49 protein-coding genes and 1 tRNA gene (2 of these 50 cut by a window edge) are annotated in these 56,944 nt (G+C 66.6%); 24 read left to right on the forward strand and 26 right to left on the reverse strand.

Features of this window, described 5'->3' with window-relative positions:
• From NX778_RS10045 to NX778_RS10090, 10 genes are all read left to right on the forward strand, one after another.
• Positions 1-501 carry the 3' portion of an ABC transporter ATP-binding protein gene (locus tag NX778_RS10045; RefSeq protein WP_258811586.1) on the forward strand. It extends 723 nt beyond the left edge of the window, so the window shows 501 of its 1,224 coding nt (coding positions 724-1,224); the start codon falls outside the window, past its left edge; it ends in the stop codon at positions 499-501.
• A complete protein-coding gene (locus NX778_RS10050; protein WP_258811587.1) occupies positions 498-1,727 on the forward strand; it encodes an FkbM family methyltransferase in 1,230 nt (409 codons plus the stop codon). Before NX778_RS10045 ends, NX778_RS10050 begins: the two co-directional genes overlap by 4 nt.
• Positions 1,728-1,729: 2 nt before the next feature.
• Positions 1,730-4,600: a glycosyltransferase gene (locus NX778_RS10055; RefSeq protein ID WP_258811588.1), complete on the forward strand. Its 2,871-nt coding sequence runs from the start codon at positions 1,730-1,732 to the stop codon at positions 4,598-4,600.
• A 3-nt stretch (positions 4,601-4,603) separates the two neighbouring features.
• Positions 4,604-6,496, forward strand: a complete 1,893-nt coding sequence (locus NX778_RS10060; RefSeq protein ID WP_258811589.1) for a hypothetical protein — start codon at positions 4,604-4,606, stop codon at positions 6,494-6,496.
• 11 nt (positions 6,497-6,507) lie between these two features.
• Positions 6,508-7,932 carry a UbiA family prenyltransferase gene (locus NX778_RS10065; RefSeq protein ID WP_258811590.1) on the forward strand — a complete coding sequence of 475 codons (1,425 nt, stop codon included), beginning with the start codon at positions 6,508-6,510 and terminating at the stop codon, positions 7,930-7,932.
• A complete protein-coding gene (locus NX778_RS10070) occupies positions 7,902-9,392 on the forward strand; it encodes a hypothetical protein (protein ID WP_258811591.1) in 1,491 nt (496 codons plus the stop codon). Before NX778_RS10065 ends, NX778_RS10070 begins: the two co-directional genes overlap by 31 nt.
• A 60-nt stretch (positions 9,393-9,452) precedes the next feature.
• On the forward strand, positions 9,453-10,433 hold the full coding sequence (locus NX778_RS10075; RefSeq protein WP_258811592.1) for a glycosyltransferase family 2 protein: 981 nt from the start codon (positions 9,453-9,455) through the stop codon (positions 10,431-10,433).
• Complete coding sequence (locus NX778_RS10080; protein ID WP_258811593.1) at positions 10,426-10,803, forward strand: GtrA family protein; 378 nt, start codon at positions 10,426-10,428, stop codon at positions 10,801-10,803. Before NX778_RS10075 ends, NX778_RS10080 begins: the two co-directional genes overlap by 8 nt.
• Positions 10,800-12,887 carry a DUF7024 domain-containing protein gene (locus tag NX778_RS10085; RefSeq protein ID WP_258811594.1) on the forward strand — a complete coding sequence of 696 codons (2,088 nt, stop codon included), beginning with the start codon at positions 10,800-10,802 and terminating at the stop codon, positions 12,885-12,887. The genes NX778_RS10080 and NX778_RS10085 overlap by 4 nt, the downstream gene beginning before the upstream one ends.
• Before the next feature lie 97 nt (positions 12,888-12,984).
• Complete coding sequence (locus NX778_RS10090; RefSeq protein WP_258811595.1) at positions 12,985-14,667, forward strand: histidine kinase famiy protein; 1,683 nt, start codon at positions 12,985-12,987, stop codon at positions 14,665-14,667.
• Positions 14,668-14,841: 174 nt separating this feature from the next.
• Here the strand turns inward: NX778_RS10090 and NX778_RS10095 are convergent, their stop codons facing one another.
• From NX778_RS10095 to NX778_RS10130, 8 genes are all read right to left on the reverse strand, one after another.
• A complete protein-coding gene (locus tag NX778_RS10095) occupies positions 14,842-16,257 on the reverse strand; it encodes a DEAD/DEAH box helicase (protein ID WP_258811596.1) in 1,416 nt (471 codons plus the stop codon).
• A 567-nt stretch (positions 16,258-16,824) separates the two neighbouring features.
• Entirely contained in the window at positions 16,825-17,538 is a 714-nt protein-coding gene (locus NX778_RS10100; RefSeq protein ID WP_258811597.1) for a hypothetical protein, read from the reverse strand.
• A gap of 172 nt (positions 17,539-17,710) precedes the next feature.
• Positions 17,711-18,328, reverse strand: coding sequence for an LON peptidase substrate-binding domain-containing protein (locus NX778_RS10105; protein ID WP_258811598.1), 618 nt, complete (start codon positions 18,326-18,328; stop codon positions 17,711-17,713).
• 198 nt (positions 18,329-18,526) lie between these two features.
• The gene (locus NX778_RS10110) at positions 18,527-19,300 is read right to left on the reverse strand and encodes an ABC transporter ATP-binding protein (RefSeq protein ID WP_258811599.1); all 774 of its coding nucleotides are present in this window, start codon (positions 19,298-19,300) and stop codon (positions 18,527-18,529) included.
• The gene (locus NX778_RS10115) at positions 19,290-20,039 is read right to left on the reverse strand and encodes an ABC transporter permease (RefSeq protein ID WP_258811600.1); all 750 of its coding nucleotides are present in this window, start codon (positions 20,037-20,039) and stop codon (positions 19,290-19,292) included. The genes NX778_RS10110 and NX778_RS10115 overlap by 11 nt, the downstream gene beginning before the upstream one ends.
• Positions 20,036-20,497: a cupredoxin domain-containing protein gene (locus tag NX778_RS10120; protein ID WP_258811601.1), complete on the reverse strand. Its 462-nt coding sequence runs from the start codon at positions 20,495-20,497 to the stop codon at positions 20,036-20,038. The genes NX778_RS10115 and NX778_RS10120 overlap by 4 nt, the downstream gene beginning before the upstream one ends.
• Complete coding sequence (locus NX778_RS10125) at positions 20,494-21,075, reverse strand: SCO family protein (RefSeq protein WP_258811602.1); 582 nt, start codon at positions 21,073-21,075, stop codon at positions 20,494-20,496. Before NX778_RS10125 ends, NX778_RS10120 begins: the two co-directional genes overlap by 4 nt.
• Positions 21,076-21,077: 2 nt before the next feature.
• Positions 21,078-22,079: an ABC transporter substrate-binding protein gene (locus tag NX778_RS10130; protein ID WP_258811603.1), complete on the reverse strand. Its 1,002-nt coding sequence runs from the start codon at positions 22,077-22,079 to the stop codon at positions 21,078-21,080.
• Positions 22,080-22,244: 165 nt separating this feature from the next.
• Between NX778_RS10130 and NX778_RS10135 the strand changes: the two genes are divergently transcribed.
• Positions 22,245-24,521 carry a CHASE domain-containing protein gene (locus NX778_RS10135; RefSeq protein ID WP_258811604.1) on the forward strand — a complete coding sequence of 759 codons (2,277 nt, stop codon included), beginning with the start codon at positions 22,245-22,247 and terminating at the stop codon, positions 24,519-24,521.
• A 67-nt stretch (positions 24,522-24,588) separates the two neighbouring features.
• On the opposite strand, the gene NX778_RS10140 is transcribed toward NX778_RS10135, so the two are convergent.
• From NX778_RS10140 to NX778_RS10155, 4 genes are all read right to left on the reverse strand, one after another.
• On the reverse strand, positions 24,589-25,038 hold the full coding sequence (locus NX778_RS10140; RefSeq protein ID WP_258811605.1) for a glycine zipper 2TM domain-containing protein: 450 nt from the start codon (positions 25,036-25,038) through the stop codon (positions 24,589-24,591).
• A 118-nt stretch (positions 25,039-25,156) separates the two neighbouring features.
• Positions 25,157-27,073, reverse strand: coding sequence for a bifunctional diguanylate cyclase/phosphodiesterase (locus NX778_RS10145; RefSeq protein WP_258811606.1), 1,917 nt, complete (start codon positions 27,071-27,073; stop codon positions 25,157-25,159).
• Between the two features lie 114 nt (positions 27,074-27,187).
• The gene (locus tag NX778_RS10150) at positions 27,188-28,129 is read right to left on the reverse strand and encodes an SRPBCC family protein (protein WP_258811607.1); all 942 of its coding nucleotides are present in this window, start codon (positions 28,127-28,129) and stop codon (positions 27,188-27,190) included.
• The gene (locus NX778_RS10155) at positions 28,119-28,469 is read right to left on the reverse strand and encodes an ArsR/SmtB family transcription factor (protein ID WP_258811608.1); all 351 of its coding nucleotides are present in this window, start codon (positions 28,467-28,469) and stop codon (positions 28,119-28,121) included. Before NX778_RS10155 ends, NX778_RS10150 begins: the two co-directional genes overlap by 11 nt.
• A gap of 102 nt (positions 28,470-28,571) precedes the next feature.
• Between NX778_RS10155 and NX778_RS10160 the strand changes: the two genes are divergently transcribed.
• Both NX778_RS10160 and NX778_RS10165 read left to right on the forward strand, forming a co-directional pair.
• Positions 28,572-30,380: a DUF885 domain-containing protein gene (locus NX778_RS10160; RefSeq protein ID WP_258811609.1), complete on the forward strand. Its 1,809-nt coding sequence runs from the start codon at positions 28,572-28,574 to the stop codon at positions 30,378-30,380.
• The gene (locus NX778_RS10165; RefSeq protein ID WP_258811610.1) at positions 30,377-30,748 is read left to right on the forward strand and encodes a DUF1801 domain-containing protein; all 372 of its coding nucleotides are present in this window, start codon (positions 30,377-30,379) and stop codon (positions 30,746-30,748) included. The genes NX778_RS10160 and NX778_RS10165 overlap by 4 nt, the downstream gene beginning before the upstream one ends.
• 9 nt (positions 30,749-30,757) lie before the next feature.
• Here NX778_RS10165 and NX778_RS10170 read toward each other — a convergent pair whose 3' ends face one another.
• Both NX778_RS10170 and NX778_RS10175 read right to left on the reverse strand, forming a co-directional pair.
• Entirely contained in the window at positions 30,758-31,498 is a 741-nt protein-coding gene (locus tag NX778_RS10170) for an anti-sigma factor family protein (protein WP_258811611.1), read from the reverse strand.
• Positions 31,495-31,992: an RNA polymerase sigma factor gene (locus tag NX778_RS10175; protein ID WP_258811612.1), complete on the reverse strand. Its 498-nt coding sequence runs from the start codon at positions 31,990-31,992 to the stop codon at positions 31,495-31,497. Before NX778_RS10175 ends, NX778_RS10170 begins: the two co-directional genes overlap by 4 nt.
• A gap of 93 nt (positions 31,993-32,085) precedes the next feature.
• On the opposite strand from NX778_RS10175, the gene NX778_RS10180 reads away from it, so the two are divergent.
• From NX778_RS10180 to NX778_RS10210, 7 genes are all read left to right on the forward strand, one after another.
• Positions 32,086-33,372, forward strand: a complete 1,287-nt coding sequence (locus NX778_RS10180) for a S8 family serine peptidase (protein ID WP_258811613.1) — start codon at positions 32,086-32,088, stop codon at positions 33,370-33,372.
• Between the two features lie 102 nt (positions 33,373-33,474).
• Positions 33,475-34,656, forward strand: a complete 1,182-nt coding sequence (locus NX778_RS10185; protein WP_258811614.1) for a hypothetical protein — start codon at positions 33,475-33,477, stop codon at positions 34,654-34,656.
• Positions 34,657-34,792: 136 nt separating this feature from the next.
• Complete coding sequence (locus NX778_RS10190; RefSeq protein ID WP_258811615.1) at positions 34,793-35,995, forward strand: DUF4382 domain-containing protein; 1,203 nt, start codon at positions 34,793-34,795, stop codon at positions 35,993-35,995.
• Positions 35,996-36,066: 71 nt separating this feature from the next.
• Complete coding sequence (locus tag NX778_RS10195) at positions 36,067-37,479, forward strand: S8 family serine peptidase (RefSeq protein WP_258811616.1); 1,413 nt, start codon at positions 36,067-36,069, stop codon at positions 37,477-37,479.
• Positions 37,480-37,631: 152 nt separating this feature from the next.
• Positions 37,632-39,296, forward strand: a complete 1,665-nt coding sequence (locus NX778_RS10200) for an N-6 DNA methylase (RefSeq protein WP_258811617.1) — start codon at positions 37,632-37,634, stop codon at positions 39,294-39,296.
• The gene (locus tag NX778_RS10205; protein ID WP_258811618.1) at positions 39,286-39,525 is read left to right on the forward strand and encodes a hypothetical protein; all 240 of its coding nucleotides are present in this window, start codon (positions 39,286-39,288) and stop codon (positions 39,523-39,525) included. The genes NX778_RS10200 and NX778_RS10205 overlap by 11 nt, the downstream gene beginning before the upstream one ends.
• A gap of 84 nt (positions 39,526-39,609) precedes the next feature.
• Positions 39,610-40,305 (forward strand): hypothetical protein, encoded by a 696-nt coding sequence (locus NX778_RS10210; RefSeq protein WP_258811619.1) that lies wholly within the window; start codon positions 39,610-39,612, stop codon positions 40,303-40,305.
• Between the two features lies 1 nt (position 40,306).
• Here NX778_RS10210 and NX778_RS10215 read toward each other — a convergent pair.
• The 7 genes from NX778_RS10215 to ybiB all read right to left on the reverse strand — a co-directional run bounded on the left by NX778_RS10215 (position 40,307) and on the right by ybiB (position 48,291).
• Positions 40,307-40,385 (reverse strand) — tRNA-Ile (locus NX778_RS10215).
• A 121-nt stretch (positions 40,386-40,506) separates the two neighbouring features.
• Entirely contained in the window at positions 40,507-42,741 is a 2,235-nt protein-coding gene (gene rpoD / locus NX778_RS10220) for an RNA polymerase sigma factor RpoD (protein WP_258811620.1), read from the reverse strand.
• 243 nt (positions 42,742-42,984) lie between these two features.
• A complete protein-coding gene (dnaG, locus tag NX778_RS10225) occupies positions 42,985-44,766 on the reverse strand; it encodes a DNA primase (protein ID WP_258811621.1) in 1,782 nt (593 codons plus the stop codon).
• 324 nt (positions 44,767-45,090) lie between these two features.
• Complete coding sequence (locus NX778_RS10230) at positions 45,091-45,540, reverse strand: GatB/YqeY domain-containing protein (RefSeq protein WP_258811622.1); 450 nt, start codon at positions 45,538-45,540, stop codon at positions 45,091-45,093.
• Positions 45,541-45,669: 129 nt separating this feature from the next.
• Entirely contained in the window at positions 45,670-45,882 is a 213-nt protein-coding gene (gene rpsU / locus NX778_RS10235; RefSeq protein ID WP_005665410.1) for a 30S ribosomal protein S21, read from the reverse strand.
• A 126-nt stretch (positions 45,883-46,008) separates the two neighbouring features.
• Complete coding sequence (locus NX778_RS10240) at positions 46,009-47,220, reverse strand: BaiN/RdsA family NAD(P)/FAD-dependent oxidoreductase (protein ID WP_258811623.1); 1,212 nt, start codon at positions 47,218-47,220, stop codon at positions 46,009-46,011.
• 108 nt (positions 47,221-47,328) lie between these two features.
• The gene (gene ybiB, locus NX778_RS10245) at positions 47,329-48,291 is read right to left on the reverse strand and encodes a DNA-binding protein YbiB (protein ID WP_258811624.1); all 963 of its coding nucleotides are present in this window, start codon (positions 48,289-48,291) and stop codon (positions 47,329-47,331) included.
• Positions 48,292-48,393: 102 nt separating this feature from the next.
• On the opposite strand from ybiB, the gene NX778_RS10250 reads away from it, so the two are divergent.
• Positions 48,394-49,455 carry a 3-deoxy-7-phosphoheptulonate synthase gene (locus tag NX778_RS10250; RefSeq protein ID WP_258811625.1) on the forward strand — a complete coding sequence of 354 codons (1,062 nt, stop codon included), beginning with the start codon at positions 48,394-48,396 and terminating at the stop codon, positions 49,453-49,455.
• A gap of 6 nt (positions 49,456-49,461) precedes the next feature.
• On the opposite strand, the gene NX778_RS10255 is transcribed toward NX778_RS10250, so the two are convergent.
• Entirely contained in the window at positions 49,462-50,817 is a 1,356-nt protein-coding gene (locus NX778_RS10255; protein ID WP_258811626.1) for a tetratricopeptide repeat protein, read from the reverse strand.
• Positions 50,818-50,922: 105 nt separating this feature from the next.
• Here NX778_RS10255 and tsaD point away from each other — a divergent pair, with 105 nt between their 5' ends.
• Both tsaD and NX778_RS10265 read left to right on the forward strand, forming a co-directional pair.
• Positions 50,923-51,951, forward strand: coding sequence for a tRNA (adenosine(37)-N6)-threonylcarbamoyltransferase complex transferase subunit TsaD (tsaD, locus tag NX778_RS10260; RefSeq protein WP_258811627.1), 1,029 nt, complete (start codon positions 50,923-50,925; stop codon positions 51,949-51,951).
• Between the two features lie 89 nt (positions 51,952-52,040).
• The gene (locus tag NX778_RS10265; RefSeq protein ID WP_258811628.1) at positions 52,041-52,886 is read left to right on the forward strand and encodes an endonuclease/exonuclease/phosphatase family protein; all 846 of its coding nucleotides are present in this window, start codon (positions 52,041-52,043) and stop codon (positions 52,884-52,886) included.
• 102 nt (positions 52,887-52,988) lie between these two features.
• Here the strand turns inward: NX778_RS10265 and NX778_RS10270 are convergent, their stop codons facing one another.
• The 3 genes from NX778_RS10270 to ybaK all read right to left on the reverse strand — a co-directional run bounded on the left by NX778_RS10270 (position 52,989) and on the right by ybaK (position 55,058).
• Entirely contained in the window at positions 52,989-53,636 is a 648-nt protein-coding gene (locus NX778_RS10270; protein ID WP_258811629.1) for a DsbA family oxidoreductase, read from the reverse strand.
• A 73-nt stretch (positions 53,637-53,709) separates the two neighbouring features.
• Entirely contained in the window at positions 53,710-54,351 is a 642-nt protein-coding gene (gene plsY / locus NX778_RS10275; protein WP_258811630.1) for a glycerol-3-phosphate 1-O-acyltransferase PlsY, read from the reverse strand.
• A gap of 215 nt (positions 54,352-54,566) precedes the next feature.
• A complete protein-coding gene (gene ybaK / locus NX778_RS10280) occupies positions 54,567-55,058 on the reverse strand; it encodes a Cys-tRNA(Pro) deacylase (protein ID WP_258811631.1) in 492 nt (163 codons plus the stop codon).
• 38 nt (positions 55,059-55,096) lie between these two features.
• Between ybaK and NX778_RS10285 the strand changes: the two genes are divergently transcribed.
• Positions 55,097-56,071 carry an endonuclease/exonuclease/phosphatase family protein gene (locus NX778_RS10285; RefSeq protein ID WP_258811632.1) on the forward strand — a complete coding sequence of 325 codons (975 nt, stop codon included), beginning with the start codon at positions 55,097-55,099 and terminating at the stop codon, positions 56,069-56,071.
• Here the strand turns inward: NX778_RS10285 and NX778_RS10290 are convergent.
• Positions 56,052-56,944 carry the final stretch of a putative bifunctional diguanylate cyclase/phosphodiesterase gene (locus NX778_RS10290; protein ID WP_258811633.1) on the reverse strand. Its footprint extends 1,195 nt past the window's final position, so 893 of the gene's 2,088 nt are visible here — the last part of the coding sequence; its start codon lies off the right edge, out of view — the gene reads right to left on this strand; its stop codon occupies positions 56,052-56,054. The two genes, NX778_RS10285 and NX778_RS10290, sit on opposite strands and share 20 nt — an antisense overlap.

Consider the following 56,944-nt stretch of genomic DNA (forward strand, 5'->3'; position numbering starts at 1 on the left):
GAGCGCGAAAACGCCACCGTGCAGCTGAAGGAAACCGAACAGGGCAAGGTGCAGACCACCTCCGGCACCGGCGAAGCGACCGTGGCCGACATCGCGCTGCTGGACGAGGATGGCCAGCGCGTCGAAGTGGTCGACGTCGGCGCCCCGGTGACGCTGGAAGTGAAGGTGCGCGCGCGCGCCGCGATCCCGCGCATGGTGCTGGGCTATATGATCAAGGACCGCCTCGGCCAGCCGATGTACGGCACCAACACCCACCTGAAGGAGCTGCCGCTGGCCGACATCGCCGCCGGCGAAGAGGTGGTCTACCGCTTCGCGTTCCCGATGAACCTCGGTCCCGGCACCTACTCGGTGGCCACCGCCATCGTCAGCACCGAGACCCACCTCGTGAACAATTACGAATGGCGCGACCTGGCGCTGGTGTTCACCGTGATGAACATGCGCCGTCCGCACTTCGAGGGCTCGGCCTGGCTCGACCCCGCCATTGAAATAGAGCGCACATGAGTTTCATCACCTACTCACAAAACTGCGAGGACGTGCTGCTGTGGCGCGCGCTCGGCCACGTCAAGGACGGCTTCTACATCGACGTCGGCGCCAACGACCCGGTCGAGCACTCGGTCACCAAGGCGCTGTACGATCGCGGCTGGCGCGGCATCTCGATCGAGCCGCTGCCGGCCTACCATCAGGCTTTCGTCGAGCAGCGTCCGGACGACATCAACCTCGCAATCGCGGCCGGCGCCGCCGACGGCGAGCTGACCCTGTACGACGTGCCGGCGGTGCGCGGCTGGGCCTCGCCCGAGCGCGGCGTGGCCGACCTGCACCAGTCCGAAGGCTACCAGGTCGCCGAGCTCACGGTGCCGGTGCGCAGCCTGGCATCGGTATGCGAAGAGCACGTGCGTGGCGAGATCCATTTCCTGAAGATCGACGTCGAAGGCTTCGAAGGCGAAGTCCTGCGCGGCATGGACTTCAAGCGCTGGCGGCCGTGGATCCTCGTGATCGAGGCAACCCTGCCGAACAGCCGCGTCACCAACCACGAGAGCTGGGAACACCTGGTGACCGGCCAGGGCTACCGCTTCGTGTGGTTCGATGGCCTGAACCGCTGGTACGTGGCGGACGAACACGCCGAGTTGCGCGAGGCCTTCGGCATCCAGCCGAACGTGTTCGACGATTTCATCGACTACCACCTGGCCGAGGCCTGGGCCGAGCACAAGGCGGTGGTGAAGGCGCTGCGCGAATCCGAAGCCCACGCCGCCATCGTGCGGGTCGAACACCACGATGCCCTGACGCGCGCCCAGTTCCTCGATGAGCAGCTGGAAGACGTGCGCGCCGAACTGGCGGCGCTGCATGACGCCAACCAGCAAACCAGCGTGTGGGCGCACGGTCTGGAAGCGCAGCTGAATGCGATGCAGGCCAGCACCTCGTGGCGCATCACGCGGCCGCTGCGCGGCATGGGACGCATTTGGAAATCGGTGCGCCGGCCTGGCCTCGTGGGCCGCCTGCTGAAACGTGTGACCGCCAACCAGCGCCTGCGCAGCGCCCTCATCCCGATCCTGCTGCGCTACCCGGCACTGGGCAAGCGCGTCTCGGCCTCGCTGCAGGCGCTCAAGCAGGCGCCCGATGCGGCGCCGGGCGGAGTGATGGTGCCGGAAGAACTGCGCGGCCTGCCCGCCTCGGTGCGTGCCGTGCTGGCCGACCTGAAACGCGCCCAAGCGGCCGAAACGGAAAAGTAAGCATGCGACTCGTCATCGATTTCCTCGACCATGAAACCGGCATCGAGCACGCCGCGCTGCGGCTGGCGCGCGAGCTGGCCGGCCAGGCCGGCGCGCACGAGGTGTGGATCGCCGGGCCGCTGGGCGCGCCCGCCATCGTCGAGAACCTGCGCCTGGCCTTCGGACGCGACCGCGTGCGCGCCTTCGACCTGCCGCGCACCGGCGAGTTGCGCATCCCCTTGCGCCATCACGCGCTGGCCGGCTTGCGGCCGGACGTGGTGCTGGCGTTCGCGAAGCTGCCCGGAGCCCATGCGCCCTACCCGCTGCTGGTGGCCGATGCGGCCACCGCAAGTGCCGGGGTGCTGTGGAACGAATTGGCCGCGACCGCGGCCGAAAAGCGCCTCCGGCCCGCGCACGAGCGCAAGCCGAAACTGGCTTACGTGTCGCCGCTGCCGCCCGAGAAATCCGGCATCGCCGACTACAGCGCCGAGCTGGTCCCCGAGCTGGCGCACTACTACGACATCGATCTGGTGATCGGCCAGGACACGGTCGAGGATGCGCGCCTGGACGGCTTTCCGCTGCGCGATGCCGACTGGCTGCGCACGCACGCGGGCAGCTACGACCGCGTGCTCTACCACTTCGGCAATTCGCACGCGCACAAGCATATGTTCGAGCTGCTGCGCGAGGTGCCGGGCGCGGTGGTGCTGCACGACTTCTTCCTGTCCGGCGTGCTGGACAACCTCGAACGCGAGGGCTACCTGCCGCAGGCCTTCCTCGGCGCGCTGTACGAATCGCACGGTTTCACCGGCCTCTCGGACCACCGCAAGCAAGGCCGCCATCCGTCGATCTGGAAGTACCCGCTCAACAAGGGTGTGCTCGATGCCGCCAGCGGCGTGATCGTGCACTCGGAATTCTCGAAGGAGCTGGCGCGCCAGTGGTACGGCGAGCACGCGGCCGACGACTGGCGCACCATTCCGCTCCTGCGCGGCAAGCCGGAAGGCGCAGCCGGGCCGGATGCGCGCCAGGCCGCCCGCGCGCGGCTCGGCTTCGGCGACGGCGACTTCGTGGTCTGCACCTTCGGCATGCTGGGCCGGACCAAGCTCAATGAAGAACTGCTCGACGCCTTCCTCGCATCGAGTCTCGCGCAGGACCCGCGCTGCCGGCTGGTGTTCGTCGGCGAGAACGAACCGGGCCTGTACGGCGCCGGCGTGGCGAAAAAGATCGCCGACAGCGCCGCAGCGGGCCGCATCCGCATCACGGGCTTCGTCGACGCCGCCACCTATGCCGATCACCTGGCCGCCTGCGACACGGCGGTGCAGCTGCGCGCCTCGACGCGTGGCGAGACCTCGGCCTCAGTGCTGGACTGCCTGCTGTATGGCGTGCCGACCATCGTCAACGCGCACGGCTCGACCGCCTCGCTGCCGGACCAACTGCTGCTCAAGCTGCCCGACCAGTTCGCGGTGGCGGAGCTGGCGCGCGCGCTCGAACAGCTGCGTGGCGACGCCGAATTGCGCACCCGCCTGTCGCGCAGCGCCAGCGCGCACATGGAAGCCGAGCACACGCCGCGCCACGTGGGCGCGCTGTACCGCGACGCCATCGAGCACTTCGCACTCGACAGCGACGACGCCCATTACCGCGCCGTGATCAAGGCCGCGGCGCCGCAATGCCGCCCGTCCGGCCTGCCGGCGCTTGCCGCGCGCATCGCCTTCAACAAGCCGCCGGCGCCACCGCGCCAGCTGCTGGTGGACGTCTCGGCGATGGTGCAGTCGGACCTCAAGACCGGCATCCAGCGCGTGGTGCGCAGCATCCTGCTGGCGCTGATCGCGGACCCGCCGCCCGGTTACCGGGTCGAGCCGGTGTTCTCGACCGGTTCCAACCGCAGCTACCAGTACGCCCGCAACTGGGCGCTGGGCATGATCGGCGAGACCGGCATCGCGCTGGAGGATGCGCCGGCCGACCTGCGCCCCGGCGACATCTTCTTCGGCCTGGACCTGTTCACCAACGGCACCAGCCAGAACGAGGAACTGCTGCAGGCGATGCGCGCGCGCGGCGTTCACATCTACTTCTGCGTGTTCGACCTGCTGCCGATGCTGCGCCCGGACGTGTTCCCGTTCGGGACCGAGCAGTACTTCGGCGACTTCCTGCGCACCGTGCACAAGGTGTCCGACGGCGTGGTGTGCATCTCGCGCGCGGTGGCGGATGAACTGGCGGGCTGGGTCGAGAAAGAGAAGCTGGAACGCCCGGCCCCGCTGGATCTCGGCTGGTTCCACCTCGGCGCCGACATCGACGCCAGCGCGCCCTCCTCCGGCCTGCCGCCGGAAGCCGGCAAGATCTTCGCCGCGCTGCGCGAACGCCCGAGCTTCCTGATGGTGGGCACGGTAGAACCGCGCAAGGGCCACACGCAGGCGATGGCCGCGTTCGAGCTGCTGTGGGAGCGCGGCGTCGACGTCAACCTCGTCATCGTCGGCAAGCAGGGCTGGATGGTCGACCAGCTGGCCGCGCACATGCAGAATCATCCGGAGAAAGGCAAGCGCCTGTTCTGGCTGGCCGGGATCTCGGACGAGATGCTGCTCAAGCTGTACGCCAAGTCCAGCTGCCTGCTGGCGCCGTCGGAAGGCGAAGGCTTCGGCCTGCCGCTGATCGAGGCGGCGCAGCACGACATTCCTATCCTGGCGCGCAATCTGCCGGTATTCCAGGAGGTAGCGGGCGAACACGCCTACTACTTCGAGGGCCTGGCCCCGGCCGATCTGGCAGACGCGGTGAGCGCATGGCTGGCGCTGCACAAGGAAGGCAAGGCGCCGCCATCTTCCGGCCTGCCGTGGATGACCTGGGACCACAGCGCGCGGCAGGTGATGTCCGCGCTGATCGGCCAGCAATGGTACAGGAGCGTCTGAACGATGAAACATGAAGCACAAGTGACGCTGCAATCGCCCCCGGCGCAATCGAGCCGCCGCAATGCGTGGCACTTTGCCGCCGTGCTGGCGGCCGTGCTGATCGCATTCTGCGCGCTCAGGCCGCCCAAGCACTACGGCGACATCCTCGAATACATGCTGACCACCGTCGCACTGGCCAACCATGCCACGCCCGACATCCGACCCGGCGACGTGGCCGACACCGCCGCGCTGGTGCCGGGCTTCGCGTCGGCGCTGCGCGTGACCGCCGAAGGCATGCGCGACGGCGCGCTCTATCCCCTCTCGGGCCTGGTGCGCACGGACCACGGCATCTTCGCGATCCATTTCTTCGCCTACCCGGCGCTGGCGGCGCTGCCGTTCAAGGCGCTCCAGGCGGTCGGCGCCGATCCGTTCAGGTGCTTCCAGCTGGTGAACAGCGCGGCGCTGTTCATCCTCGGCATGTCGCTGTGGCGCCTGTTCGGGAGCGGACGCCGCGCCGGACTGTTCATGCTGTGCTACCTGCTGTGCGGCGGCCTGCTGTACTGGCAGTGGAGCAGCCCCGAAACCATGAGCGCAGCCGGACTGCTGGCCGGCCTGATCTTGTATACCACTGGCGCCCCGATCGTGGGCGGCCTGCTGGCCGGCCTTGGGGCCATGCAGAATCCGCCGATCATCGCGTTCTGCCTGTTCGCGCCGCTGCTGCGCCTCAGTCTCGACTGGCGCAGGGACGGCCTGCGCAGCCTGTTCGGCTGGCGCGAGATCGGCGGCGTCGTGCTGTGCGGCGCACTGGCCGTTACGCCCGCCGTGTTCGACCTGGTCGTGTTCGGCACGCCCAGCATCATCGGAAAGCTGGCCACCGATCCGCGCCTGGTCACCGGCCGCCGCCTTGTGTCCTTTTTCTTCGACCTGAACCAGGGCGTCATGGTGGGCATGCCGGCCGTCGCGGCGGCGCTCCTCCTGTGGGGCAAGCGCAGCCCGGCCGCATGGCGCGTCACGCTGGCCGCCGTTGCGTTCGCGGTCGCGATGGCCCTGCCCGCCTTGGTGGCGACCAACTGGAACTCCGGCGCCGACGGCATCATGCGCTACGCCCTGTGGACATCGATGCCGCTGCTGTTCGCGTTCGCGTGGCGGGCACGCCTCGCGCCGCGCTGGCCGGTCGCCCTGCTGGCGGCCGTGATGCTGGCGCAGCTCGCGGCAACGCTGCATATCCGCCGCTACAACTACCTCGAATTCAGTCCGCTGGCGAAGGCCGCGATGACGATTGCGCCGGGCTGGATCAATCCGGAGCCGGAGATTTTCTTCGAGCGCGTCATGCACAAGGATGGCGTCAACGACCGCGACCGGATCTATGCGTGGCCAAGCGCCGCCAGGCCGTCCAAGCTGCTGTACCAGGCCGACAGCCGTACCGCGCTGGCAAGCTTGTGCGGCCCAGATGCGGCGCCGGCGGCCGGCTATCACGAAGTGGATGCCGGATTCGGCTGGCGATACATCAACGGCGACATTGCCTGCGCACCGAATTCGACTGCGCCCGGCAAGCCCGGCCTCGTCCTGGACGCTGGCTGGAGCAAGCTCGAACACGGCGGCGGAAACTGGAACGGCGCCTGGTCCGACGGTCCGCGCGCGCGGCTGTCGGTGCGCATCGAGCCGCGCTACCGGCCCACGCACATCGTCCTGAACGGCCAATACGCCGCAGGCAGTCGCACCCGCGTGACGATCGACGGCGCGGATCTCGGCTGGCTGCCGCTCGACAAACATCCGGAACTGGCGGTGCCGCCGCGTTCCGGCGGCGCAGACACGCTCGCCGTCGAGCTGCAGTTCGATACCACCACCGCACCGGCCGCCGGCGACGCCGACCAGCGTCACCTCGGCTTCTTCCTGCATGAGGTAACGATGCGATGACCGAACACACCATGCACCAAGAACAAAACATCGCCGCCGCGCTGCCGCTGGTCGTCGACCTCGACGGCACCCTGATCCGCTCCGACCTGCTGTGGGAGACGCTGGCCCAATTCCTGCGCAAGCACGTGCTGCGCGCCTGGCTGCTGCCGTTCTGGCTCTTCCTCGGCAAGGCCGGCTTCAAGGAGCGCGTCGCGCGCGAAGTCGAGATCGACCCGGCCGCCCTGCCCTACGATGCGCAGGTGCTGGAACTGGTGCGGCGCGAGCGCGAAGCCGGCCGTAGCATCGTGCTCGCCACCGGGGCCCAGCGCCGCCTGGCCGAACAGGTGGCGGAACACACCGGGCTGTTCGACATGGTGCTGGCCACCGAGGACGTCAACCTGACCTCGCACAACAAGGCCGAGCGCCTGGTCGCGCTGTACGGCGAGCGTGGCTACGACTACATCGGCAACGCTCGCGCCGACCTGCCGGTGTGGCTGCGCAGCCGCCATGCCTTCTGCGTGGCCGGGAAGTGCTTCACGCTGCGCGATGGCCGCAGCACCACGCACGCCGGCCGTCCGCACGCCAGCGTCGCCGCCGCCCTGCTCAAGGCGATGCGCCCGCGCCAGTGGCTCAAGAACGTGCTGGTGTTCGTACCGATGCTGGCCGGGCACGCGCTGCGCATCGACGTGCTGCTGGAATCGGCGCTGGCCTTCGCCGCCTTCTGTGCCTGCGCCTCCAGCGCCTACCTGCTCAACGATACGCTGGACGCGCAGGACGACCGCCTGCACCGCACCAAGCACAAACGCCCGATCGCAAGCGGCGCCCTGCCGCTGCCGGTCGCGCTGTTTGCCAGCCCGCTGCTCGCGCTGGCCGGGCTGGCCGCCTGCGCCGCCGTCAAGCCACTCCTGCTGCTGCCGCTCGGCGTCTACTACGTCACCACGCTGGCCTACTCGCTGGTGCTCAAGCGGCTGGTGATGATCGACATCGTGACGCTGGCGATCCTGTACAGCCTGCGCGTGCTGGGCGGCAGCGCGGCGACCGCCATCGAGCCGTCGTTCTGGCTGCTCGCGTTCTCCTTCTTCCTGTTCCTGAGCCTGGCCCTGCTCAAGCGCCACAGCGAACTGTTCAACCTGCACCGCGACGGCAAGGAAAAGACGCGCGGGCGTGGCTACACGACGGCGGACCGGATCCCGGTCGGCATCATGGGCGTCAACGCGGCCTTCATCTCGGTGCTGGTGTTCCTCCTGTACTTCAACTCGCACAACGTGGTGCAGCTGTACCGCCATCCCGACTGGCTGCTGGGGATCGTGCCGCTGATGGTGTTCTGGCTCGGCCGGCTGTGGGTGCTCGGATTCCGCGGCCAGGTGAACGAGGACCCGGTGCTGTACGTGAGCCACGACAAGGCCAGCCTGGTGGTGCTGGTGCTGTGCGCCGCGCTGGCGGCGGCCGCCGCGTGACCAGCGGGCGGGTCGACCGCTGGCTGGCCGGCTGGCGCTTCCCGCTGGCGCTGGCGCTGCTGCTGGCGGCGCTGATCGCGTGGAAGCCGGTCAGCCTGTCCGGCGACCGCCTCGAATACACGCTCGACACCCTGGCCATCGCTACCCACGGCACGCCCGACATCACGCTCGACGACATCGCGCGCGCCAGGCAGCTGGCGCCCAGCCTTGCCGGCGGCTACGAGCTGCTGGAAACCGACATGCTGGCCAACAGGCCGAAAGTGTTCCCCGCCTTTATCCGCGGCGCCAACGGCAAGGTGTATCCGATCCATTTCTTCGGCTACCCGATGATGGCCGCCCTGCCCTTCGCCATGCTGCAGCGCGCGGGACTGCCGCCGTTCAAGGCCTTCCAGGTCGTCAATCTCGCCTTCGTGTTCGTGCTGGGCCTGGCGCTGCGGCACTTCTTCGGATCCGGCGCCAGGGCGCTGGCCGGCGTGACGCTGTTCATGCTGTGCGGCGGCTGGCTGTACTGGACCTGGAGCAGCCCGGAATGCGTGGGCGCGGCCGCGCTCCTGTCCGGCCTGCTGCTGTTCTGCAGCGGCGCCCCGGTCGCCGGCGCACTGCTGGCGGGCCTGGCCGCGCAGCAAAATCCGACCATCGTATTCTTCTTCGTGTTCGCGCCGCTGATGGCGGTCGCGGCCGGGTCGCGGCTCACCCGCCGCCATTTCCTTGGACTGGCGGCAGGCATCGCCGTGGCCGCCATCCCGCCGCTGTTCAACCTGGTTCAGTTCGGCGCACTGAACCCGATCGCCCAATTGTTCTCCGATTCCAGGCTCATCGGCATCGTGCGGCTGCAGTCCTTCTACTTCGACCTGAACCAGGGCATGATTCTCGGCATCCCGGCCGTGCTGGCGGCGCTGCTCTTCTCCCTACGCCAGCGCGCAGCGGCAGCGGTGGCGGCGCTGTGCCTGCTGTTCACGCTGGCCCTGGCCCTGCCCGCGCTGGCCGTGCTGAACTGGAACTCGGCGGCGGCCGGCATCATGCGCTACGCGTTCTGGGCCGCGATGCCTGTCCTGTTCGCCTTCCTGCTGCTCCTGCGCCAGCTTGGCCGCTGGCCGCTGCCGATGGCGGCCGCAGTGGTGCTAGTGCAGGCCGGCGCGATGGCGCACGCCTCCAGCTACGAGTACATCGAATTCAGCCCGCTCGCGCGCTGGGTGCTCGACCACGCAGCGGCCAGCTACCATCCGGAACCGGAAATCTTTGCCGAGCGCGCCGGCCACAACGACAACTACATCGAGCCGGAGCAGGTGTACATGCTGCGCGATGCCGCCGGCCGGCCGCTCAAAGCGCTGCTAAACACCGGCAATCCGAACGCGGGACAACAGCTGTGCGGACCCGGCATGAATCTGGCCGGCAGCACCATCGTCCCCAGCGAGCGCGGCTGGGCCTATGTTGAGGCACCGCTGCCTTGCGTGCGCTGAGGTTTGGACATGCACAAACTCATCGGCTAACATCCCACCTTGCTCTTCCATTCAAGCCCTATGCACGCACCCGATCAGATCGCTGTCGTCATTCCGAGCTACAAGGTCACGCGCCACATCCTGGATGTGATCGCGGGCATCGGCGCGGAAGTCAGCCACATCTACGTGGTCGACGACTGCTGCCCGGACAAATCGGGCGCCCATGTGCGCGCGCACTGCGGCGACCCGCGCGTGCGGGTAATCGAGCATGAGAAGAACCAGGGCGTGGGCGGCGCCGTGCTCACCGGCTACCGCGCCGCGATGGACGACGGCGCCCGCATCATCGTCAAGATCGATGGCGACGGGCAGATGAACACTGCCCTCATCCCCGGCTTCATCGCGCCGATCCTGGCCGGCGAGGCCGACTACACCAAGGGCAACCGCTTCTTCAACCTGGAACGCATCCGCGCGATGCCGCCGATGCGCCTGTTCGGCAACGCCATGCTGTCCTTCATGACCAAGCTGTCGTCCGGCTACTGGGACGTGTTCGACCCGACCAATGGCTACACCGCCATCCACGCCGACGCCGCGCGCTTCCTGCCCTTCGACAAAATCAGCCGCCGCTATTTCTTCGAGAGCGACATGCTGTTCCGCCTGAACACGCTGGGCGCGGTGGTGGTGGACGTGCCGATGGATGCGGTCTACGCCGACGAGGTGAGCAACCTGAAGATTTCGAAGGTGGTCACCGAGTTCGCGGCCAAGCACCTGCGCAATTTTTTCAAGCGCCTGTTCTACAACTACTACCTGCGCAATATGTCGCTGGCCTCGATCGAGCTGCCGCTGGGCGTGCTGTTGCTGCTGTTCGGCATCGTCTACGGCGCCACGCACTGGATCGAATCGGCGCGCCACGGCGTGGCCACGCCGGCCGGCACCGTGATGGTGGCGGCGCTGCCGCTGATCATGGGCGTGCAACTGGTGCTGGCCTTCCTCGCCTACGACATCGCGGCGGTGCCGCGGCGTCCGCTGCACCGCAAGATTTCCTTCTCCAAGCGCCATGCGTAGACTGCTCGCCCACCGGCGCCAGTTCGCCGTGTTCGTCGCCGGCGGTGTGCTGAGCGCGCTGGTCGACATCGGCCTGATGCAATTGCTGATTGCCGGCGGCGCCCACTACGCCGGCGCCGCAACGGCCGGCTTCGGCGCCGGCCTGCTGGTCAATTACGCCTTCCACAGCCGGATCACCTTCGAGACGGAGGCGTCCCCGGTCAATTTCGTGCGCTACATGTGCCTGGTGGGCATGAACTACGGCTTGACCCTGTGCTGCGTCGCCCTCGCCGTGCAACTGGGCGCCGCGCCCCTGCTCGGCAAGATCGTGTCGCTGCCCCTGGTTGCCCTCAACGGTTTTGCGCTCGGCAAATTCTGGATCTTCAAATGATGCGTTTCGCTCCTTCTCGCGTGGACCGCGACGGCGCCGCCATCTCGTCCCGCCTCGCGCCGGCCATCGTAGTGGCCACGATGCTGCTGGTGGGCTGGTACCTGCTGGCGCGTAACCTCGGCCTGAATCCGGTGCTGTTCGCCGACGAGTGGTACTACAGCAAGATGTCACGCCTGCAGCCGCTGGCCGATTCGGTGCTGCCGTCCTGGCTTTACCTGTGGATCTTCCGCGCCACCAATGCCTGCGGCGACGGCTTCCTCGACTGCGTCCGCATCGGCAACGTCGGCTTCTGGATTGGCGCCGCACCCTTCCTGTACGCGATCACACGCCGGGTGGCCGGCCGCGTCTGGTCCTGCGTGGTACTTGCGCTGTCGCTGATGGCGCCGCTCAATTTATACACGGCGATGTTCATGCCGGAGTCGACCTACTACTTCGGCTTCTGCGTGCTGAGCTGGCTCGCGCTGAACCGCAGCGCCTGGAACCGCGCGGCGCATGGTCTGGCGCTGGGCATCGTGCTCGGCCTGATGAGCCTGGTGAAGGTGCACGCGCTGTTCCTGGTGCCGGCGCTGCTGCTCTACCTTTGCTGGCTGGCATACGTGCAAGGCGGCGCGCACTGGCTGCGCGATGCGCTGCTGTCCTGCGTACTGGCGGTGGGCGCCACCTTCGGCGTCAAATTCGGCCTCGCCTGGGTGTTTGCGGGCAAGGCCGGGCTCACCCTGTTCGGCACGTTCTATGGCGGAACGGCCGGCCAGGACCACTCGCTGGCGGCGCTGCTCGGCCCCGCGCTCGTCAATGCGCGCGGCCATCTGGAAGTGCTCGCGCTGCTGTTCGGGCTGCCGCTGGCCATCATCCTGTCCACCCTGCCGAGCCGCGCGGCGCGCGAAGCGGCCGGCGCCGCCGTCACGCGGCTGCAGCTGTACAGCCTGCTGATGCTGGGCGCCGCCCTCGGCATGACGGTGATGTACACCGCCTCGATCGCGCATTTCGGGCCGCTCGAAATGATCCGCCTGCACGTGCGCTATTACTCCTTCGTATTCCCGCTGCTGCTCGCGGTGGCTGCGGCGGCCGCGGGCCAGGCGCAGCGCGGCGGGCCGAGGGCCTTGCGGGGCACGGTGGCGCTGCTCGTCGCGGCCATCGTCGTGGTCGGCTACTTCAACCTGCCGCAGTATTCGCTCAGCATGGTGGACGGCCCGGAAATCGCCGGCTTGCCGCCGGACCAGCTGGCCGGACAGATCCTGGCCGCGGCCGGGCTGGTGCTGCTCGCGCTGTGGGGATTCGGCCCCAGCCTTGCCGCTCCCCTGTTCCTGCTGGCGGCCATGCCCTGGTTCCTGTTCAATGGCTACCAGTCCAACCGCGACTATCTGGCGCAGCTGATCCCGTCCTGGTCCGCCGACCGCGGCGGCCGCGCCGCGCACCGTATCGTGCCGCCGGCGGAGCGCAAGCTGCTGACGGTGGCCGCCATCGACGACCAGGAAATCATGCGCACCCAGTTCCACGTCGACGACAAGGACAGCACCTCGGTGCAGGTGCAGAAGGACCAGCCGGTGCAGCCCTACCAGATCCCGCCGCGCGGCAAATGGTTCCTGGTCATCGGCCACCATCCGCTGCCGCCGGGCCACACGCCGGTGGAAGCGACCGCCGACTACGCCTTGTACAAGCTGTCCGCGCAGCGCAAGGTGCTGGCGCGCGTCCTGCTGGCCGAGCCGCTCGGCAAGGGCGCGATCGCATCCGCCGAGGGCCTGTCCTACATCGAGCACTGGGGCCGCTGGTCCTACGGCAAGCAGGTGGTGCTGCACCTGGCCGAGCCATTGCCGCCGCACGCCTTCCTGATCCTCAAGGGCATGTCCTACGGCGACAATGCCACCCAGCCGTTCACGCTGCACGTGGGCGCGCTCACCACGCAATTCATCATGGGACCGAGCATGCAGGAAATCGGCCTGTGGCTCGATACCGATGGCCAGCAGCGCACCCTGGTCATCGACGTGCCGCATCCGGTCGCGCCATCGGCGCCGGGCGTGCCGGGCGACCACCGCCTGCTCGGCATCGCGCTGGCCGAAATCGAAATCGCCACCGACGCCCGCTGACACCGGCGCGCGTTCGGTGCGCGCGCGAACGGTGGCGCCGCAACCGCGCCGCTAGGCTGTAGCCTCTGATCGACAGCGCGAGGTGGAGCCGATGGTAATGGGCGCGGAGAAGGAAGAGAACCTGAGCAAGCCGCTGGACGACAGCGCCGGCGGCCAGAGCAGCGGCGTGCCCGCGTCAGGTGAACTGGACGGCAATTCCTTCAACCCGCTCGGCAACCCCGGCATGCAGCACTGGCAGGCCAGCTTCATCGACGAGGCAGGCCTGAACGAGCGCGGCAACATCTTCTTCGCCGCGGTCGAGATGACGCGCATGCCGATGGTCGTCACCGATCCCAACCAGCACGACAACCCGATCGTGTTCACCAACCGCGCCTTCCTCGACCTGACCGGCTACCGCGAGGACCAGCTGATCGGCCGCAACTGCCGCATGCTGCAGGGACCGGACACGGACCGTCGCGCGATCGACGAAGTGCGCAAGGCGGTCGAGGAGCAGCGCGCGGTCGCGGTTGACGTGCTGAACTACAAGGCTGACGGGCGGCCGTTCTGGAATGCCCTGTTCATCGGCCCGATCTTCGACCAGAACGGCAAGCTGCTCTATTTTTTTGCCTCGCAAATGGACATCACGGAGCGCCACGTGTCGCAGGCGTCGATGATGCAGGCGCAGAAGATGGAAGCGATCGGCCAGCTGACGGCGGGCATGGCCCACGACTTCAACAACCTGCTCCAGGTCATCAGCGGCAACCTGGAGCTGACGATGAAGTCGATCTCCGGCGAACATGCGGCAATCGCGCCGATCCTGCGCGCACAGCAGGCGTGCACCCGGGCCGCCAAACTGACCGAGCAATTGCTGACCTTCGCGCGCAAGCAAAGGCTGGAGCCGCGCCGCATCAACCTGAACACGCTGGTGGTGGAATTTTCCGAGCTGCTGGTCAAGACGCTGGGCGACAGGGTCGAATTGCGCCTCGACCTGCATCCCGGACTGCCCCCGTGCAGGCTCGACCCGACCCACCTCGAAATGGCCTTGCTCAATGTGCTGATCAACGCGCGCGACGCGATGGACGATGGCGGCGAAGTGACGGTGTCGACGGCGGAACTGGCGAAGACGGAAGATGTTGAGGCGCACGCGCTGCCGCCGGGCCAATACGTGCAGGTCTGCGTGAGCGATACCGGGCACGGCATGCCGCCCGAGGTGCTGCGTCGCGCCACCGAACCGTTCTTCACGACGAAAGGACCGGGCACGGGGCTGGGCCTGGCGATGGTGCATGGCTTCGTGCAGCAATCGAGCGGCAAGCTGGAGATCGACAGCACGCCGGGCCAGGGCACGCAGGTACGGTTGATCTTTCCGGTTGCAAGCCCGGACGCCGACGCCGGACAGCCGGAGCCGCCGGAGCAGTCCGCTTCGGACGGCGAGCAGCACTGCATCCTGGTGGTCGAGGACAATGAGGATGTGCGCGACCTGGCGGTGAAAGTGCTCGGGCTGTCGGGCTTCAGGGTGCTGGGCGCGGCCAGCGGCGAAAGCGCGCTGGCGATGCTGGAGCAGCATCCGGACGTGGACCTGCTGTTCACCGACGTCATCATGCCGGGCGGGATGAACGGGCTGCAGCTGGCGGAACGGGTGAGGAAACAGCGGCCGGGCTTGCCGGTGCTGTTGACCACGGGCTACATGGACGAGCTGCCGGCCAAGGACAGGCCGGGCGAACGGCTGGATGTGCTGGCGAAGCCGTACAAGCACTCGGACTTGCTGGGGCGGATCAGGCAGGCGCTAGGACAGAGGGCCTGAGGACACCACCCATCTTTGACACCGTCGTCCCGGCGAAGGCCGGGACCCATAGACCCCGTGCGTCGTCGACATGACGCGCCGCAGGCCAGTTGGCTCAGCATGGATCCCGGCCTTCGCCGGGATGACGTGCTGAAATTAGTGGGATGAGTTCGATTTGTGCGAACGCTGAGGAACTTACTGCTTCGGCAACCCACCCAGCAACGCCGCCACCTTGGGTTTCGGCTTCGACGCCCCTCCGGTCGCCACGGTATTGACGGCTTCCTTGCGCGGCGCCACCGACGGCTCGTAGGGCTTGAGGAACCACGGATCCACCTTCTCCCGGCGCGGCGGCGGGCTCGACGGACGCGGCGAACGCTCCGGCCGCGCCTCGCTCTCGCCGCTGCGGCGTGCCGGACGCTCCCGGCCGAAGCCGCGCGACGACGGCGCGAAGCCGGCCAGTTCGGCACGGGTGACGGTCTGCTTGATCAGCTTTTCGATGTCGGCCAGCAGGCGCTCGTCCTTGTCCGAAAACACCGAAATCGCATCGCCCGACGCACCCGCGCGGCCCGTGCGGCCAATGCGGTGAACGTAGTCCTCGGCGTTGTACGGCAGGTCGTAGTTAATGACGCACGGCAGATCCGAAATGTCCAGGCCGCGCGCGGCGACGTCGGTCGCCACCAGCACCTCGATCTCGCCCTTCTTGAACGCGTCCAGCGCGGCCATGCGTTCCTGCTGGGTCTTGTCGCCGTGGATCGCGGAGGCCTTGATGCCGGCCTGCTCCAGCGAGCGCGACAGGCGCGAGGCGCCGATCTTGGTGTTCGAGAAAATGATCACCTGCTTGAGCTCGCGCGAGCGGATCAGGAATTCCACCACGTCGCGCTTCTGCTCTTCCGGCACCTTGTACACCACCTGGGTGACCTTGTCGGCGGTAGCGTTGCTGCGCGCCACTTCGATGGTGACCGGATCGGTGAGGAAACTGCCCGCCAGCTTTTTGATTTCCGGCGAGAAGGTGGCCGAGAACATCAGGTTCTGGCGCTTCTTCGGCAGCAGGTTGATGATGCGCTGCAGGTCGGGCAGGAAGCCCATGTCCAGCATGCGGTCGGCTTCGTCCATGACCAGCATCTGCACCTGGGCCAGGCTGATGTTCTTCTGTTCGACGTGGTCGAGCAGGCGGCCCGGGGTGGCGATGACGACTTCGACGCCGCGGCGCAGGGTTTCGGTCTGCGGCTTCATGTCCATGCCACCGAACACGACGGTGGAGCGCAGCGCGGTGTGCGCGGCGTAGGCCTTGACGTTGTCGGCCACCTGCACCGCCAGTTCGCGGGTCGGGGTCAGGATCAGGGCGCGCACCGGGTGGCGCGCCGGCGACATGCTGGTGCTGGCGTGCGCCAGCAGCAGCTGGATGATGGGCAGCGAGAAGCCGGCGGTCTTGCCGGTGCCGGTCTGGGCCGCGCCCATGACATCGCGCCCTTGCAGGACGATGGGGATGGCCTGGGCCTGGATCGGGGTCGGGTGGACATAGCCCTGGTCCGTGAGCGCGCGCAGGATTTCCGGTGCGAGGCCGAAATCGGCGAAGCGCACTTGCTCATTATTGTTCGGTGTATCAGACATATTGTTTTTCGGGCATTAAATCGATCTGCTCTACGGCCGCGCCTGGGCGGCGAGGCCTGTCAGGACGGGCCAACGCGGGGAATTCCGGGATGGACAGGGATGGGCCGCCGGCTGGACGGCGTGCGGACGTAGATGCACTTTTCAGCGCCCTAAACGATACCCTAAATCCTTGACAGTGTATATGGATTCGTGATTTGGCGCTTGGTTTGGCTCTGCGGTGAAAGCAAGGCGATCGTCGCAGCGTAAATACAGCAGAGCGCCGTCGTTCCCGGCACTGCCGGGAACGACTCCCGGCGAAGGCCGGGACCCATGCTGGGTTTGACGCCACGCGGCGTGGTTTTATCCACCACCTCTAAACCGTCGTCCCCGGGCAGGCGCGGACCCATGCTGAATTTGCAGGGCCGGGGCCAACTTTTCGATGACGCAAAGTATCTATGGGTCCCCGCCTGCGCGGGGACGACGTGCCAAAAGTGGTTTTTTTCAATCGGTTCAGTAAGCACGCGGTCTATGGGTCCCGGCCTGCGCCGGGACGACGTGCTAATTCATTGGCAAAAGGAAACGCCCAGCCTACAACTTCCAGCCCCGCGCCAGCGCCGCCCTTTCGCCCGCCTCATCCAGCGGCGCACCTGCAATTCGCTGGGTAATCTCGTCGTTGACGGTGCGCGGCATGCCGCCCGCCTGCGTGGTCTCGGCCAGCACCGCGATATGCCAGCGCTCGCCGGTCTTGCACGCCAGTCCGCCGGCGCCGCCCATCACGAAGCTGCGGCAATAGCTGCCGTCCTTCGCCAGGAAACTCTGGCCGATCAGCACATTGCCCTCGCTGCCCGACAGTTGCCGCGCCAGCGCCTGGGCCAGGTTGCCCTGCGCCACCAGCGCCCCGCCCTTCGGCTCGACCGCCGCCAGGCCGGATTCGCCCTGCATCAGGCTGTACGCGAACACGCCCTCGAAGGCGCCGATCGCCAGCGCCGCGGCCAGCACCGCCCACTGGCGCCATGACCAGCGCCGCTTGCCCGGCGGCGGCTGGGCCGCCTGCTGGCGCGCGGCGCGCACCGCGTCCAGCTGCACCACCTTGCCGTTGGTCGGCACGCGCGGCGGCGGCGCCGGATCGTCGTTGAGGATGGCGCCGTAGGTCTGGTAAGCGCGCGCCCGTACGGCCCGATGCCGCGCCACCCGCGCCGCGAGCGCCGGATCGGCCCGCATCGCCCGTTCCACCTCGGCGCGCAGCGGCTGGTCGAGCTGGCCGCGTGCGTACGCCATCAGTACTTCATCGGAATAATTCATGATCCGGTCCTCGCTCCGTCGGGCCCGGCGACGCGGTGCCATCGCTGGCGGCCTTGCGGCAAGCCGGTCCGACAGCTCATCTTAGCACCGGCGGAAGGTCCCATGCCGCCAGCCAGGCTAGCGTGTGCCCGGCGAGACGCGTGCACGCAACGCTTGCGTGCGGCGGCGCCGTTCACGAGGTGATCAGGCCATGTTCGTCCAGCACATCATGCAGCAGCTCCAGCCTGATCACCGGATTGTCGAGCATGAGCATGTTGTGCTTTTGCTGGTTCGGCAGCGGCAGCAGCTCGCACCAGCGGTTGGCCACCCAGCCGCAATCGTCCAGTTTGAACGGCGGCTGGATCGGCCAGCGGTGTTGGGGGACATCGTGCAGCGAGGCCAGCACGCGGTCCAGGGCGTCGGCGGCGCCGCGCAGGTCGGACGGGATGCGCACTTCGTGGTCGTCCTCGATCAGTTCGACCTCGCCCATCCACAAGCCGCTGGCGCGGCGCTCGGCCGACAGCACGTCGAAACGGGCGCCGCCGCGGCACACCACCTGCAGCAGGCCGGGCGCGGAGGCGGTGGTGTCGTGCACCGAGGCCAGCGTGCCGGAAGCGACAAAGCGCTCGTGCGCCTGCGCCGTGCGCACCTCGTGCCCGTGGGTGAGCAGGACCACGCCGAAGTCGGTGTCCTCGGTCAGGCAGCGGCTGATCATGTCGAGATAGCGCACCTCGAAAATCTGCAGCGGCAGCACGCCGTCTGGGAACAACACCGTACTGAGCGGGAACAGGGGAAGCGAAAACGTGGCCATGGCTTCATCATGACAGAATCGGGGCGCCGGGCGAAGCACGATTGCGGGGGTGGATTGAGGCGAAATTCCCGACACCACCGTCGTCGCCCCGCGCCGGCGGGCACCCATGGTGAGCGTGCGGACTGGCGGCCACTTTTCGACCCATCAGCGTGTCCATGGGTCCCCGCCTGCGCGGGGCCGACGGGACGCTAATTGTATTTACGCCATCTGCCTGAGCTCATGCGGCTCTTCGGTCACGCCCAGCTCCGCCAGGATGGTGTCCTTCATCTGCTGCAGCACTGGCGTCGACAGCCGGCGCGGATGCGGCTCGTGGATTTCGAAGGTGGCCTGGATCGTGGCCGGGCGCGGCGACAGCACCAGCACCCGGTCGGCCAGGTACAGCGCTTCCTCGACGTCGTGCGTGATCAGCACCACCGTGTGCCGCTCGACCGCCAGGATGCGCAGCAGCTCGTTGCGCATCTTCAGGTTCATCAGCGCGTCGAGCGCCGAGAACGGCTCGTCCATATAAAGGATCTCGGGCTTGACCGCCAGCGCCCGCGCGATCTCGACCCGCTTGACCATCCCGCCCGACAGTTCGCGCGGGTAGCTGTGCTCGAAGCCTTCCAGCCCGACCAGCGCCGCGTAATGGTCGGCGGTGCGCGCGCGCTCGTCGGCCGGCAGCGCGGTCAGGCCGAACATCAGGTTCTCGCGCACCGTCAGCCACGGGAACACTGAGCCGTGCTGCGAGATCACCACGCCTTTCGGCCCCGGCTTCGCCAGCGGCTGGCCGTCCACCAGCACCGCCCCGCTGCTCGGCTTGTCGAAGCCGGAAACGATTTTCATCAGGGTCGACTTGCCGGCGCCGGACGGGCCGACGATGGCGACGAACTCGCCGTCCTCCACTTCCAGGCTGACGCCACCCAACACGTCCAGCGAGGCGCGGCCGGTGTCGAACCGGCGCGTGACTTTGTCCAGCACGATCTTAGCGGACATAGCGCCACCTCACCGCGGGTAAGCGCTCGAGCTGGCGCATCAGCCAGTCGAGCAGGAGGCCGATCAGGCCGATCACGATCATCCCGGCCACCACCAGGTCGTAGCGGTTGCCGGCGTTGCGGGCGTCGATGATCAGGTAGCCCAGGCCGGAGCGCGGCGCGATCATTTCGGCCGCCACCACCACCAGCCAGGCGATGCCCAGGCCGATGCGCATGCCCACCACCACCTCGGGCAGCACGGCCGGCACGATCACCTGGCGCAGCAGCACCGAGCGCGGCACGCCGAAGTTGGCGGCGGCGTCCAAGTAGCGCCGCTCGATCGCCTGCACGCCGGCGGAGGTCTGCACGATCATCGGGAACACCGAGGCCAGGAAGATGAGGAACACCGGCGAGGCGTCGCCCACGCCGAACCACAGGATGGTGAGCGGGATCCAGGCGATCGGCGAAATCGGCCGCAGGATCTGGAACAGCGGATTGAGCGCGCGCCACACGGCCGGCACGCGGCCCATCCACAGGCCCAGCGGCAGCGCGATCACCGCGGCCAGCAGGAAGCCGGTGGCCACGCGCAGCAGCGAGGCCGTGATGTGGCGCCACAGGCTGCCGTCCAGCGCCAGCTTCCACATGCCGGCCACCACGCGCGCCGGATCGGGGAAGATCACGCTGCCCGACAGCGCCACGGAGGCCCACCAGATGGCGACCACCAGCGCGATCAGCACGAGGGCGGGGAGCGCGCGCCTCATGCCGGCCCCACCAGCGGCAGGTAGTGCAGGTCGTGCACCAGCTTCTGCGTGCGCCAGCGCAGCCGGTCCCAGCCCGGCACCGGCTCGGCCACCACGCGCACCGTCATCTGGCCGCTGGCGTGGGCGCTGCAGTTGAACTGGTAGTCGCCGGCCTGCTCGAACGGCAGGCGGAAATCCTGGCCCGGCATCACCAGCACCGGGCCGAACACCTGCGGCACGCGGTCGCGGTTGCGCAGCAGGAGCACGTCCTGCACGCCCATCGTCAGCGTGACCAGCGCCGGCAGAATCTCGATCTGCTCACCATGCATGCGGCGGTCGTAGGTGCCGCTCGGGATCTCGAACAGCTGGTCGCGGCTGGCGTAGCGCAGCGGGGCGAAGGCGCCCCACAGCAGCGCAAGCAGCAGCGCCGCCGCCAGCGCGGCATGCGGCCACCAGCGGCGCGGCAAGACATGGATCATGCAGGCTCCTTGAGCAAGGCCCGCACGTCGTGCACCACGTCGGCGGCCGGCCGGCCGAAGGGCAGCAGCGCGCGCAGCATGCCCTTGCGGTCGATGTAGTAGATATAGGACGAGTGCGACAGCACGTAGCCATTGGCGCCCATCGGGTGCTTCTGCACGGTGATGCCGTAGGCCTGCAGCACCGCGTCGACCTGCTGGCGGCCGCCGGTCAGGCCCGCGAAGCGCTGGTCGAACTGGCGCACCCAGGCGCCCATGCGGGCGGGATCGTCGCGTTCGGGGTCGACGCTGGCGAACACCACCTGCACCCGCGCCGCGTCCGGGCCGAGCTGCTGCATGGCCTGGGCCAGCATCGCCAGCGTCACCGGGCACACCGCCTCGCAGTGGGTGTAGCCGAAGGCCAGCAGCACCACCTTGCCGCGGTATTCGTCGAGCTTGAACTGCTGCCCGGATCCGGCGACCAGCGCCAGCGCCGGCGCCGCGCGCGGCGGCTCGAACACGCCGGCCTTGAGTTGCGGCGCGGCCAGCGCCTGGCCGGCGAGCAGCGCAAACAGTAAAAACGATATGCAGTGTTTTCGCATGATTACAGCGTGATCGGGACTGGCGAGATGGCGCGCACGAAGCGCTCGTCGACGTAGCGTTCGTAGGCCACCGGGCGGCGCAGCGTCCCGGCCTGCAGCGACAGCTGCATCAGGTCCTCGAACTCGGCGCGGATCATGCGCAGGTCGCCGTAAGTGACGCGGTCGGCCGGGTTGTTCATCACGAAGCGGATGATCTTCGGGTCCTGGTTGAAGTAGTCGCGGCGCGAGGCGATCTGCACCGCCTTCTCGCGGTTGGCGGGGGCGGCGTCGAGCCAGTGGCCGGACGCCTGCACGTAGTTGACCAGCTCCTGCACCAGGCCCGGCTGGTTGCGGATCAGGTCTTCGCGCACGGTCAGCACGCAGCAGATGTAGTTGCGCCACTCGTCGCGCGTGAGCGCCAGCGGGCGCGCGTAGCCGGCGTTCTGGGCCGCGGCGCCGAACGGCTCGCCGGTGCAGTAGGCGTCCACCGCCTTGGCGTACAGCGCGGCCGGCATGTCGGGCGGCGCCATCTCGATGATCTCGATGTCGCGCACGTTCATGCCTTCGCGCGCCAGCATCTTGCGCAGGAAGATGTAGTCGACCGCGAAACGGCTCGGGATCGCCACGCGCCGTCCCTTGAGGTCGGAGAAGCGCCGGATCGGCGCATCGGTGCGCACCATGATCACGGCGCCGGAGCGGTGGCCGAGCGAGACGATCTTGAGCGGAATGCGGCTGTCGGCCAGGTCCATCACCAGCGGCGCCAGCATGTAGGCGGCCTGGATGCGGCCGGTCATCAGCGATTCCTTCAGCTCGGCCCAGCCGCCGTATTTACTGAACGCGAAACGGCCGTTGCGGCCCGCGGCCTCGCAGGCGACCGGCAGGGTCAGGTTGCAAGTCACCGGCAGGCCGCCGATCACCAGTTTTTCCGGCTGGGCCCAGGCCGGCGCCAGGCCCGCCAGCGGCAGCGCGGCGGCGGCCCGCAGCAGCTGGCGGCGTCGTGTGGCGATGCGGGGCGTGGCAATCATCAGGGGCTTCCGGCGGTGATCTGAGCCAAAGGATTGTATCACCGCAATAGTCATTTCCGGTCACATGCCGTGCGCCTTCGCGGCGTTTAGATGCGTATCCTAAACACATTGCCGACATCCCTGCCTGGGCCACGGGATGACAACGCTCGTCCAGACCGCTTACTCATGCAGAGACCACCCCGTCCAAGCGCACCTCGCCGCCGCATGCCGTCGCCCGGCACCGGCCTCACCCCGCTGCTGCTGGCGGCGCTGGCCTTCGCCATCACCGCGCTGCTGACGCTGGGCGCCTACAACAGCGCGCGCCACGTCGCCCAGGCCAACCTGCAGAACACCTTCGAGTACCGGTCCCGCGACGCCCACCTGGCCCTGGTGCGGCGCATGGCAGTGTACGAGGAAGTGCTGCGCGGCGTGCAGGGCTACCTGCGCGGCTCGGTGAACATCAGCCGCAAGGAATTCGCCGACTACTTCTCGGTGCTGCGGCTGGACGAGAGCTTTCCCGGCATCGAGGCGCTCGGCATCGCGTCGATCATCCCGCCGGGACAGCTGGAGCGCCATGAGCAGGCCGTGCGGCGCGAGGGCTATGCCAGCTACACGGTGCACCCGCCCGGCCCGCGCCCGGTCTACACCTCGGTCACCCATATCGAGCCGTTCAATGGCCGCAACCTGCGCGCCTTCGGCTTCGACATGTTCAGCGAGCCGGTGCGGCGCGCCGCGATGGAAGCCGCGCGCGACACCGGCCAGGCGGCCGTCACCGGCAAGGTGGTGCTGGTGCAGGAGAGCGGCTGGGACAACAAGCCAGGCGTGCTGATGTACCTGCCGGTGTACCGCGCCGGCCTGCCGGCGCAGACCGTGGAGCAGCGCCGCGCCGCGATCTTCGGCTGGGTCTATTCGCCGTTTCGCATGAACGACCTGATGCGCGGCCTGCTGGGCGAGCATTCGGGCGAGGTCGAACTGCGCATCTACGACGGCGCCCAGCCCGGCGCCGAAGACCTGCTCTACCTGTCACCCGGCACCGCGCCCGGGCGGCGGCCGATGTTCCAGCGGACCGACGTGATCGAGATGCGCGGGCGGCCGTGGACGGTGGTGTTCAGCTCGACCCCGGCGCTGGAGGCGCAGCGCGACACCGTGCGGCCGCTGGTGATCGGCCTGACGGGCATCGGCGTCGGCTTCCTGCTGGGCGTGGTGGTATGGCTGCTCGCCAGCGAACGCGGGCGCGCGCTCAAGCTGGCCGAGAAGATGACGCTGGAGCTGCGCCAGTCGTACATCCGCATCGAGGCCGAGCAGCGCCGCATGCGCGTGATCCTGCAGAACGCCTACGACGCCTTTGTCGCGAGCGACGCCAAGGGCCGCATCACCGACTGGAACATCAAGGCCACCCAGCTGTTCGGCTGGACCGAGCGCGAGGCGCTGGGCCGCCCGATCAGCGACCTGCTGGTGCCGCCGGACCAGCGCGAACGCCATGTGCGCGGCTTTCGCCGCTTCGCCAACTGCGGCAGCGGGCCGGTGATGTCGGCGCCGACCGAGGTCACGGCGCAACGCAACGACGGCAGCCTGGTGCAGGTCGAGGTGGCGGTGGCGGCGCTACCGACGCCGGACGGCTACGGCGCCAGCGCCTTCGTGCGCGACATCACGCCGCGCAAGGAGGCCGAGGAACGCGAGCGCCAGCGCCAGCAGCGGCTGGACGAAACGCGCGAGGCGCTGCAGCGCGCGCAGAAGCTGGAGGCGGTGGGCAAGCTCACCGGCGGGGTCGCGCACGACTTCAACAACCTGCTGCACATCATCAGCGCCAACGTGCAGCTGGTGCTGCGCTCGCCGAACAAGCAGCAGCAGCGGCTGCAGAGCATCCTCGACGCGGTGGAGCGCGGATCGAAGCTGTCGGCGCAGCTGCTGGCCTTTGCACGGCGCCAGCCGCTGCATCCGCAGGTGGTCGATACCGCGCGGCTGATCGAGCGGATGGACAGCCTGCTGCACCGCGCCGCCGGCGAAGGCGTGGAGCTACGCCACACCGTGCAGCCGGGCCTGTGGAACACGCTGGTCGATCCGAACCAGCTGGAAAACGTGCTGCTGAATTTGGTGATCAACGCACGCGACGCGATCGAGGGACGGGGCAGCATCACGATCGCGCTGTCCAACGCGGACCTCGACGGTGATGCGCTGCCGGATCCGGAGATGGCGCCGGGGCAGTATGTGCTGGCGACGGTGTCCGATACAGGCCGCGGCATGGCGCCGGAGGTGATGGAGCGCGCGTTCGAGCCCTTCTTCACCACCAAGCCGGAGGGCAAGGGAACCGGGCTGGGGCTATCGATGGCGCACGGCTTCGTGAAACAGAGCGGCGGGCATATCCAGCTCGCGAGCGAGGTCGGGCGGGGGACGACGGTGAGCATCTACCTGCCGCGGTGTTTGCGGGAGATTGCGGAGGGGGTAATGACGCCGGGGCGGTAGGGATCTGCACGCAAAATGGGGCTCCCGCCTGCGCGGGAACCCCATTTTCCGCGGGTACCGTTAGCGCTTAACGCAGCGGCACCAGACCATTGCGCTCCACGCGCACGTGCTCGCCGTTGTAGTAGCGATGCGCCCCCTCTTCCGTGACATGGCGCACAGCACCGTTATCCATGCGCACCTTGGTCTCGGTCACCGTGCGCGAGCGCGCGTTCTTTTCGATCTGGTTGCCGGCATAGCCGCCGCCCACCGCACCGGCCACCGTCGCCAGCTTGCGGCCATTGCCGCCGCCCACGCGGTTGCCGAGGAAGCCGCCCACCAGCGCGCCGGTCGCGATGCCCAGGCCGCTGCCGTGTTCCGCCGCGCGCTCATAGCTGTGGCTCGACACCACCACGCCGCAGCTCTGGCATTCGACCTTGTGCGGGGCCGCCTGCGCGCCCATCGGGCTGGAGAGGAATGCGAGGCCGAGGGCGCCTGCGGCCAGGCCCTTGCGTGCGCTGGAGAAGAGGTGTGCGTTCATGGTGTGCTCCTGGTTGCAATGATGAGATGGCCACAGATTACTTGGCCAAGTGCAACTCGGAAAGACCAAAAAAGGTTTCAGTTGCAAGCGGATGTAACTGTTCAGTAAGCCTTCAAGCTCACAGCGGTATGTGGCGCGCCGGGCGCCGCGCGACCCTGACCCGGTTGCGGCCATGGTTCTTGGCCTCGTACATGGCGCGGTCGGCGCCGCGCAGCAGGCTTTCGCCGTCGAGGCCATGATCGGGGAACATCGCGCAGCCGATGCTGCCCGAGATCTGCAGCACGTGCTGCTCGACCGTGAACGGCCGGTTCAGCTGGGACAGGATGTTCTCGCCCACCGTGCGCGCGTCCTCCATGTTGGCGCAGCGCGGCAGCAGCACCACGAATTCGTCGCCGCCCACGCGCGCCAGCGTGTCCGACTCGCGCAGGCAGGACGCCACGCGCTGGCCCACCGCCACCAGCAGCGCATCGCCCACCGCATGGCCGTAGCTGTCGTTGACCGGCTTGAACTTGTCGAGGTCGAAGAACAGCACCGCCAGCCGCGTCTTCTCGCGCTGGGCGATGCGCACGGCCTGGCGCAGGCGGTCGGCCAGCAGTATGCGGTTCGGCAGCCCGGTCAGCGCGTCGTGGGTGGCCTGGTGGCGCATGTGCGCCTCCCTGGTCTTGCGCAGGCCGATGTCGGCGAAGGTGCCGACCATGCGCAGCGGGCGGCCCTCCTCGTCGCGCTCGGCCACCGTGCCGCGCGCCAGCACCCAGGTCCACTCGCCGTTGCGGCGGCGGATGCGGTGCTCGGCGGCGTAATCCTGGGCGCGGCCGGCGAAGTGCTCGGCCAGCGCGTAGCGCACGCGCGCCATGTCTTCCGGGTGCACCAGCTCCTGCAGGCCGGTGGCGTCGAGTCGGATGCAGGGCTCGTCGCTGTCGAGGATGTCCTGGGCGCGCGGCGACAGCGTCGCCATGCCGGTGACCAGGTCGCAGTCCCACACGCCGTCGCCGGACGCGCTCAGCGCCAGCTTCCAGCGCGCCTCCGCCGTCGCCAGCGCCTCGGCCACACGGCGGCGGTTGTCGAGGGCAGCGATCGCAATCCAGCCGAGCAGCGTGAGCAGCACCGAGGCCACGATCGCCTTCCGGATCAGCATGGTCTCCTGCTTGGTGTAGCGCGCGCCGGCGTCCGCCACCGACTGGCCGACCGTCACCACCAGCGGATAGTCCGGCAAGTCGCGCCAGGCGTAATTGCGGTCGATGCCGTCGAGCCGGCTCATGCGGCTGAACATGCCGGAAGTGGCATCGGTGGGGTGCGCGCCGTCGTAGGGCAGGCCTTGGAGCAGCTCGCCCATCGCCTCGCCGCCGCCGGGCAGGCGCGAGGTGCGCGTGATGATGCGGCCATCGCGCCGCACCAGCGCGACCGAGGTGGAAGGACCGAGATCGATGGCGTGGTAGAAGCGCTTGAAGTAGGAAGGCTCGACCGAGGCGATGATCACGCCCTGCAGGCGGCCCTGCGCGTCCAGCATCGGCCGGCTGAACTGCACCAGCCATTCGCCGGCGATCGGCGCGAACTGCGGATAGCTGACGAACAGCGTGTCGCCATGGCCTTCGTGGTGGTAGCGGACGAAGTCGCGGTCGCGCAGGTCCATGCCGGGCTTGACGTCGACCGTGGTGAAAGCGAGGCGGCCGTCGGCGTCGGCCACCGAGATCGCCAGGATCACGCGGCCATGCAGCTCACGGTTCAGGCGCTCGACCATCTGCGCGAATTCGGCCCGGTTGCCGCCCCAGTGCGTGCGCAGGTGCAGCAGCGACATGTCGATGGTGCTGACGGTGGCGTTGACCTCCTCGGCGAAGGCGTGCGCCAGGTTCTGCAGCTCGCGGCCGCTCTCGCGCTGGGCGATATGTGCGAGCTGGACGCGTTCGAAGGTGGTGCCGCCCCAGACGATCGGCAGCACCAGTGCCATGAACACGACAAGGCGCACCAGCACGCCGCGGCGGAAATAGGCCGCGAAGTCGATGGCGGCGCGCAAGCGTGGCGACGTAAACAAGGGCATGGAGCGGTGCTGGTCTCACTCTGGCAAGCGATGCAGCGATAATAACATCGCCCGCCTGTTTCGCACCATGCCTTACCTACAGTCGATGGCCGGGGCGCGCAGCCCGCCCCGCCGTCAGTGTTCGAGCGAGGCGGCGATCGCGTCGAGCAGGGAACGGGTGCCGCGCTCGCGCGAGCCGGCGTCGTCGTAGCCATCGAGGAAGGCGCCGTGCTCGTTGACCACCACGGTGGTGGTGGCGCCGTCGCCGCGCAATTCGATGGTGGCCAGCGACACCGAGATCTTGCGCTCATCGAGATGCATCTCGTAGCTGTACACCAGGCGCTCGTTCGGCAGCACGTCGAAATACACGGCGTCGAAGGACGAGACCATGCCGCTGTCCCAGCGTCCCTGCGCGATCTCGCGGCCGCCGGGGCGCACGTCCATCTCGCGCTTGATCGAGGTGTAGCCCTTCCCGCCCGAGAACCACTTGTCCTTGGCGGCGCGGTCGGCGAAGGCCTGCCAGACGCGCTCGCGCGGCGCATTGAAGTGGCGCTCGATGCGGAAACTGCCGTGCACGATGTTGCGCGCGGCGGCGGATTGCTCGGCCTGGTACGACAGCGCGCGGCCCAGGTTGTCCAGCGTCTCGGCCCAGCCCTGCTGTGCGCCCTTGACCATCATCTCGGCGGCCGGCTGCAGCAGCAGGTAGTGCTGCTCGACGCTCATGCGGGTGCCGCCGCAGTCGTTCTCGAAGTCGACCACGGTGCTGGCCGTGAACAGCATGTCGCCGTCGGCGTCGGCCACGCCCATTTCGAGCGCGAGACGGGTGTTCGGGATGATCTCGGTGAAGTGGCCGCGGGTCCAGTGGTCCGAGCCGTCCGGGGCGCGCATGCACACCTCGAAAGCGCCGCCGACGCGGAATTCGACCTTCGCGTCGGGCACGGTGAACATGCGCGGGCAGAACCACAGCTTCACGTGTTCCGCCGAACTCCAGGCCGCGAACACCTGCTCGCGCGGGGCCGCGAAGACGCGGGATACATTGAGGTGGTGCTGCCGGATCGCTACGGTGTCATTTGCCATTGCCTTCTCCTTGATCGTTAAGGTTATTCAGGAAGTCTCCGAGGCGGTCGAAGCGGTCTTCCCACTCCGCGCGCCGCGCATTGATCCACTGTTCGGCCAGCGACAGGCCGGCCGGCTCGATACGGCAGGTGCGCACGCGCCCCATTTTTTCCGAGCGCACCAGGCCCGCGTGCTCCAGCACGGACAGGTGCTGCATCACGGCGGGCAGCGACATCTGCAGCGGCTGCGCCAGCGCGCTGACCGAGACGGGGCCGGCGGCCAGCCGTTCGAGCATCGTGCGGCGGGTGCCGTCCGCCAAAGCCTGGAACGCCAGGTCGAGTGGGTCTTGATGGTTAAGCATGGGCTTAAGTATAGCAGCCTGAATTAGTTAAGCAAGTAGTTTAGTATTAAATCGCGGGTGGACTGTTGTATCCTTTGCAAACTCAACATCAAGGATGCCCGGATGTCCCGCACTTTTCCCCTGCTGCGCGCCACCGCCCTCGCGGCCGCGCTCGTGACTGGCGCGCTGTGCGCCGCCCCCGTCCTCGCTGCCGGCAGCTCGACCCAGGCCTCGCGCCAGGTCGACCGCATCGGCGACGCCTTCTACGTGGCGCGCGCCAAATTCGACCCGCTGCTGTACGCCACCGCCAACGGCGACAGCCGCTACGACGACCAGCTCGGGATGGCGATTTCGCCGGTGGTACGGGCGCAGACCTTCGCGCTCTACCACGACCTGCTGCGCAAGCTGCACCTGGTCGACCGCACCACGCTCCCGGAAAAGGCGCGGCTGGACTACGAGATCCTGGAATTCGAAATCAACGCCCAGCTCGACCTGGAGCGCTTCCCCGAGCACCTGCTGCCGCTGAACCAGTTCGACAACGTGCCCAGCACCCTGGCCAACTACGCCAGCGGCACCGGCTCGCAGCCGCTCAACACGCCGGCCCAGTACCGCGCCTACCTGAGCCGCCTGAACCAACTGCCGGGCTGGATCGACCAGGCCATCGTCAACATGAAGGAAGGGATCCGCGCCGGCGTGGTGCAGCCGAAGGCGATCGTGGCCAAGATGCTGCCGCAGTTCCAGGCGCTGCGCGCAGCCTCGCCGGAAGCCAGCATCTTCTACACGCCGGTGAAGAACATGCCTGCTTCCTTCCCGGACAAGGAAAAGCAGCAGCTGGCAGCGGCCTACCGCCAGGCCGTGGAGCGCATCGGGCCGGCGCTGGACCGCCTGTGCCAGTTCATCGAGACCGACTACATGCGCGCCGCGCGCGAGACCGCCGGTTACGGCGCCCTGCCGAACGGCGCCGCGTGGTACATGGCGCGCATCAAGAACAACACCAACCTGCCGCTGACCCCAGGCGAGATCCACCAGCTTGGCCTGAAGGAAGTCGCGCGCATCCAGCAGCAGATGGCCGGGTTGGCGCCGAAGCTGGGCTACAGCGGCCCGGCCAATGGTTTTGCCGAGTGGGTCGAGAAGCAGGACAAGTTCAAGCCCTTCACCACCGACACCCAGGTGCTGGACGCCTACCGCAAGATCTACGCGACGGTGCAGGCCAAGCTGCCGGCCTATTTCAGCCTGCTGCCGAAGGCGAAGCTCGAGATCCAGCTGGAACCGGAGCTGACCCGCGAAACCGCATCGGACCACTACACGCCGGTGGCGGCGGACGGCTCGCATCCGGGCGTGTTCTGGGCGGTAGTGAATAATCCCCGGGATTACAGCACGGTCGGCATGACCACCCTGTTCCTGCACGAAGGCGTGCCGGGGCACCACCTGCACGCGGCCCTGCTCAAGGAACTGCCGCTGCCGGACTTCCGGCGCTTCTTCACCGAGCATCCGAGCGCCGCCGCGTACGGCGAAGGCTGGGCGCTGTACTGCGAGACGCTGGGCCGCGAGTTCGGCTTCTATGACGATCCGGCCGCCTACTTCGGCCACCTGAACGACGAACTGCTGCGCGCGGTGCGCCTGGTGGTCGACACCGGCATGCACGCGCAGGGCTGGAGCGAGGCGCAGGCGGTCAAGTATGCGATGGACCAGCTGGGCTACAGCCAGGCGCGCGCGACCAACCAGATCGAGCGCTACATGGTGTGGCCGGGCCAGGCGCTGGCGTACAAGGTCGGCGCGCTGAAGATCCTGGAGCTGCGCGCCAAGGCGCAGAAGGCGCTGGGGCCGAAGTTCAGCTACCAGAAATTCCACGCGGTGGTGCTGGGCGATGGCACGCTGCCGCTGCCGATCCTTGAAAAGCAGGTCGACAAGTGGATCGCGAGCGCCAAATGACGCCTTCCCAACTGATCGACAAGCGCATCGAAGACCTGGGCGACTGGCGCGGGCAGACGCTCGCGCGGATCCGCGCGCTGATTCACAAGGCCGTGCCGGAGGTCGTCGAGGAGTGGAAGTGGGAGGTGCCGGTGTGGTCGCACGACGGCATCATCTGCACCGGCGAGGCCTACAAGAAGGCGGTGAAGCTGACCTTCCCGAAAGGCGCGTCGGTGGAGGATCCGGCGCGGCTGTTCAACTCCAGCCTTGAGGGCAAGGTGCGGCGCGCGATCGATTTTCCGGAAGGCGCGCAGATCGACGAGAAAGCGTTCGCCGGCCTGATTCGCGCGGCTGCGGCGCTGAACTCGTCGTCCAAAAAGTCCAAATAACGGAGCGCCTCAACGGCGCTTCCAGCCCTGTTCTCGCGCGCTGCGTTCAGCAGCCGCATCCAGCGTGCTGCCGGCGATACGCCCGTCGATCGCATCCAGCACGGCCGGCGGCATCGCGCTGCCGGCCTGGCGATACGCGCCTTCCTCCTTCTCGCCTTCGGCCAATACCGGGACCCGCCACGCGCCGCCGCTGCGGCAGGCCAGCCCGCCGGTAGAACCCATGGTGAAACTGCGGCAGTAGCCGCCGTCCTTCGCCTGGAAGCTGACGCCGACCTTCACTCCCGCGCCTTGCACCTGTTCGCTCGCGAGCTGCCGCGACAGCGCCTTGTCCAGGGCTCCTTGCGCTACCAGCGCGCCATCCACGCGCGCCACCGTGGCTTCCGAACCGCCGCCGTGCGCGCCCTGCCAGCCCAGCGCGCCGACAAGGATGCCGACCGCCAGCGAGGCCGCCATGCCGCCCCACTGCGCCCACGACCAGCGCGCCGGCAACGCACGCGCGCCGGCGGCTTGTAGCGCATCGACGCGCACGTGGCTCGTTGCGCTCGCGGCGCGCGGCTGCAGGCGCTCCGGCACCGGCTCGTCCAGCACGCCGGCGAAGGCCGCGAACACGTCGGCACGCAGCGCGCGGTGGCGCTCGACCGCCGCGGCCACCTTCGGGTCGGCGCGCATCGCCTGCTCGACCTCGGCGCGCTGCGGCGCTTCCAGCTCGCCGTCGGCGTAGGCCATCAAGACATCGTCAGAAATGTTCATCCCTTCATCCTCGCTCGGTCGGACAGCAGCTCCTGCAGGGCCTCGCGCGCTCGCGCCAGCCTGCTGGTCAGTGTCCCCATCGGTACTTCCAGCACTTCCGCCGCCTCCTTGTAAGGCAGCCCGTCGACCAGCACCAGGCCGATAACCATGCGGTGGTCCTCGGACAGCAGGCTGATCGCCTTTTCGATCGCCATGCGCTGCTGGTGCGCTTCGGCAGCGTCGTCGCCCACGTGCTCGCCCTCCTCTTCCGGCGCGAACAGCTCGGCACGGCGGGTGCGCGAACGCACCTCGTCGATCCACGCGTTCTTCACGATCCTGAACATCCAGCTGTCCAGGCGCGTGCCCGCTTCCCACTGCTCGGAACGGGTGAGCGCGCGCTCCACCGCGACCTGCACCAGGTCGTCGGCGTCCTCGCGATGAAAGGTGATCGAACGCGCGAAGCGGCGCAAACGCGGCAGCAGGGCGGCGATGTCGTTTTCAAGCACGGAACTCATGGTCTTGTAGGTAGAACGTTCGAGCGAGGGATTTTCTTCCCCGTCTCATTCGTTTTATTGTTACGTCTGACTCGTGCATATTAACATTCGACCATGCGAAAACTTTTACTTTTACTGGCGGCGCTGGCCGCGGCAGGCGGCGCTGCGGCCCAGCTGCGCTTGCCCTCGCTGAATCTGCCGCAAGGACTCGGCGCGCTTGACGAGCTGCGCCGGCCCGCACAGCAGCTGGTCGATCGCGTTGACCTGCCCGACCTGCGCACGCTGCGGCTGGACCAGGTGGGGCAGCTGCTGCGCCGCCATCCCGATGTGCTGGAAGCCGATCCGCGCGGCGAGCCGGTGCTGCGCGGCGAGATCCTGGCGTGGAATCCGTCGCCGGCCGCGCTGGACGCGGCCCGTGGCGCGGGCCTGCGCGTGGCGCGCGAGGAACGCTTCGAGGAACTCGACCAGATACTGGTTACGCTGCGCGTGCCCGAGGGCGCGGGCACAGCGCAGGTGCTGGATCGCTTGCGCGCGCGGGATCCGGACGGACACTACGACTTCAACCATATTTATACAGGCAGCGGCACGGCGCCGGCTTCGGCGTCGGCGGGAGACGCGGCATCCGCGCCCGCGGATCAGGGCACGCCCGGCGTCGGCCTGGTCGACAGCGGCGTGGACCGGTCGCATCGTTCGCTGCACGATTCGAGAATCCAATCGTGGGGCTGTGGCGGCACGGCGCATCCAAGCACGCACGGCACCGCGGTCGCCGCGCTGATGGTGGGCCGCGACGGACGCTTTCGCGGCGCGGCGCCGGGCATGCAGCTGTATGCGGCCGATATCTACTGCGACGACCCCGCGGGCGGCTCGGCCGAGCGCATCGCGGCCGCGCTGGCGTGGCTGGCGCATGAACAGGTGGGTGTGATCAATCTGAGTCTGGTAGGACCGCCGAACCAGGCGCTGGAGCGCGTGGTCGCGGCGATGGTCAAGCGCGGGCACCTGCTGGTCGCCGCGGTCGGCAACGACGGGCCGGCGGCGCCGCCCTTGTACCCGGCCAGCTATCCCGGCGTGGTTGGCGTGACCGGCATTAGCCGCAACGGCGATCCGCTGCCGGAAGCGGCGCGCGGACCGCAGGTGATGTTTGCGGCGCCCGGTAACAATATGGTCAGCGCGGTGCCGGGTGATCCGCCGTATCGCACGATGCGCGGCACCTCGTTCGCGGCGCCGATCGTCGCGGGGCTGCTGGCGCCGAAGCTGGTGCGTCCGGACCGCAACCGTGCCCATGACGCCGTCGATGCGCTGGCGCGCAGCGCGTCCGGCGTGGACAAGGGCGCGATCAGCAACAGCCTCGGGTACGGGATCGTGGGCGCTGATGTGCGCACGGATCCGGCGTGGTTGCGCTGACCTGAAAAAAAATTTCGCGGTGGATGGAAGAAACCGCTGAGCTGCTTCGTTCTCCTTTCAACGGCGACGGATTGTCCGCGCCAACCATTCAAGGAGAACCCCATGAACAGCAAACTCGTCGCCCAGATCGCTCTCATTTTTTCCTGCGGCGTGGCCGCATCGGCGCATGCCCAACTGCTTGGCGGCGGCCGCGGCCTCGGTGGCTCGCTCGGCGGCATGATGGGCGGGATGGGCCAGATTGGCGGCGGCATGGGGCCGGAGATCGTCCGCGGCTCGTCTTCGCTGAGCGAGCTGCGCGCCGAACGCGCCGCTGAATTGCACAAGAGCGCATCGGCCGACGGCAGCGCGTCCGGCCAGGGCAGCGGCAACATCAGCCTGAGTGGCGCGAAGCCCGCGGTGCCGGCGCCGAATGCGGCATCGCTGGCGGGAGCGGCGGGCGGCGCAGGCGATGCAGGCAAATCGATGGCGGCTACCGCGCTGCAGGGTGCGCAGGACAAGGCCGGCGCCGGCGCGGCATCGCTGGGCGACGTCGCTTCGCGCGGCGCGGCCGAGGTCCAGGGCAAGGCATCGTCGGCCGGCTCGCTTGGCGCGAATACGGCGCAAGCGGCCGCCTCGGGCACAGGCAGCGGCACCGCCGACCTTCAGGGCAGCCTTGCGAATGCGGGGCAGTCAGCTGCTGGCGCTGGCAACGCTGGCGCCGCCGTGCCGGCGAAGAACCAGCCGCCTGCTTCGGGCGCGGCGCAAGGCGCCTCCAAATCGGGTGGCGCCGCCAGCCATGGACAGGCCGTGTCGACGCTGGCATCGGCGGCGCCCGCCGGCACCACGCAAGCCAGCCATGAAAGCCAGCCCGCCAATCGCGCCCTGAATCTCGGCGGCGCACTGTCCGACGCACACTCGCAAGCGGCGAGCGCCAATGCCGGCGGCAACAAGTCCAGCGATACCGCTTCCGCAACCGGCGCCCGCCGCGGGCACGGCGTGAACGCGAACGGCAGCGCGCAAGGCAAAGGCGATACGTCGGCGAACGGCAGTGTGAACAATGGCCAGGGCCTCGGCCTGGCCGGCGCGGGCCGCGATGTGGCATCGCCTGTGCACCAGGGCGCCAGCACGCAGGCTGCCAACACGCGCTCGTATGCCGCGTCCAGCACGGCCAATTCCAAACAGACCGCCCATGCATCGGGCCAAGGCGCCAAGCACGCGCTGGGATCGGCATCGAAGACCACCGCGTCGGGTTCCGCGGCCGCCAGCGGCCAGGGTTCGGCCAGCGGTTCGGGCGACGGCCAGTAAAAAGAATTCGGACAGCCGGAAGAAATCCGGCTGTCCGAACGTTGTATGAATATGCGCCTCGGTTCGGCTGTCCGTGGTAAGAATTTGTACATGCACTGCGCAGGGGCTTTGAAATTTTCCCACCAGGAGAAAAATCATGTTGAACAAAAACATATTAGCGAAAGCGGCCGCCATTGCCGCGCTTTCTACCGCGATGGTTGCATGCGGCGGCGGTGGTGGTGACGGTGGCTCGCAACCGACCGCCCTGCTGGGCACGGTGAGCGTGTCGATGACCGACGCACCGGCCTGCGGTTTCGACGCGGTCAACGTTACGGTATCCAAGGTCCGCATCAATTCCAGTTCCACCGCCAGCGACACCGACAGCGGCTGGACCGACATCACCTTGTCGCCGGCCAAGAAAATCAATCTCCTCGATTTGAATAACGGCACATTGCAGGCTCTGGGCACGACATCGCTAGGCGCCGGCCACTACAGCCAGCTGCGTCTGGTGCTGGATAGCGGCGCCAACAGCAACACGGTGGTCAAGACCGGCACAACGACGGAAGTCCCGATCGATACGCCGAGCGCCGTGCAAAGCGGCATCAAGCTGATCAACGATTTCGATGTGACGGCTGGCCAGCGCGTGGACCTCGTGCTGGACTTCGATGCCTGCAAATCCATCGTCACCAAAGGCAATAGCGGTGGCTATATCCTGAAGCCGGTCGTTAAGGTCGTGCCGCTGGCCCTGAACGGCATCAGCGGCTTCGTCGCCACCGGGACGTTGGGCAGCCACGTCGCCGTGTCGGCGCAGCAAAACGGCGTCATCAAGGCGTCCACGACCCCGAGCAGCACCGGCGAATTCGACCTGACTCGTCTGCCTGCCGGCAATTACGACGTGGTGATCACGGCTGACGGTTATGCCGCCAACGTCATCGGCGCCGTCCCCGTGACCGCCAGCGCGATGACCCAGGTCAGCACCTCGGCCGCGCCTATCACGCCGGTCGCCGGGCAGAACCGCAACATCAGCGGCAACGTGACCCAGACGCCGGCCAGCGCCACGGAACCGGCCGAGGTTTCGGCCATTCAAGCCATTACCGGCGGCCCGACCGTCACGCTCAAGTTCGCCATGACTCCGGTCGGTGGCGGCGCTTATAGCTTGACGAACCTGCCGGTTCTCGCACCGCGCTATGTCGCCTACAGCACAAGCCTGCCACTGACGTTTGCCGCTGCAACGACCGTACCGTTGGCTGGCCAATACCGTGTCGATGCTTCGGCGACTGGCTACACCACCAAGTCGGTGACCGCGATCGATATTGGCACCGCCGACCAGACCAACGTCAACTTCACGCTGACGCCGTAACACGCCGCGGCATCTGCCGGCCTTGCTCCTCCTGGCCTCTAGTGAACAGCTAGACGCCAGGAGTCTTTTGCATGCAAGGCAGCGCTGTCTCGGCGGAAATTCAACTACACTTGCGCGTGAGATCGACTACCGACTTCACCATGCGCACTTCGGTACATGGAGCTTGGGCTGCACTGAACGCACTGCTGGCGGCTGCCCTCCTATTGCCCGGCGTGACCCACGCGCAGGGGCGTCGCCCGCCCCAGAGCTTCCAGAACATGGGCGGCCTGCACGGCCTCGATGGGATGCGGCCCGACGCCAGCTTGCTGCGTCAAAATAATGGTCAGGATAACGAGAGGATTCCCGACGTCGCCGCATTGCGGCAGGCACGGGGAAAGCAGGCGCACGAGCTCATCCGTCTACACGAGGACGTCATCGAAGCCGATCCGCACGGCGATCCCATTCTCAAGCGGCAAATCCTGGTCGTCTCGCCATCGAAAGAAGATCTCGCCAAATTCCTGGCAAGCGGATTCACCGTCGCCGGCACGCACACGCTGCGTGACCTCGACCTGCAATTAACGACACTCGTTGTGCCGGCGGCGTCGTTCACCGGCGATGCCTTGCTCCGGCTGCGGGAAATTTCGCCGAACGTGATCATGGATTTCGACCATCTTTATACGATGAGCGAAGCGGAAGACGCCCCAGGGCGCGCAAGCACTCCGGTCGCGTCTCGTACTGGCGCGGGTAATGTGCGGCTGGGGCTGATCGATGGCGGTGTCGACGCAAGCCACGCCGTGTTTCGGAAAGCGAAGATCGTGCACTGGGGTTGCCAGGAAAAACGCATCCCCAGTGAGCACGGAACGGCCGTCGGCTCGCTCATGGTGGGTGAAGCGGATCAATTCAAAGGCGTGGCGCCCGGCGGCACCTTGTTCGCGGCCGATGTGTATTGCGGCCTTTCGACCGGTGGTTCAGCCAGTGAAATTGCCCTGGCGCTGGCGTGGCTCGCGAAGAATGAGGTTCCGGTCATCAATATCAGCCTGGTTGGCCCGAGCAACCGGATCCTGGAGCAGGCCGTGCTCGCAATGATCCGACGAGGACATGTCCTCACGGCGGCAGTCGGTAACGATGGCCCGGCCGCGCCGCCTCTTTACCCCGCGAGCTATCCCGGTGTTATCGGTGTCAGCGCCGTGGACGACAGGCGCCGCGTTTTGCCCGAGGCAGCGCGGGGGCCGCAGGTTGCCTTCATTGCACCGGGCAGCAAGATGCTTGCCGCCAGTCCTGGCGCTCCGGATTTTCGAGTGGTCCGTGGGACCTCGTTCGCGGCGCCCATCGTCGCGGCACTGCTGGCAGAGAGGATCAGCAAGCCGGGTGCTGAACGCGCTGCAAGCGCGGTCCAGGACCTTGCCAAACAAGCGATCGGTGGTAACGGCTCCCGTTCAAGCGACAAGGGCTGGGGACTGGTCGGGGAAGCGTATCGCATCTCTCCGGATCAAATGCAGCCCTAAGCTGAAACTGTCGGCTTCTTACAAAGATCGCGATTCGATACCTCTGCAGGCTGGCGCATGGGCTATACTGAATAAATATACAGTATTTCCACCTCGACGGTAGGCTTGCAAACGGGCTAAAATCCGGGCGTTTCCTGCGCGCACCACAAGGTTTGAAATTGGCCCTTTCACGCCACATCGATCTCGACGATACGCCTGCCCTGCGCAAGGAGCGCGGCGCATTCTTCACGCCTGACGAGATCACCCGGTTCATCGCTGACTGGGCCATTCGCGCGCCGGCGGATCTTGTGATGGAACCTTCGGCGGGCGACGCGGCATTCCTGGTCGCCGCCGTGGAGCGCCTCCGCGGCCTTTCGAAAATCAGGTCAGCGGCTCCGGCGGTTCACGGGGTCGAGATCCACCCGTACAGCGCGCGGCTCGCCCGGCAACGTGTGCAGGAAGCCGGCGGCAAAGCGCGTATTTCGACTAGCGACTTCTTTGAGGTGGCGCCGAATCCCGTGTATGACGCGGTGATCGGCAATCCGCCTTACATCCGCTATCAGGATTTCTCCGGCGCGGCGCGTGCCCGCTCGCGCGAGGCCGCCCTTCGCGGTGGCGTTGCGCTGACGGGCCTCGCCTCCAGCTGGGCCGCGTTCACGATCCACTCCGCAATGTTCCTCAGGCCGGGCGGGCGGCTCGGCCTTGTTCTCCCGGCCGAGTTGCTGTCGGTGAATTACGCCGCGCCGGTGCGTCAATTCCTCTTCAATCGCTTCCGTCATGTGGAGCTCGTGCTGTTCGAGCAGCAAGTGTTTCCGGAAGCGGAAGCCGACGTCGTGTTGCTGCTGGCCGATGGCTATCTTGAAGGGCCCACACAATCTGCCACGATTCGCCAGGCAAAGAACGCTGCATCGCTCGCGTCGCTCAGTGCGGGTCAGGTTTGGACGCCAGTGGACCCAGCTGCGAAGTGGACGAGCAGCCTGATCGATCCTGAAGCGATCGCGCCAGTGAATGAGCTGCTGCGGCGGGAGCTGTTCACCAGCCTGGAGACCTGGGGTGACACAACCCTCGGCGTCGTCACCGGCAACAACAAATACTTCACGCTCTCACCGCAACGCGCGAAGGAACTCGGCCTGCGCCGTAATGAGCTTCTACGGCTCTCCCCGCCCGGCAGTTCGCATCTGCGCGGCCTGTCGCTGTCCGAAGCCATGCTCACCAAGCTTGGCCGCGAGGGCCAGGCTACCCATCTCTTTTATCCGGGCGAACGGCCTTCTGCAGCAGCAGCCGCCTACATCGCGGATGGCCACCGTACTGGCGTCGACACCGCGTACAAGTGCCGCGTCCGCAAGACCTGGTACAAGGTTCCACTCGTCGCCGTCGCGGACCTGTTCCTGACCTGCATGAACGCGGACACGCCGCGCCTCACCGCCAACGATGCCGGCGCCATCCACCTCAATTCGGTGCATGGCATCTACTTCAAGGACGAACACCGCACGCTCGGTCGCGAGCTGTTGCCGCTCGCGAGCCTGAACTCCGTCACGCTGCTGCACGCCGAGATCGTGGGCCGATCCTACGGCGGCGGCATCCTGAAGATCGAACCGAAAGAAGCGGACGTGTGGGCGATGCCATCGCATGCGCTCGTGCTGGCCTGTGCCGACGCGCTCCGTGCAATCAAGGACGACGTCGCCAAACTGCTGGACGAAGGCAGGCTGCTCGATGCGGTAGAGCGAGTGGATCAAATCGTCCTGCATCGACTACAGAAGAACCAGATCGAGCGCATCCGGCAGGCGCGAGCAGCGCTTGCCCAGCGCCGCACAACGAGGGCTGCCAGTGGCCGCTAAACCACCATCCGCCAAGGCGAAAGCCTGGATCCTGTTCGACCAAATCGTCGCGCGCGCGGCACCCAGGCGCCAGCACAGCAATCCGTGGGTCAAAGCGCCAGATGGTGAAGTACGTTACGAGCCAGACTACGACACGCTCGTCAAACTGCTGGGAGTACCGCTGTATCTCAAGGCCGGGACGCAATCGGGCGTGCCGGCGCTTGCGCTGGATGTGTGGCTGAGTTACTAACTGCGGCGTGCCGGCTTCGACAATGACCAGGTATGGCCGCGGTCCACCCATCCGCGGATTCTGCCCGCCCCTGTCGCGGCCCTGTTGAAGGCGCTGCCGCGGGACATGCGCGAGCGCGCGGCGAACTATGTGAACACGGCGGCGTCGATCCCTGGCGTCACCTCATCCAGCGCATCCATCCTCGGCAAGAACTACGTCAAGCAAGTGGACGTCATTATGACGGACTGGGTCACCGGTCCGGAGCTGCTGATCTCAACGAAGCGCATGGATTCTTCGTACGGCAAGAACGCGCCGAACCGCGTCGAGGAATCGTATGGCGACGCGAAGAACCTGCGCTTGCGGCATCCGCTCGCTGCGCTGGGCTTCGTGTTTGGCCTGCGCTCCGACATCCTGGAAAAAGAGCCGCGCGTCGCGGCATGGTTATGCGATCTGCTCGGTAAGCTGGGACGCGAGGACGACGCTTATCACGCCACCTGCCTGGTGTTGATGGAATACGCGGACGAGGTTGCGATCGCTAATGCTGGTGAAGAGCCTGCCGCGCGCGGCGTGCCGGAACCGGGGCTTGAGATTGACAGCGAAGAAGATGCTCCAGCAGACGAGCCCACGTCAAACGTTGACCGCGATCTGGCGCTACTCCCAAGCGTGCGCATCGTGAGCGAACGCACTCCCCTTGGGCTCGACCCGGGCCGCTTCCTCAAGGCGATGATCCTGCGCGTACTCGACGCCACGCCAGTCAACATGCACGAGGAAGCGCGGCGGCGCCTGAATTTCTTGGAATAATTGGTAGGCCTCCCCGGAGTCGAACCGGGCACCAACGGATTATGAGTCCGCTGCTCTAACCAGGCATGAGCTAGAGGCCCAAGAAAAATCGTTTCAATCGCGCGGCGCTAAAAACGCTCGCCACCCGGGGAGGCCCTTGCGGCCGTCCCAAACGAAGTGGCGAGAGGATATTGCTTTTAGCGCGGCCCCGTCAAGGCAAACTTAGCTGCTGCCTTCGAGGAAGCTCTTCAGCTTGTCCGAGCGCGACGGGTGGCGCAGCTTGCGCAGCGCCTTCGCTTCGATCTGGCGGATACGCTCGCGGGTGACGTCGAATTGCTTGCCGACTTCTTCCAGCGTGTGGTCGGTCGACATTTCGATGCCGAAGCGCATGCGCAGCACCTTGGCTTCGCGCGGCGTCAGCGAGTCGAGCACGTCCTTCACGACACCACGCATCGAGGCATGCAGCGCGGCATCCGACGGCGCCAGCGTGTTGTTGTCCTCGATGAAGTCGCCCAGATGCGAATCGTCGTCGTCACCGATCGGCGTTTCCATCGAGATCGGCTCTTTCGCGATCTTCATGATCTTCCGGATTTTGTCTTCCGGCATTTCCATCTTGACCGCGAGCGTCGCCGGATCCGGCTCGGCGCCCGTTTCTTGCAAGATTTGCCGCGAGATGCGGTTCATCTTGTTGATGGTCTCGATCATGTGGACCGGGATACGGATCGTGCGCGCCTGGTCCGCGATGGAACGGGTGATGGCCTGACGGATCCACCACGTCGCATAGGTCGAGAACTTGTAGCCGCGGCGGTATTCGAACTTGTCCACCGCCTTCATCAGGCCGATATTGCCTTCCTGGATCAGGTCGAGGAATTGCAGGCCGCGGTTGGTGTACTTCTTGGCGATCGAAATCACAAGACGCAGGTTAGCCTCGGTCATTTCGCGCTTGGCCTTGCGCGCCTTCATCTCACCGGCCGCCATCTGGCGGTTGATGTTGCGAAGGTCGTGCAGCGGCAGCACCACGCGGGCTTGCAGGTCGATCAGGCGTTGCTGCAGTTCCTTGATCGTCGGGATGTTGCGGCTGAGGATGGCGCTGTAGGCATGGCCCGCGGCGACTTCGCCGTCGACCCATTCCAGGTTGGTCTCGTTACCCGGGAACACCTTGATGAAGTGGGCGCGCGGCATGCCGCAGCGGTTCACGGCGACGTCCAGGATCTGCTTCTCGATGTGGCGCACTTCGTCGACCTGGCCGCGCAGCGTATCGCACAGCTTTTCGACGACCTTGGCGGTGAAGCGGATGCCGAGCAGTTCGTCGGAGATCGACTCCTGCGCCTTGACGTAGGCCTTGGAGTTGTAGCCGTCCTTTTCGAAGGCCTTGCGCATCTTGTCGAATTGCTGGGCGATGGCGTCGAACTTGCCGAGCGAGGCGACCTTCAGCGCTTCCAGCTGCTCGGCCGAGTAGCCGGCCGCACCGGGGCTGGCCGAGGCTTCTTCTTCCTCTTCCTCTTCTTCCTCGTCTTCTTCGTCCTCGTCCTCGTCATCGTCGGTCGCGGGCGCGACGGCGGCGTTCTCGACCTCGTACGGGTCGACCAGGCCGTCGACGATTTCGTCGATCTTGATCTCGTCGGTATCGATGCGCTGGGCCACCGAGAGGATTTCGGCGATGGTCACCGGGCAAGCCGAGATGGCCTGGATCATGTCCTTCAGGCCGTCTTCGATGCGCTTGGCGATTTCGATTTCGCCTTCGCGCGTGAGCAGCTCGACCGAGCCCATTTCACGCATATACATGCGGACCGGGTCGGTGGTGCGGCCGAATTCGGAGTCGACGGTGGACAGCGCCGCTTCAGCGGCAGCCTCGGCTTCGTCGTCGGAGGCGGCGGAGGCGACATTGTCGGACAGCAGCAGCGTCTCGGCATCGGGCGCGTGTTCGTACACGGCAATGCCCATGTCGTTGAAAGTGCCGATGATGCCTTCGATCGCTTCCGGATCGACGATGTTGTCGGGCAGGTGGTCGTTGATCTCGGCGTAGGTGAGGAAGCCGCGTTCCTTGCCGGACTTGATCAACGCCTTCAGTTTCTGGCGGCGGTTTTCGAGCTCTTCTTCGCTCGCTTCGCTGTCCGACGCGAACGCGTCCTTGAGCAGCGCTTTTTCCTTGGCCTTGCGGTCCTTGGCCTTGGCCTTGTCCGCGGCCTTCATTTCGGCACGTTCGATGGTGTTGAGCGCGGCGACTTCGTCGTTCTCAGGCGTGAATTCCTTGGGCTTGCGACCCCGCCGCCCCGGTACCTTGACCGTGGGCAGCACGTAGCCGGACGTGTCGATCGCAGCCAGGGCGGCCGCATCGGTCGTCTGGCTCACGACAGGCGCCGCACTCGCGGTCACTGCCTTGTCTTGCGCTTTGTCCGCCTTGACGGAACGGGTGGTTTTGGCAGCCACTTTGGGTTGGGGTTTCTTGGTTGGCACAGGCGCTTTCGATGTCACAACAACCTACCTACGATGGTTAAAGATAAAGTAATGTTACCTTACGTCTATCGTGCAGGAACAAACTCCCCCGCCTACTAACTGAAACGCCACGCTACGATTGAGACGAAAAATCGTTTCAACCCTTGCAATAGTTAGCGTTTTATTATAGCACGCACCCCCGTCTTTTCCAGTTCGCACACTTCCCTAGCGGAACGTGTATTTGAGCTTATCGGGGTGCCGATTTCAGGCCTGCTCTTCCTTGGCCAGCAAGTTTTGTTGCGCAGTAATTTCGCGATAGCGCGCGCTCACCTGATCTTGGGTCAAACCGCTGGAAAACAACTGGTTAAGCTCTTTTTTTAACATCTCCTTTTTGATCTCGCGCACAGCGCTGAGCAAAACAATGCGTTCGGCGTCGATGTCCGGTTCCGGCTCGGCGGCGATCATGGCGATGAGGTGGTCGTATTCCGTGGTGACCTCTTTCAATTGCTCAGACAACGCCGCGAAGTTTCCGTTCGGTCCCAGCGACTGGGCCGTGGTCACCAGGTGGCACAGGCCTTCGGCCGCTTCCTCGCCGAAAAAGCTGAAGGCGGCCAGCGCCGACTCGTCGAGCGCATGCGCCAGCGAGGGCTGGGTGACGATCATGCGAATGATCTTCAGTTCCAGCCCCACCGGCTGGGGCCGGCCCTGGCGCGGCGGCGCACGCTTGACCGCAGCTACCGGCTTGGACAGGTCGAACAGGCTTTCGATTTCGGCCGGCGTCGATTCGGTCAGGCTGGCCAAGCCGCGCACGATCTGCAGGCGCAGGCTGGACGGCGCCATCGAGGCCAGCAGCGGCTTGGCGTCGAACTGGATGCGGGCGCGGCCTTCCGGCGTGGAAAGATCGTGCTCTCCAGAAACTTCACGCAGCAGGAATTGGGACAGCGGCATGGCGCTTTCGATTTCCTGGTCGAAAGCTTCGGCGCCGTATGCGCGCACATAGCTGTCCGGGTCGTGTTCTTGCGGCAAGAACAGGAACTTGACGGTCTTATCGTCAGACAAGTGCGGCAGGCAAGCTTCCAGCGCGCGGCGGGCGGCGCGGCGGCCGGCCTTGTCGCCGTCGAAGCTGAAGATGACCATGTCGGTCTGGCGCAGCAGCTTTTGCACGTGGGTACTGGTGCAGGCGGTGCCGAGCGTGGCCACCGCTTGCGGGAAGCCGAGCTGGGCCAAGGCGACGACGTCCATATAACCTTCCGTCACCAGCACGTAGCCGGCATCGCGGATGGCCTGGCGCGCTTCCCACAAGCCGTAGAGCTCGGTGCCCTTGCTGAACAGGGGCGTTTCCGGCGAGTTCAGGTATTTCGGCTCGCCGCCATCCATCACGCGGCCGCCGAAGCCGATCACCTGGCCCTTGGCATTGCGGATTGGGAACATCACGCGTTCGCGGAAACGGTCGTAGCGCTTCTTGTTGCCGCCGTCTTCGTCGACGTGGTCGATCACGAGGCCGGATTCGACCAGCGCCAGCGCCTCGTAGTCGGGGAACACGGACTTCAGGCTGGTCCAGCCGGCGGGGGCGTAGCCCATGCCGAAGCGGGCCGCGATTTCGCCCGTCAGGCCGCGGCCTTTCAGGTAGGCGATCGCGTTCGGGGCCTGGCGCAATTGTGCGCGGTAAAAGTCGCAGGCGCGCTGGAGGGCGTCGGACAGGGCCAGCGACTGGGCCTGCTGGGCAGCGCGCTGGGCGGGAGGAATCTTGTCGTCGTTGTCGGGGACGATCATGCCGACGTTCTGGGCCAGGTCCTTGACGGCGTCGACGAAGCCCATGCCGGAGTATTCGATCAGGAAGCCGATGGCGGTGCCGTGCGCGCCGCAGCCGAAGCAATGGTAGAACTGCTTGGTCGGGCTGACCGTGAAGCTGGGCGACTTTTCGTTGTGAAACGGGCACAGGCCCATGAAATTGGCCCCGCCCTTTTTCAGCTGAACGTAGCGCCCTACCACATCGACGATATCGACCCGGTTGAGCAAATCGGTGATGAAGGTTTGCGGTATCACTTGAAAGTGCAGTGTTTTGTCTCAGGTCAGACTATACCGCAGCGGCTGCTGCGGGTTGAGGTGCAGCAAGGCTTATACAAGCCCGTCGTCCCGGCGGAGGCCGGGACCCATAGAACAGATAACGAAGCCCGAATCCGGATTTATCGTTAACAATTAATAAAGACGGGCTTTTATCGGAGTTCCTGATAGATCTCGACAGCGGAGCCGGTCTATGGGTCGCGGCCTTCGCCGGGAGCCGGCTCCGGCAGTGCCGGAGACGACGGTTTTGAGTGTTGAGAATTAGACAAACAGCTCACCTGAGCGAGCACTCACCCCCACATAAACTCAAGTGCCGGTCAGGGCTTTCTTGACCTGCGCGGACACAGCCGTCATATCGGCGCGCCCAACCAGCTTCGGCTTGAGGATCGCCATGACCTTGCCCATGTCCTGCGGCCCCGCGGCGCCGGAGGCAGCCACGGCAGCTTGCACTTCCGCCGCCACTTCTTCGTCCGACAGCCCGGCCGGCATGTAGGCCGACAACACGACCAGCTCGGCCCGCTCGATGTCCGCCAGGTCCTGACGGCCGCCGGCTTCGAACTGGGTGATCGAGTCCTTGCGCTGCTTGATCATCTTTTCCACCACGGCCAGCACCTGCGCATCGTTCAGCTCGATGCGCTCGTCAACTTCCTTGCGCTTGATGTCGGCAAGGATCAGGCGGATGGTGGCGAGCTTGCCGCTTTCCTTGGCGCGCATCGCGGCTTTCATGTCGTCGGTGATCTGGTCTTTCAGGCTCATGGGGTCCTCGAGTGTCTTAAGAAAAAGGCAAAACCCGCTGCGGCAGCTACCGGAGCGGGTTTCACGACTGTTCAGCAGGTCCGCGCCGCGCGGCACACGCCGTCACGGGAACCAGTGCCGAGTCTGGAATTAGTACAGCTTCTTCGGCAGCTGCTGGCTGCGGATACGCTTGTAGTGACGCTTGACAGCGGCCGCCAGCTTACGCTTGCGCTCTGCAGTCGGCTTCTCGTAGAACTCGCGCGCACGCAGTTCGGTCAGCAGACCGGTTTTTTCGATGGTGCGCTTGAAGCGACGCATTGCGACTTCGAACGGCTCGTTCTCTTTAAGGCGGATAGTGGTCATGTAAAAATCAAACCGTTAGATTTAGGGAAGAAGGAGATTCTAGCAGCATTTTGTCAGCAGTGGAAGCGTTTAAACGGATGTGCCGGAATTGCTACAACTGATGAGATATCGCCTCTAACAGCAAACTTATTCGATGGCGTTGCCGGCGGCATAGCCGGACGCCCAGGCCCATTGGAAGTTGTAGCCGCCCAGCCAGCCGGTCACGTCGACGGTTTCGCCGATGAAGTAGAGTCCGGGCACCTTGTTGGTCATCATCGACTGCTGCGACAGCTCGCGGGTGTCGACGCCGCCCAGCGTCACCTCGGCCTTTTTGTAGCCTTCCGAACCATTCGGCACGATCGCCCAGCGGTTGATCGCGTCGCCCAGCTTGCGCAATTTTGCATCGGGCAGGTCGGCCAGGCGCGCGTCCAAAGCCAAACCATTGGCGGCCAGCAGCCCCTCGGCCAGCCGCGCCGGCAGCCACTGCCCCAGCACATTGCCCAACTGCTTCTTCTGCGTGGTTTTGGTGGAGATCAGCTCCTCCGCCACATCCATTTCCGGCAACAGGTCGAGCATGATCGGCGTCCCCGGCGTCCAGAAACTGGAAATCTGCAGGATGGCCGGGCCGGACAGGCCCCGGTGCGTAAACAAGAGATCCTCGCGGAAGTGGCCCCGCTTGGCCGCCCGGCCCTTGCCCGACTCGGTGGACACATCGACCTCCAGCGCGATTCCCGCCAGCGGCACGAAGGGCTGCCAACTGGGGCCGTCAAAGGTCAGCGGCACCAGGCCCGGCCGTGGCTCGATCACCTTCAGGTCGAACTGCTTCGCGATGCGATAGCCGAGGTCGGTCGCGCCGATCTTGGGAATCGACAGGCCGCCCGTCGCCACCACGACATTGCGCGCGTGCACGTCACCGCCGTCGGTGGCCAGCACGAAGCCCTCGCCTTCCTTGCGCAAGAATGCGATCTTGCACGGCATGCGCCAAGTGACGTCGCCGGCGGCGCATTCGGCACGCAGCATCTGGATGATCTGCTCGGAGGAATCGTCGCAGAACAGCTGGCCCTTGTGCTTCTCGTGCCAGGCGATGCGGTGTTTCTTGATGAGGCCGAGGAAATCCTGCGGCGTGTAGCGCGACAGCGCGCTCTTGCAGAAGTGCGGGTTTTCGGACAGGAAGTTCTGCGGGCCGGCACCGATGTTGGTGAAATTGCAGCGCCCGCCGCCGGAGATGCGGATCTTTTCGGCGAGCCGGGTCGCGTGGTCGAGCAGCACGACCCGCTTGCCGCGCTGGCCGGCCACGGCAGCGCACATCATGCCGGCGGCGCCGGCGCCGATTACTGCTACGTCGTAATGTTTTGTCATGGGATGCGGGATCCAGCCATCCAAACGCAACAGTGCTGCGGAAGAGATGGGGTTCCCGCCTCCGCGGGAACGACGAATGAGACCAAAGGGTAGATTGTACCGGTCGGCTCAGCCGGAAGCCAATGCGCGGGCCACGCGGATGCAATGCGCCGCCTGCGCGGCAATCGAGGCCGGCACCGGTGCCGCGCCTTGCAGCGCCAGCGCGATCCACTGCGCGGTCGACGCCGCGTCGCGCCCTTCCGGCAGCGCGGAAAGCTCATCGGTAGGCGCATCGCGCTCCGCCAGTACGGTGCGCTCGCCCTCGTGGAACCAATCGATCTGCTGGGCGCGGTGCGGATTGGCCACCGTCTCTCCTTCGGTGCCGCGCATCAGGAAGGCATCGCCCTGCCCCGCCGGCGCCGCCGTCGAGAAATATTGTCCGAGCAATTCAAGATATTCGGGGTGCGTGTACGACACCAGCCGCAGCGCGGGCCCATCAAATGGCTGCAGGATCTTGACCAGCGTATGCGTCGAATTGCGCACGCCCAGCACCCGGCGCAGTGCCAACTGCGCGGCCATACGCGGGGCCAGCGCCTCGATCGGCATGAAGCACGGCTTGTGCTGGGAAAATTGCCCCAGCATCTGCGCAGCGGAAGAGACGCGCACCCAGCCCAGCTCGGCGAAGATTTCGGCGGTGGTGATACGGCCGGGGTCGCTGCTCACGCCGTGCACCAGCACCGGCACACCCTCGCGCGCCAGCAAGCCGGCCAGCAAGGGCGTCAGGTTCGGCAGCTTGCGCGAGCCGTTGTAGCTCGGCAGCACCACCGGCGCGAACGCACCGCTCGGCGCCGGCAGCAGGCGCAGCGAGGCGCGGGCCGCATCCATGAAGCCGGCCAGTTCCTCGACCGACTCGCCCTTGATGCGCATGGCCAGCAGCAGCGCGCCCAGCTCGATGTCGGGCACGCGGCCATCCAGCATGGCCTCGTAAAGTTGGCGCGCATCCTCGCGCGTGATCGAGCGGGCGCCCTTCTGCCCGCGTCCGATTTCCTTGATGAAGTGGGCCGTGTGGAACGGCTGTTGATCGCTTTGCATGCCGACAGCTTACACCATGGCCATGATCGTTTTTGTCGAGATGGTGCAGTGCACCGAAATGTCAGCTACACTGGCTGTTACCTAGCAAACCGACGCGCCAAGATGACTACCACGCCCGATCTCGAAAATACCAACGTCCTCTCGTTCGCGGCCATGCCGACCCCGGACGAGCTGCACGCCAAGCTGCCCATCACCCCCACCGCCCATGCGAACGTGATGCATGCCCGCGAAACCCTGCGCGACATCCTCGACCGCAAGGACAAGCGCATGTTCGTCGTGGTCGGCCCGTGCTCGATCCATGACCCGGAAGCGGGCCTGGATTACGCGCGCCGGCTGCAGAAGCTGCAGGCCAAGGTGGCCGGCACGATGGTGCTGGTGATGCGCGTGTATTTCGAGAAGCCGCGCACCACCACCGGCTGGAAGGGCTTCATCAACGATCCGTTCATGGACGATTCCTTCCGCGTCGACATCGGCATGGAACGCGCGCGCCGCTTCCTGCTGGACGTGTGCGAGCTGGGCCTGCCCACCGCGACCGAAGCGCTCGACCCGATTTCGCCTCAGTACCTTGGCGACCTGATCGCCTGGACCGCGATCGGCGCCCGCACCACCGAATCGCAGACCCACCGCGAGATGGCGAGCGGCCTGTCGACCCCGGTCGGCTTCAAGAACGGCACCGACGGCGACGTCGACATCGCGGTCAACGCCGTGCTGTCCTCGTCCAAGCCGCACTCCTTCCTCGGCATCAACGAGCAAGGCTCGGTGTCGGTGGTGCGCACCAAGGGCAACGGCTACGGCCACGTGGTGCTGCGTGGCGGCGGCGGCCGTCCGAACTACGATTCGGTGTCGGTCGCGATCGCGGAGCAGGCCATGAAGAAGTCCGGCCTCGCGCCCAACCTGGTGGTCGACTGCTCGCACGCCAACAGCTACAAGAAGCCGGACCTGCAGCCGCTGGTGATGTCGGACGTGACCCGCCAGATCCGCCACGGCAACCAGTCGCTGGTGGGCGTGATGATCGAATCGAACATCGTCGGCGGCAACCAGCCGATCCCGGCCGACCTGACCCAGCTGAAATACGGCTGCTCGGTCACCGACGGCTGCATCGGCTGGGAAGAGACCGAGGAGATGCTGCGCGCCGCGCACGCAGACCTGCTGCAGCGTCCCTGAGCACTCTCATGGCCCGGCGCGAAAGGTCTTGAGCGCGCGCGCCAGTTCGGCCACCGTTTCATCCCAATCGCCGCTGCGGCGCTGGCGGAACAGGCGCATCACACCCGGGTACCAGGGCGTGTCGCTGCGTTCGGTGAGCCAGCGCCAGTCGGCCAGGTAGGCCGGCAGCAGCACCCAGCACGGCTTGCCGAGCACGCCCGCGAGATGGGCGACGGCGGTATCCACGCTGATCACCAGGTCGAGTCCCGCGATCAGCGCCGCGGTGTCGGCGAAGTCATCGATCGCGCCGGCCAGGTCGACCAGCGGGAATTCGCCAGTGTCCCCTTCACCCGCGCCTTTCTGCAAACTGAAGAAGCGCACGCCGGGCACCTGGGCGAGCGGCGCCAGCGTGGCGAGCGACGGCAGCGAACGCTCGCTATCGTTTTCGAAACCGGCGCCGCCCTTCCACACCAGTCCAACTTTGAGTGCGCCCGGCGCCGCTGCCAGCAGCGATGCCGAGCGCGCGATGCGCGCCGGATCGGGCGCGATGTAAGGCAGCGCGGCCGGAACGGAGTCCACTGTCGTGCGGAAGAAAAACGGCAAGCTCAGCGCGGGCACCCAGCAGTCCCAACCCGGAGTCAGCGGCTGGTCCAGCCCGATCGCCTCGTCGGCGCCGCGCAGGCCGCCGAACAGGGCGACCAGTCCCGGATGGCACAGCACGCCGACGCGCGCGGCGCCGGCCTGCTTGAGCTGCTCGCAGTAACGGCCGAACTGGATCATGTCACCGTGGCCGGCCTCGATGCCGACCAGGATCGCCGTGCCGGTCAGCGCTTCGCCCTGCCAGCGCGGCAGGTTCAAGTGGGGCTGCAGCACGTCGGCCCAGTCGCGCGCTTCGAGACGCTGCCAGCCTTCTTCCCAGCGTCCCTGGCGCAGCAACAGATAGGCCAGGTTGAACGCCGCCTTGCGATAGCTTGGATCGAGCAGGATCGCCTGGCGGTGGCAGGCTTCCGCTTCGGCTTCGCGGCCGGCGCAGGCCAGCATCACGCCGAAATTCGACAGGACCGATGGGGTGGCGGGGAAATCAGTCATCGCCTTGCGGTACAGCGCCTCGGCCTCGTCGAAGCGGCGCTGGCCGGTGAGCATCACGCCAAGGTTCAGGCGCGGCTGCAGCTGTTCGGGAGCGGAAGCGATGGCGCGCAGGTAGTGCGCTTCGGCCAGGTCGTGCTGGCCGTCCTTGTCCAGCGCGTAGGCCAGGTTGCCGATGGCTTCGATGAAATCGGGTTCCAGCGCGAGCGCGGCGCGCAGTTTTTCGGCGGCGGCGGGGAAGTCGCGGGTGGCGAAGTGGGCGCCGGCTTCGTGGAACAGGGATTCGGCTGAGGTCATGCACTGATCTTACTTGCCGACCGACCCGAACAGCAAGCGACCCGCGCCTGCTTTACAATAGTCGATTACGCGCGCACCGCGCATGCCATCTTTTCCACACCACCCATGATTGTCCTCGGCGTCGAATCTTCCTGCGATGAAACCGGCCTGGCTCTGTACGACACCGAGCGCGGCCTGCTGTCCCATGCCCTGCACTCGCAAGTCGCGATGCACGAGGAGTACGGCGGCGTGGTGCCGGAACTGGCTTCGCGCGACCACATCCGGCGCGCGCTGCCGCTGCTGGAACAGGCGCTGTCCTCGGCCGGCATCGCCAAGACCGACATTGACGCCATCGCCTACACGCAGGGGCCCGGCCTGGCCGGCGCGCTGCTGGTCGGCTCGTCGGTGGCATGCAGCCTCGCGCTGGCGCTGGACAAGCCGGTGCTGGGCGTGCACCACCTGGAAGGCCACCTGCTGTCGCCCTTGCTGGCCAGCGATCCGCCCGAGTTTCCCTTCATCGCCCTGCTGGTCTCCGGCGGCCACACCCAGCTGATGCGCGTGGATGGCGTCGGCCGCTACACGCTGCTGGGCGAAACGCTGGACGACGCCGCCGGCGAGGCCTTCGACAAATCGGCCAAGCTGCTCGGCCTGGGCTACCCGGGCGGTCCGGCGATCTCGCGCCTGGCGGAATTTGGCGATCCCACCGCCTACACGCTGCCGCGCCCGATGCTGCACACGAAGGATTTCAACTTCAGCTTCTCTGGCCTGAAGACCGCCGTGCTGACGGTGGTGAAGAGCCAGCAGACCAATATCTGCGAGCAGGACAAGGCCAATATCGCGCGCGGTTTCGTCGACGCGATCGTCGACGTGTTGACCGCCAAATGCGTGAACGCGCTGCGCCACACCGGCCTGAAGCGACTGGTGATCGCCGGCGGCGTCGGCGCCAACGCGCAGCTGCGCGCTTCGCTCAACGCGGCGGCGGCGAAAAGGAAATTCCGCGTCTACTATCCGGAGCTGGAGTTCTGCACCGACAACGGCGCCATGATCGCCTTCGCCGGCGCGCTGCGCCTGAAAGCCAAGCCGGATGCGGCCCAGCACGACTACTCCTTCAACGTGCGTCCGCGCTGGCCGCTGGACGAACTCGAAGCAGCTTGAGCTTTATGTAACAGAATCCTACGGTGCGACCGTCGAGCGCCATCAATGGCACACTCACCCGGTCTCGTTGTCAGTAGGAGGTGCGCCACATGCGGGTGGTCAGTTGGAACATACGCTGGGGCTGCGGAAGAGACGGGCGGATCCGCATCCACGCCATCATCGACGTGCTGCGCAGGCTGAATGCGGACATCATCTGCCTGCAGGAAGTAGCTGCCAATCATCCGGAACTCGAAGGCAGTGCGTCCTCGAACCAGTTCCGGCAACTGGCCGGCGCCTTCGGTGGCTACCACAGCGTCGAGCACGCACCGAGCGAGCTCTACAAGAGCAATATGCCTCGCCTGTTCGGCAACCTGTTGCTATCGCGCTTCCGGCTCACCCAGGTGCATCGCCATGTGCTGCCGTGGCCGCCGGATCCGGCGGGGCGCGCGGGCATGCCGCGCGGCGCGCTCGAAGCCGTGCTCGATACGCCGAACGGCAAATTGCGCGTGCTGAACACGCATCTGGAATACCAGTCGCAGACGCAGCGCATGGCGCAGGTGCGACAGCTCAAGTACCTGCATTGGGAAGCCTGCGAACGGGCGCGCCTGTTCCAGCCCGATCCCACGCTGGACGCGCCCTACCAGTTCGGGCTGCGGCCGGAAACGGCGATCATCTGCGGCGATTTCAACTTCCTGCAGGACTCGCATGAGTACCGGGAATTGCTGTCGCCGGGCGCGGAAGGTTCGCTGCCGCTGGTGGACGCGTGGCGTCACCTGCATCCCCACCAGGCACGGCCGCCGACCACCGGACTGCACGGGTTTCCCTGGCCGGACAAGCCGGAATGCTATGACTTTTTCTTCGTCACAAACGACCTCGCGCCGCGGCTGAGCAATACTGAGGTGCTGTCGGAAACGGCGGCGTCGGATCACCAGCCGATTGTGCTGGACCTGGCTTGATGCAGTCGCAAGATTTAAAAGTAGAGCCGTCATTCCCGCTTTCGCGGGGATGACGTTCTCGTATAAAAACGATTCCGCAATTAACGCTGCCAGCGGCTTCGCCTAGGCCTGCGCCGCAATCTCGCGCAGTGCGCGCTCGAACACCTCCGGCGGCTGGCCGCCGGAAATCAGGTGCTTCTGGTTGATGATGACCGCAGGCACCGAATGGATCCCGGCGCGCTGGAAGAACTGCTCCGTCTCGCGCACCTCGTCGGCGTATTCATTCGATTCGAGAATCCGCGCCGCCTCGCCCTTGTCGAGCCCGACACTGTCCGCCACCTCCAGCAGCACCTCGTGCGAGCTGGGATCTTCCCCGCGCGTGAAATAGGCTTCGAACAGGGCCCGCTTCAGGTCGCGCTGCTTGCCTTGGTCTTCCGCCCAATGCAGCAGGCGGTGCGCGTCGAAGGTGTTGTAGATGCGGCCGCGCTTGTTCATATCGAAGGTGAAGCCGACGTCGGCGCCGCGCTGGCGGATCATCTCGCGCGAATGCTGTTGCTGCTCTTCCGTCGCGCCGTATTTCTGAGCGATGTGCTCGCCAATGTCCTGGCCTTCCTTGCCCATGTTTGGGTTCAGCTCGAAGGGCTGGAAGTGAAGGTCGGCGGAGACCGCGTCGCTGGCGTGTTCGAGCGCCGTTTCCAAAGACGCCAGCCCGATCGCGCACCACGGGCACGATACGTCGGACACGAAATCGATTCTCAGTTGCTTGCTCATGCCCTCATCCTTTCGCTTGTGGCTATCTGATCGTCGCAATGATAGCCGGTTTGGAAAGACGAGGCAGGACAGCCTACTTTTTCTTCTTCGCCTTCACCGCAGGCGCGGCAGCGGCCGCCTTGCCGCCGATCTTCGATTCTTTCCCCGCCAGCAGGTTCGAGATGTTTTTGCTGTGACGGAACATCAGCAGCATGCTCATGACGATCACGGCGAACAATTTCTCGTCCGCGCCGAACAGCAGGCCGTAGTAGAACGGCGCAAACAGCGCCGCGATCAGGGCCGCCAGCGACGAATAGCGGAAGGCGTAGGCCACCACCAGCCAGGTCGCCAGCGTCGCCAGGCCCAGCCAGACGTTCAGGCCCAGCAGCACGCCGAGCGCGGTCGCCACGCCCTTGCCGCCGACGAAGCGGAAGAACACCGGATACAAGTGCCCCAGGAACACCGCGACCGCCACCAGCGCCACGCCGCCATCCTCGACGCCATACTGCGGCCCCAGGTATTGCGCCAGCCACACCGCCAGCCAGCCCTTGGCGCCGTCGCCGACCAGGGTCGCGATCGCCGCCTTCTTGCTGCCGCTGCGCAGCACATTGGTGGCGCCGGGATTCTTCGAGCCGTAGGTGCGCGGGTCGGACAGGCCGAAGGCACGGCTCATCACCACCGCGAACGAGATCGAGCCGATCAGGTAGGCGGCCACGGTAAAGATCAGTGTATTCATCTTATTTATTGTCGGCTGGAAAACTGGTTCGTGAATATACACCATCCCTCAGCGGCGGCGATACCTCAATTCACCACCGTCGTCCCGGCGCAGGCCGGGACCCATAGACCGCTTGAGTTGTCGAAATGCAGCCGCAGGCCAGTAAGCTCAGCATGGGTCCCGGCCTGCGCCGGGACGACGGTGCAGACTTTAACTAAGTAAGCGGCGGTGACGACCTATTGCGGCAGCGCCACCTCGACCGGCTTCGGCCCCAGCACCCGCAGCAGCTCCTTCGGCTCGATGCTCACCAGGTAGCCGCGCCGTCCGCCGTTGATGTAGATGCGCGGCAGGTCGAGGATGGACTTTTCCACGTACACGGGCATCTGCTTGCGCGTGCCGAACGGACTCGTCCCGCCCACCAGGAAGCCGGTGTGCCGGTTCGCCACCTCCGGCTTGCACGGCTCGACCGACTTGCAGCCGATCGCACGCGCCAGGTTTTTGGTCGACACCTTGCAATCCCCATGCATCAGCACGATCAGCGGCCGCGCCGCTTCATCCTGCATCACCAGGGTCTTGACCACATCGTGCTCGGGCACGCCAAGGGCCTGCGACGATACCGCGGTGCCGCCGTGTTCTTCGTATTCGTAGGGGTGTTCCGAGAAGGCCACGCCATGCTTGCGCAGGAATTGGGTGGCCGGCGTTTCGGATACGTGCTCTTTCTTCGCCATGCGTGTTACGCTTAAGTGCTACGGAGGAGTTGCTTATTATGCAGCAAGAAATCCGCTTTGCCACGTTTAACGCGTTTAACCTGGCTCCCCCCGGCGCCAAGCTGTACGACAACCTCGAGCCCTGTTGCGAGGAATTGTACGAGGCGAAAGTCGACTGGACCGCGCGCCAGCTCGACATGCTCGATGCCGACGTGATCGGCTTCCAGGAGATCTTTTGCCAGGCCACGCTGCGCGCGGTGCTGGCGCGCACCCGCCGCTACCGCGACGCCACCCTGCATGGCTTCGATCCGGATCCGGATGCCGATCGCCTGACGCCCAGTGTGGCGCTGGTGTCGCGCCTGCCGCTGGCCGGGCCCGCCACGCCGCTGCGCGATTTCCCGGCCGGGATCGAAGCGCCGCCCGGCATGCGCGACCCGCACCGCTTTACCCGCGCCCCGCTGCACGTGCCGATCCTGCTGGCGCCCGACGTCGTCGTCGACGTGCTGGTGGTGCACCTGAAATCGCGCCGCCCCGACTACCGCAACGGCGACAGCAGCGAGGACCCGGCGCTGTACGCCCTGGCCTGCCTGCGCTCGCTGATCCGGCGCGGCACCGAGGCCGCCGCCTTGCGCGTGCTGCTGACCGGGCTGGCGCGCGCCAGCGGCCGTCCGCGCATCGTGCTGGGCGACTTCAACGACGTGGCCGATTCGGTCACCACCGGCATCGTGCTGGGCAACGGCGGCTGCGCAGCGGCGCGCATGTACGATGCCTGCCAGCTGCAGCGGCGCCAGGACCACCTGCGCCACGTCGGCTTCTCGGTGGTCCACGACGGCCACTACACCACCATCGATCACATCCTGGTGTCGGAGGAGTTCAACACCGCCCTGCCCAACGCGATCGGCGAAGTGGTCGAGGTGCTGTACCTGAACGACCACCTGGAGCTGAACCTGCCGGAAGCGTCCGACCATGGCCAGGTGGTGGCGCGCCTGCGCCTTTTCGACGAGGCGCACGGCCTCATGGACGCTGGCTTGTAGGATCGCCCTCGCGCCGGCCCTTGCTGGCGTAATGCCCCTGGTATTCGTCGCAGCCGTGCTCGCGCAGGAAGCGCAGCTGCTCGGCCGTTTCCACGCCTTCCGCGATCACCTTCAGGCCCAGGCTGCGCGCGACCGCGATGATGGCCGGGATCAGCTCCGCGCCCTCAGGGGTGGTGATGCCTTCGATGAAGGAGCGGTCGATCTTGAGCTTGGACAGCGGAAAGCGGCGCAGGCAGGACAGGCTGGAATAGCCGGTGCCGAAGTCGTCGATGGTCAGCTGCACGCCGCGCTGGCGCAGCGCCTCCACGGTGTCGTCGGCGGTGGCGTTGCCCTGCATGATGACGCCTTCCGTGACCTCGAGGTCGAGGAAGCGCGGGTCGAGCCCCGAGTTGGCCAGCGCATTGTCGACCGCCTGCAGCAGGTTGGGATGGATGAACTGGGCGCCCGACAGGTTGACCGCGACCACCATCGGGAAGCCCTGGTCGCGCCACACGCGGGCCTGGCGGCAGGCTTCGCACAGCACCCATTCGCCGATCGGCACCATCAGCCCGGACTCCTCCGCCACCGGGATGAATTCCTGCGGCATCAACAGGCCGCGCTCCGGATGGCGCCAGCGCAGCAGCGCCTCGACGCCGATGGTGCGGCCGGTCTCGATCTCGATTTCCGGCTGGTACTCGAGCACGAACTCGCGGTTTTCCAGCGCCCGGCGCAGCATGTTTTCCATCTGCACGCGTTCGACCACGTGGTCGTTCATGGCCGGGCTGAAGAAGCGGTACGCGTTGCGTCCCTCCTGCTTGGCGTGGTACATGGCGACGTCCGCGTGGTGCAGCAGGGTGACCGATTCCTCGCCGTCGCCGGGGCAGATGGCGATGC

Source organism: Massilia terrae (genome assembly GCF_024753145.1).
GTDB lineage: Bacteria > Pseudomonadota > Gammaproteobacteria > Burkholderiales > Burkholderiaceae_D > Telluria > Telluria terrae.

What these genes read in the sequence shown, in the direction of transcription:
- NX778_RS10050 (WP_258811587.1), top strand. Translation starts at nt 498, where the DNA reads ATGAGTTTCATCACCTACTCACAAAACTGCGAGGACGTGCTGCTGTGG.
- NX778_RS10055 (WP_258811588.1), top strand. Translation starts at nt 1,730, where the DNA reads ATGCGACTCGTCATCGATTTCCTCGACCATGAAACCGGCATCGAGCAC.
- NX778_RS10060 (WP_258811589.1), top strand. Translation starts at nt 4,604, where the DNA reads ATGAAACATGAAGCACAAGTGACGCTGCAATCGCCCCCGGCGCAATCG.
- NX778_RS10065 (WP_258811590.1), top strand. Translation starts at nt 6,508, where the DNA reads ATGCACCAAGAACAAAACATCGCCGCCGCGCTGCCGCTGGTCGTCGAC.
- NX778_RS10075 (WP_258811592.1), top strand. Translation starts at nt 9,453, where the DNA reads ATGCACGCACCCGATCAGATCGCTGTCGTCATTCCGAGCTACAAGGTC.
- NX778_RS10080 (WP_258811593.1), top strand. Translation starts at nt 10,426, where the DNA reads ATGCGTAGACTGCTCGCCCACCGGCGCCAGTTCGCCGTGTTCGTCGCC.
- NX778_RS10085 (WP_258811594.1), top strand. Translation starts at nt 10,800, where the DNA reads ATGATGCGTTTCGCTCCTTCTCGCGTGGACCGCGACGGCGCCGCCATC.
- NX778_RS10090 (WP_258811595.1), top strand. Translation starts at nt 12,985, where the DNA reads ATGGGCGCGGAGAAGGAAGAGAACCTGAGCAAGCCGCTGGACGACAGC.
- NX778_RS10095 (WP_258811596.1), bottom strand. Translation starts at nt 16,257, where the DNA reads ATGTCTGATACACCGAACAATAATGAGCAAGTGCGCTTCGCCGATTTC.
- NX778_RS10100 (WP_258811597.1), bottom strand. Translation starts at nt 17,538, where the DNA reads ATGAATTATTCCGATGAAGTACTGATGGCGTACGCACGCGGCCAGCTC.
- NX778_RS10105 (WP_258811598.1), bottom strand. Translation starts at nt 18,328, where the DNA reads ATGGCCACGTTTTCGCTTCCCCTGTTCCCGCTCAGTACGGTGTTGTTC.
- NX778_RS10110 (WP_258811599.1), bottom strand. Translation starts at nt 19,300, where the DNA reads ATGTCCGCTAAGATCGTGCTGGACAAAGTCACGCGCCGGTTCGACACC.
- NX778_RS10115 (WP_258811600.1), bottom strand. Translation starts at nt 20,039, where the DNA reads ATGAGGCGCGCGCTCCCCGCCCTCGTGCTGATCGCGCTGGTGGTCGCC.
- NX778_RS10120 (WP_258811601.1), bottom strand. Translation starts at nt 20,497, where the DNA reads ATGATCCATGTCTTGCCGCGCCGCTGGTGGCCGCATGCCGCGCTGGCG.
- NX778_RS10125 (WP_258811602.1), bottom strand. Translation starts at nt 21,075, where the DNA reads ATGCGAAAACACTGCATATCGTTTTTACTGTTTGCGCTGCTCGCCGGC.
- NX778_RS10130 (WP_258811603.1), bottom strand. Translation starts at nt 22,079, where the DNA reads ATGATTGCCACGCCCCGCATCGCCACACGACGCCGCCAGCTGCTGCGG.
- NX778_RS10135 (WP_258811604.1), top strand. Translation starts at nt 22,245, where the DNA reads ATGCAGAGACCACCCCGTCCAAGCGCACCTCGCCGCCGCATGCCGTCG.
- NX778_RS10140 (WP_258811605.1), bottom strand. Translation starts at nt 25,038, where the DNA reads ATGAACGCACACCTCTTCTCCAGCGCACGCAAGGGCCTGGCCGCAGGC.
- NX778_RS10145 (WP_258811606.1), bottom strand. Translation starts at nt 27,073, where the DNA reads ATGCCCTTGTTTACGTCGCCACGCTTGCGCGCCGCCATCGACTTCGCG.
- NX778_RS10150 (WP_258811607.1), bottom strand. Translation starts at nt 28,129, where the DNA reads ATGGCAAATGACACCGTAGCGATCCGGCAGCACCACCTCAATGTATCC.
- NX778_RS10155 (WP_258811608.1), bottom strand. Translation starts at nt 28,469, where the DNA reads ATGCTTAACCATCAAGACCCACTCGACCTGGCGTTCCAGGCTTTGGCG.
- NX778_RS10160 (WP_258811609.1), top strand. Translation starts at nt 28,572, where the DNA reads ATGTCCCGCACTTTTCCCCTGCTGCGCGCCACCGCCCTCGCGGCCGCG.
- NX778_RS10165 (WP_258811610.1), top strand. Translation starts at nt 30,377, where the DNA reads ATGACGCCTTCCCAACTGATCGACAAGCGCATCGAAGACCTGGGCGAC.
- NX778_RS10170 (WP_258811611.1), bottom strand. Translation starts at nt 31,498, where the DNA reads ATGAACATTTCTGACGATGTCTTGATGGCCTACGCCGACGGCGAGCTG.
- NX778_RS10175 (WP_258811612.1), bottom strand. Translation starts at nt 31,992, where the DNA reads ATGAGTTCCGTGCTTGAAAACGACATCGCCGCCCTGCTGCCGCGTTTG.
- NX778_RS10180 (WP_258811613.1), top strand. Translation starts at nt 32,086, where the DNA reads ATGCGAAAACTTTTACTTTTACTGGCGGCGCTGGCCGCGGCAGGCGGC.
- NX778_RS10185 (WP_258811614.1), top strand. Translation starts at nt 33,475, where the DNA reads ATGAACAGCAAACTCGTCGCCCAGATCGCTCTCATTTTTTCCTGCGGC.
- NX778_RS10190 (WP_258811615.1), top strand. Translation starts at nt 34,793, where the DNA reads ATGTTGAACAAAAACATATTAGCGAAAGCGGCCGCCATTGCCGCGCTT.
- NX778_RS10195 (WP_258811616.1), top strand. Translation starts at nt 36,067, where the DNA reads ATGCAAGGCAGCGCTGTCTCGGCGGAAATTCAACTACACTTGCGCGTG.
- NX778_RS10230 (WP_258811622.1), bottom strand. Translation starts at nt 45,540, where the DNA reads ATGAGCCTGAAAGACCAGATCACCGACGACATGAAAGCCGCGATGCGC.
- rpsU (WP_005665410.1), bottom strand. Translation starts at nt 45,882, where the DNA reads ATGACCACTATCCGCCTTAAAGAGAACGAGCCGTTCGAAGTCGCAATG.
- NX778_RS10240 (WP_258811623.1), bottom strand. Translation starts at nt 47,220, where the DNA reads ATGACAAAACATTACGACGTAGCAGTAATCGGCGCCGGCGCCGCCGGC.
- ybiB (WP_258811624.1), bottom strand. Translation starts at nt 48,291, where the DNA reads ATGCAAAGCGATCAACAGCCGTTCCACACGGCCCACTTCATCAAGGAA.
- NX778_RS10250 (WP_258811625.1), top strand. Translation starts at nt 48,394, where the DNA reads ATGACTACCACGCCCGATCTCGAAAATACCAACGTCCTCTCGTTCGCG.
- NX778_RS10255 (WP_258811626.1), bottom strand. Translation starts at nt 50,817, where the DNA reads ATGACCTCAGCCGAATCCCTGTTCCACGAAGCCGGCGCCCACTTCGCC.
- tsaD (WP_258811627.1), top strand. Translation starts at nt 50,923, where the DNA reads ATGATTGTCCTCGGCGTCGAATCTTCCTGCGATGAAACCGGCCTGGCT.
- NX778_RS10265 (WP_258811628.1), top strand. Translation starts at nt 52,041, where the DNA reads ATGCGGGTGGTCAGTTGGAACATACGCTGGGGCTGCGGAAGAGACGGG.
- NX778_RS10270 (WP_258811629.1), bottom strand. Translation starts at nt 53,636, where the DNA reads ATGAGCAAGCAACTGAGAATCGATTTCGTGTCCGACGTATCGTGCCCG.
- plsY (WP_258811630.1), bottom strand. Translation starts at nt 54,351, where the DNA reads ATGAATACACTGATCTTTACCGTGGCCGCCTACCTGATCGGCTCGATC.
- ybaK (WP_258811631.1), bottom strand. Translation starts at nt 55,058, where the DNA reads ATGGCGAAGAAAGAGCACGTATCCGAAACGCCGGCCACCCAATTCCTG.
- NX778_RS10285 (WP_258811632.1), top strand. Translation starts at nt 55,097, where the DNA reads ATGCAGCAAGAAATCCGCTTTGCCACGTTTAACGCGTTTAACCTGGCT.